The 56,141-nt window shown below is 72.5% G+C and carries 55 protein-coding genes; 23 read left to right on the forward strand and 32 right to left on the reverse strand.

The genetic code is table 11. The annotated features are described in order from the left end of the window. Positions 1 to 151: 151 nt before the first annotated feature. Positions 152 to 1,756, forward strand: a complete 1,605-nt coding sequence (locus B124_RS12755) for an IS1634 family transposase (protein ID WP_496500751.1) — start codon at positions 152 to 154, stop codon at positions 1,754 to 1,756. Between the two features lie 100 nt (positions 1,757 to 1,856). Here the strand turns inward: B124_RS12755 and B124_RS12760 are convergent, their stop codons facing one another. The 3 genes from B124_RS12760 to ychF all read right to left on the reverse strand — a co-directional run bounded on the left by B124_RS12760 (position 1,857) and on the right by ychF (position 5,496). Further along, positions 1,857 to 3,110, reverse strand: a complete 1,254-nt coding sequence (locus B124_RS12760) for an IS256 family transposase (protein WP_496502894.1) — start codon at positions 3,108 to 3,110, stop codon at positions 1,857 to 1,859. A 347-nt stretch (positions 3,111 to 3,457) separates the two neighbouring features. Then, on the reverse strand, positions 3,458 to 3,727 hold the full coding sequence (locus tag B124_RS12765; RefSeq protein ID WP_496502895.1) for a type I restriction-modification enzyme R subunit C-terminal domain-containing protein: 270 nt from the start codon (positions 3,725 to 3,727) through the stop codon (positions 3,458 to 3,460). 680 nt (positions 3,728 to 4,407) lie between these two features. Beyond that, the gene (ychF, locus tag B124_RS12770) at positions 4,408 to 5,496 is read right to left on the reverse strand and encodes a redox-regulated ATPase YchF (RefSeq protein WP_496502896.1); all 1,089 of its coding nucleotides are present in this window, start codon (positions 5,494 to 5,496) and stop codon (positions 4,408 to 4,410) included. 301 nt (positions 5,497 to 5,797) lie between these two features. Here ychF and B124_RS12775 point away from each other — a divergent pair, with 301 nt between their 5' ends. Further along, on the forward strand, positions 5,798 to 6,400 hold the full coding sequence (locus tag B124_RS12775) for a DUF6542 domain-containing protein (RefSeq protein ID WP_496502897.1): 603 nt from the start codon (positions 5,798 to 5,800) through the stop codon (positions 6,398 to 6,400). Here the strand turns inward: B124_RS12775 and B124_RS12780 are convergent. After that, entirely contained in the window at positions 6,321 to 7,322 is a 1,002-nt protein-coding gene (locus B124_RS12780; RefSeq protein WP_496502898.1) for a 4-hydroxy-3-methylbut-2-enyl diphosphate reductase, read from the reverse strand. The genes B124_RS12775 and B124_RS12780 overlap by 80 nt on opposite strands. Positions 7,323 to 7,429: 107 nt before the next feature. On the opposite strand from B124_RS12780, the gene xseA reads away from it, so the two are divergent. Together xseA and B124_RS12790 are read left to right on the forward strand one after the other, a co-directional pair. Then, positions 7,430 to 8,641, forward strand: a complete 1,212-nt coding sequence (gene xseA, locus B124_RS12785) for an exodeoxyribonuclease VII large subunit (protein ID WP_496502899.1) — start codon at positions 7,430 to 7,432, stop codon at positions 8,639 to 8,641. A gap of 21 nt (positions 8,642 to 8,662) precedes the next feature. Next, the gene (locus tag B124_RS12790; protein WP_496502900.1) at positions 8,663 to 8,944 is read left to right on the forward strand and encodes an exodeoxyribonuclease VII small subunit; all 282 of its coding nucleotides are present in this window, start codon (positions 8,663 to 8,665) and stop codon (positions 8,942 to 8,944) included. A 126-nt stretch (positions 8,945 to 9,070) separates the two neighbouring features. Here the strand turns inward: B124_RS12790 and B124_RS12795 are convergent, their stop codons facing one another. Next, positions 9,071 to 9,598 (reverse strand): DUF4245 domain-containing protein, encoded by a 528-nt coding sequence (locus B124_RS12795; RefSeq protein WP_496502901.1) that lies wholly within the window; start codon positions 9,596 to 9,598, stop codon positions 9,071 to 9,073. Positions 9,599 to 9,775: 177 nt separating this feature from the next. Here B124_RS12795 and glpX point away from each other — a divergent pair, with 177 nt between their 5' ends. Next, entirely contained in the window at positions 9,776 to 10,822 is a 1,047-nt protein-coding gene (gene glpX, locus B124_RS12800) for a class II fructose-bisphosphatase (RefSeq protein WP_496502902.1), read from the forward strand. Positions 10,823 to 10,897: 75 nt separating this feature from the next. On the opposite strand, the gene B124_RS12805 is transcribed toward glpX, so the two are convergent. Both B124_RS12805 and B124_RS12810 read right to left on the reverse strand, forming a co-directional pair. Continuing rightward, entirely contained in the window at positions 10,898 to 11,263 is a 366-nt protein-coding gene (locus B124_RS12805) for a WhiB family transcriptional regulator (protein WP_496502903.1), read from the reverse strand. A gap of 199 nt (positions 11,264 to 11,462) precedes the next feature. Further along, entirely contained in the window at positions 11,463 to 12,152 is a 690-nt protein-coding gene (locus tag B124_RS12810) for a DUF1707 SHOCT-like domain-containing protein (protein ID WP_496502904.1), read from the reverse strand. 141 nt (positions 12,153 to 12,293) lie between these two features. Here B124_RS12810 and B124_RS12815 point away from each other — a divergent pair, with 141 nt between their 5' ends. After that, entirely contained in the window at positions 12,294 to 14,030 is a 1,737-nt protein-coding gene (locus tag B124_RS12815) for a fumarate hydratase (RefSeq protein WP_496502905.1), read from the forward strand. Between the two features lie 86 nt (positions 14,031 to 14,116). Here B124_RS12815 and B124_RS12820 read toward each other — a convergent pair whose 3' ends face one another. After that, the gene (locus B124_RS12820; RefSeq protein ID WP_496502906.1) at positions 14,117 to 14,866 is read right to left on the reverse strand and encodes a hypothetical protein; all 750 of its coding nucleotides are present in this window, start codon (positions 14,864 to 14,866) and stop codon (positions 14,117 to 14,119) included. Positions 14,867 to 15,050: 184 nt separating this feature from the next. Between B124_RS12820 and B124_RS12825 the strand changes: the two genes are divergently transcribed. The 3 genes from B124_RS12825 (at position 15,051) to B124_RS12835 (ending at position 19,428) form a co-directional block, all read left to right on the forward strand. Further along, positions 15,051 to 16,487: a class II fumarate hydratase gene (locus B124_RS12825; RefSeq protein WP_496502907.1), complete on the forward strand. Its 1,437-nt coding sequence runs from the start codon at positions 15,051 to 15,053 to the stop codon at positions 16,485 to 16,487. Between the two features lie 24 nt (positions 16,488 to 16,511). Next, positions 16,512 to 17,282 carry a cytidylyl-2-hydroxypropylphosphonate hydrolase gene (fomD, locus tag B124_RS12830; protein WP_496502908.1) on the forward strand — a complete coding sequence of 257 codons (771 nt, stop codon included), beginning with the start codon at positions 16,512 to 16,514 and terminating at the stop codon, positions 17,280 to 17,282. Positions 17,283 to 17,403: 121 nt separating this feature from the next. Then, positions 17,404 to 19,428, forward strand: coding sequence for an ATP-binding SpoIIE family protein phosphatase (locus B124_RS12835; protein ID WP_496502909.1), 2,025 nt, complete (start codon positions 17,404 to 17,406; stop codon positions 19,426 to 19,428). Between the two features lie 39 nt (positions 19,429 to 19,467). Here B124_RS12835 and B124_RS12840 read toward each other — a convergent pair whose 3' ends face one another. Together B124_RS12840 and B124_RS12845 are read right to left on the reverse strand one after the other, a co-directional pair. Then, positions 19,468 to 20,739, reverse strand: coding sequence for a hypothetical protein (locus B124_RS12840; RefSeq protein WP_496502910.1), 1,272 nt, complete (start codon positions 20,737 to 20,739; stop codon positions 19,468 to 19,470). Next, complete coding sequence (locus B124_RS12845) at positions 20,723 to 21,589, reverse strand: hypothetical protein (RefSeq protein WP_496502911.1); 867 nt, start codon at positions 21,587 to 21,589, stop codon at positions 20,723 to 20,725. The genes B124_RS12840 and B124_RS12845 overlap by 17 nt, the downstream gene beginning before the upstream one ends. A gap of 176 nt (positions 21,590 to 21,765) precedes the next feature. On the opposite strand from B124_RS12845, the gene B124_RS12850 reads away from it, so the two are divergent. From B124_RS12850 to ahpD, 4 genes are all read left to right on the forward strand, one after another. Continuing rightward, positions 21,766 to 22,290, forward strand: a complete 525-nt coding sequence (locus B124_RS12850; protein WP_496502912.1) for a PadR family transcriptional regulator — start codon at positions 21,766 to 21,768, stop codon at positions 22,288 to 22,290. Further along, positions 22,287 to 23,006 (forward strand): ABC transporter ATP-binding protein, encoded by a 720-nt coding sequence (locus tag B124_RS12855; protein ID WP_496502913.1) that lies wholly within the window; start codon positions 22,287 to 22,289, stop codon positions 23,004 to 23,006. The genes B124_RS12850 and B124_RS12855 overlap by 4 nt, the downstream gene beginning before the upstream one ends. Beyond that, positions 23,003 to 25,396, forward strand: coding sequence for an ABC transporter permease (locus tag B124_RS12860; RefSeq protein WP_496502914.1), 2,394 nt, complete (start codon positions 23,003 to 23,005; stop codon positions 25,394 to 25,396). The genes B124_RS12855 and B124_RS12860 overlap by 4 nt, the downstream gene beginning before the upstream one ends. Positions 25,397 to 25,481: 85 nt before the next feature. Next, positions 25,482 to 26,018 carry an alkylhydroperoxidase, AhpD family gene (gene ahpD / locus B124_RS12865; RefSeq protein ID WP_496502915.1) on the forward strand — a complete coding sequence of 179 codons (537 nt, stop codon included), beginning with the start codon at positions 25,482 to 25,484 and terminating at the stop codon, positions 26,016 to 26,018. Between the two features lie 33 nt (positions 26,019 to 26,051). Here ahpD and B124_RS12870 read toward each other — a convergent pair whose 3' ends face one another. The 4 genes from B124_RS12870 to B124_RS12885 all read right to left on the reverse strand — a co-directional run bounded on the left by B124_RS12870 (position 26,052) and on the right by B124_RS12885 (position 31,583). Further along, positions 26,052 to 27,452: an AI-2E family transporter gene (locus tag B124_RS12870; RefSeq protein WP_496502916.1), complete on the reverse strand. Its 1,401-nt coding sequence runs from the start codon at positions 27,450 to 27,452 to the stop codon at positions 26,052 to 26,054. A gap of 210 nt (positions 27,453 to 27,662) precedes the next feature. Next, positions 27,663 to 28,391: an aggregation-promoting factor C-terminal-like domain-containing protein gene (locus tag B124_RS12875; protein WP_496502917.1), complete on the reverse strand. Its 729-nt coding sequence runs from the start codon at positions 28,389 to 28,391 to the stop codon at positions 27,663 to 27,665. Positions 28,392 to 28,809: 418 nt separating this feature from the next. Continuing rightward, on the reverse strand, positions 28,810 to 30,135 hold the full coding sequence (gene phoH2, locus B124_RS12880; protein WP_496502918.1) for an RNA 5'-3' helicase PhoH2: 1,326 nt from the start codon (positions 30,133 to 30,135) through the stop codon (positions 28,810 to 28,812). A gap of 668 nt (positions 30,136 to 30,803) precedes the next feature. Then, positions 30,804 to 31,583 (reverse strand): isoprenyl transferase, encoded by a 780-nt coding sequence (locus B124_RS12885; RefSeq protein ID WP_496502919.1) that lies wholly within the window; start codon positions 31,581 to 31,583, stop codon positions 30,804 to 30,806. Positions 31,584 to 31,701: 118 nt separating this feature from the next. Between B124_RS12885 and mgrA the strand changes: the two genes are divergently transcribed. Then, a complete protein-coding gene (mgrA, locus tag B124_RS12890) occupies positions 31,702 to 32,739 on the forward strand; it encodes an L-glyceraldehyde 3-phosphate reductase (RefSeq protein ID WP_496502920.1) in 1,038 nt (345 codons plus the stop codon). Between the two features lie 263 nt (positions 32,740 to 33,002). On the opposite strand, the gene B124_RS12895 is transcribed toward mgrA, so the two are convergent. Continuing rightward, positions 33,003 to 33,731: a prepilin peptidase gene (locus B124_RS12895; protein ID WP_496502921.1), complete on the reverse strand. Its 729-nt coding sequence runs from the start codon at positions 33,729 to 33,731 to the stop codon at positions 33,003 to 33,005. Between the two features lie 185 nt (positions 33,732 to 33,916). Here B124_RS12895 and B124_RS12900 point away from each other — a divergent pair, with 185 nt between their 5' ends. From B124_RS12900 to B124_RS12915, 4 genes are all read left to right on the forward strand, one after another. Beyond that, the gene (locus tag B124_RS12900; RefSeq protein WP_496503032.1) at positions 33,917 to 34,315 is read left to right on the forward strand and encodes a DUF192 domain-containing protein; all 399 of its coding nucleotides are present in this window, start codon (positions 33,917 to 33,919) and stop codon (positions 34,313 to 34,315) included. Positions 34,316 to 34,429: 114 nt separating this feature from the next. After that, the gene (locus B124_RS12905) at positions 34,430 to 35,368 is read left to right on the forward strand and encodes a DUF1444 domain-containing protein (protein ID WP_496502922.1); all 939 of its coding nucleotides are present in this window, start codon (positions 34,430 to 34,432) and stop codon (positions 35,366 to 35,368) included. Positions 35,369 to 35,517: 149 nt separating this feature from the next. After that, positions 35,518 to 35,874, forward strand: coding sequence for a hypothetical protein (locus tag B124_RS12910; RefSeq protein WP_496502923.1), 357 nt, complete (start codon positions 35,518 to 35,520; stop codon positions 35,872 to 35,874). 164 nt (positions 35,875 to 36,038) lie between these two features. Further along, positions 36,039 to 36,284, forward strand: a complete 246-nt coding sequence (locus tag B124_RS12915; RefSeq protein ID WP_496502924.1) for a DUF397 domain-containing protein — start codon at positions 36,039 to 36,041, stop codon at positions 36,282 to 36,284. Between the two features lie 7 nt (positions 36,285 to 36,291). Here the strand turns inward: B124_RS12915 and B124_RS12920 are convergent, their stop codons facing one another. The 5 genes from B124_RS12920 to B124_RS12940 form a co-directional block, all read right to left on the reverse strand. Next, positions 36,292 to 36,759, reverse strand: a complete 468-nt coding sequence (locus B124_RS12920; protein ID WP_496502925.1) for a hypothetical protein — start codon at positions 36,757 to 36,759, stop codon at positions 36,292 to 36,294. A 69-nt stretch (positions 36,760 to 36,828) separates the two neighbouring features. Beyond that, entirely contained in the window at positions 36,829 to 37,455 is a 627-nt protein-coding gene (locus B124_RS12925) for an OmpA family protein (protein ID WP_496502926.1), read from the reverse strand. Positions 37,456 to 37,468: 13 nt separating this feature from the next. Beyond that, complete coding sequence (locus B124_RS12930) at positions 37,469 to 38,071, reverse strand: hypothetical protein (RefSeq protein WP_496502927.1); 603 nt, start codon at positions 38,069 to 38,071, stop codon at positions 37,469 to 37,471. A gap of 18 nt (positions 38,072 to 38,089) precedes the next feature. Further along, entirely contained in the window at positions 38,090 to 38,770 is a 681-nt protein-coding gene (locus tag B124_RS12935; RefSeq protein ID WP_496503033.1) for a pilus assembly protein TadG-related protein, read from the reverse strand. Beyond that, entirely contained in the window at positions 38,767 to 38,973 is a 207-nt protein-coding gene (locus B124_RS12940; RefSeq protein WP_496502928.1) for a hypothetical protein, read from the reverse strand. Before B124_RS12940 ends, B124_RS12935 begins: the two co-directional genes overlap by 4 nt. A gap of 287 nt (positions 38,974 to 39,260) precedes the next feature. Between B124_RS12940 and B124_RS12945 the strand changes: the two genes are divergently transcribed. Then, complete coding sequence (locus tag B124_RS12945) at positions 39,261 to 40,133, forward strand: LLM class flavin-dependent oxidoreductase (protein WP_496502929.1); 873 nt, start codon at positions 39,261 to 39,263, stop codon at positions 40,131 to 40,133. Between the two features lie 154 nt (positions 40,134 to 40,287). Here B124_RS12945 and B124_RS12950 read toward each other — a convergent pair whose 3' ends face one another. Then, positions 40,288 to 40,515 carry a GntR family transcriptional regulator gene (locus tag B124_RS12950; RefSeq protein WP_496495975.1) on the reverse strand — a complete coding sequence of 76 codons (228 nt, stop codon included), beginning with the start codon at positions 40,513 to 40,515 and terminating at the stop codon, positions 40,288 to 40,290. 281 nt (positions 40,516 to 40,796) lie between these two features. On the opposite strand from B124_RS12950, the gene B124_RS12955 reads away from it, so the two are divergent. Continuing rightward, positions 40,797 to 41,039 (forward strand): hypothetical protein, encoded by a 243-nt coding sequence (locus B124_RS12955; RefSeq protein WP_496502930.1) that lies wholly within the window; start codon positions 40,797 to 40,799, stop codon positions 41,037 to 41,039. Positions 41,040 to 41,187: 148 nt separating this feature from the next. Here the strand turns inward: B124_RS12955 and B124_RS12960 are convergent, their stop codons facing one another. The 7 genes from B124_RS12960 to B124_RS12990 all read right to left on the reverse strand — a co-directional run bounded on the left by B124_RS12960 (position 41,188) and on the right by B124_RS12990 (position 48,530). Further along, complete coding sequence (locus tag B124_RS12960) at positions 41,188 to 42,087, reverse strand: DUF5936 domain-containing protein (protein WP_496502931.1); 900 nt, start codon at positions 42,085 to 42,087, stop codon at positions 41,188 to 41,190. A gap of 15 nt (positions 42,088 to 42,102) precedes the next feature. After that, complete coding sequence (locus tag B124_RS12965; RefSeq protein ID WP_496502932.1) at positions 42,103 to 43,038, reverse strand: type II secretion system F family protein; 936 nt, start codon at positions 43,036 to 43,038, stop codon at positions 42,103 to 42,105. 108 nt (positions 43,039 to 43,146) lie between these two features. Beyond that, positions 43,147 to 44,481 (reverse strand): TadA family conjugal transfer-associated ATPase, encoded by a 1,335-nt coding sequence (locus B124_RS12970; protein ID WP_496502933.1) that lies wholly within the window; start codon positions 44,479 to 44,481, stop codon positions 43,147 to 43,149. A gap of 2 nt (positions 44,482 to 44,483) precedes the next feature. Next, a complete protein-coding gene (locus B124_RS12975) occupies positions 44,484 to 44,813 on the reverse strand; it encodes a TadE/TadG family type IV pilus assembly protein (RefSeq protein WP_496502934.1) in 330 nt (109 codons plus the stop codon). Between the two features lie 77 nt (positions 44,814 to 44,890). Further along, on the reverse strand, positions 44,891 to 46,663 hold the full coding sequence (locus tag B124_RS12980; RefSeq protein ID WP_496502935.1) for a CpaE/TadZ family protein: 1,773 nt from the start codon (positions 46,661 to 46,663) through the stop codon (positions 44,891 to 44,893). Positions 46,664 to 46,765: 102 nt separating this feature from the next. Beyond that, on the reverse strand, positions 46,766 to 47,479 hold the full coding sequence (cpaB, locus tag B124_RS12985; protein ID WP_496502936.1) for a Flp pilus assembly protein CpaB: 714 nt from the start codon (positions 47,477 to 47,479) through the stop codon (positions 46,766 to 46,768). 10 nt (positions 47,480 to 47,489) lie between these two features. After that, positions 47,490 to 48,530, reverse strand: a complete 1,041-nt coding sequence (locus B124_RS12990) for a hypothetical protein (protein WP_496503034.1) — start codon at positions 48,528 to 48,530, stop codon at positions 47,490 to 47,492. A 302-nt stretch (positions 48,531 to 48,832) separates the two neighbouring features. Here B124_RS12990 and B124_RS12995 point away from each other — a divergent pair, with 302 nt between their 5' ends. Beyond that, a complete protein-coding gene (locus B124_RS12995; RefSeq protein ID WP_496502937.1) occupies positions 48,833 to 50,551 on the forward strand; it encodes a chitinase in 1,719 nt (572 codons plus the stop codon). A 130-nt stretch (positions 50,552 to 50,681) separates the two neighbouring features. Here the strand turns inward: B124_RS12995 and B124_RS13000 are convergent, their stop codons facing one another. Next, a complete protein-coding gene (locus tag B124_RS13000; RefSeq protein WP_496502938.1) occupies positions 50,682 to 51,974 on the reverse strand; it encodes an Nramp family divalent metal transporter in 1,293 nt (430 codons plus the stop codon). Between the two features lie 207 nt (positions 51,975 to 52,181). Here B124_RS13000 and B124_RS13005 point away from each other — a divergent pair, with 207 nt between their 5' ends. Further along, complete coding sequence (locus tag B124_RS13005) at positions 52,182 to 53,528, forward strand: M14 family metallopeptidase (protein ID WP_496502939.1); 1,347 nt, start codon at positions 52,182 to 52,184, stop codon at positions 53,526 to 53,528. Between the two features lie 58 nt (positions 53,529 to 53,586). On the opposite strand, the gene B124_RS13010 is transcribed toward B124_RS13005, so the two are convergent. Continuing rightward, positions 53,587 to 53,790 carry a hypothetical protein gene (locus tag B124_RS13010; protein ID WP_496502940.1) on the reverse strand — a complete coding sequence of 68 codons (204 nt, stop codon included), beginning with the start codon at positions 53,788 to 53,790 and terminating at the stop codon, positions 53,587 to 53,589. Between the two features lie 93 nt (positions 53,791 to 53,883). Here B124_RS13010 and B124_RS13015 point away from each other — a divergent pair, with 93 nt between their 5' ends. After that, positions 53,884 to 54,855, forward strand: coding sequence for a GlxA family transcriptional regulator (locus B124_RS13015; protein WP_496502941.1), 972 nt, complete (start codon positions 53,884 to 53,886; stop codon positions 54,853 to 54,855). A gap of 28 nt (positions 54,856 to 54,883) precedes the next feature. Here the strand turns inward: B124_RS13015 and B124_RS13020 are convergent, their stop codons facing one another. Further along, on the reverse strand, positions 54,884 to 55,297 hold the full coding sequence (locus B124_RS13020; protein WP_496502942.1) for a RidA family protein: 414 nt from the start codon (positions 55,295 to 55,297) through the stop codon (positions 54,884 to 54,886). Then, on the reverse strand, positions 55,294 to 56,043 hold the full coding sequence (locus B124_RS13025; RefSeq protein WP_496502943.1) for an IclR family transcriptional regulator: 750 nt from the start codon (positions 56,041 to 56,043) through the stop codon (positions 55,294 to 55,296). Before B124_RS13025 ends, B124_RS13020 begins: the two co-directional genes overlap by 4 nt. Positions 56,044 to 56,141: the final 98 nt, after the last annotated feature.

Here is a 56,141-nt window from a genome sequence, read left to right on the forward strand (position 1 = left end):
TCTAGACCCGGACTTCGCGGGTCGTTGATTCGTATGGTGTGACTGGTCCGGGGGTGTCCCGGGTCGGTCGTTCGGCGTTGGGTGGGGTGTGTCGATGACTTCCCGGTCCCCGCGGCCACGGTCTGTCCGTCAGCGCCTTGATGTGGTGGTGATGTCCGTGGTGGAGAAGCGTCTGGGCGCTCTGCCTGTCGCTGCCGAGTTTCTGCGCCGGTTGGATGTCGCGGGGGTCGTCGACGAGGTGTGCCCGGGGGGTGCGAGCGCGCATCTGACCCATGGGCAGGTGGTCGAGGCATTGGTGGCCAACCGGCTGACCTCGCCGGCACCGCTGGTGAGGGTCGGTGACTGGGCCCGCACCTGGGCGGTGGAGGAGATCTTTGGTATCGAGGCGGATCTGCTCAACGACGACCGTCTGGCCCGGGCCCTGGACGCGATCGCCCCGAAACTGGAGGCCATCGCGGGCACCGTCGGCGCACGGGCCATCTCCGAGTTCGGCATCGATGTGTCGCGGCTGCACTGGGATATGACCAGCATGTCCGTCCATGGCGCCTATCCGGTCCAGGACCAGGACGAGCAGTACCCGGTCATTGCCCACGGGCGTCCCAAGGACCGGCGGGTGGACCTTAAGCAGGTCCAGACGGGGCTTGCGGTGTCCGCCGACGGCGGCATCCCCGTCCATGCCCGGGTCCTGGGCGGCAAAGCGGCCGAGGTCAGCCAGGCCGTCGGGGCGATGAAGGACCTGCAAGGCATGGCCGGTGAACAGAAGTTCCTGATGGTTGCCGACTCCAAACTGGTGTCGTACGCCAACATCACCGCGCTTTTGTCGGCCGGGGTGGACTTCATCGCCCCCGTCCCGGCTGCCCAGGTCAAGGACGAGGTCTATGCCGCGCTGGATCTCACCCAGGCCCAGGCTGTGGACTGGGTGCCCGGGCGGGACGCGGGCAAGCCCGCCGACCAGCGGGAGAGCTACCGGGTTCTGGAGGACGTCCATACCCTGACCGGGCCCCGCAAGCGGGACCCCGTGCACCGGGTGCGCCGGGTCCTGGTGCACTCCACCGCCGTTGCAGCGGGCCAGCGCAGAGCCCGCGAGAAGCGTCTGGCCCGGGCCGGTGAGGAGATGGACAAACTCGCGAGTGCAGCCGGCGGCCGGCACTACAAGACCGGCTCGAAGATCACCGCTCGCATCGGAGTCATCGCAGCCAAACGCCATGTGACCTCCTGTCTGCGCTGGACGATCACCGAAGACGAACACGGAAAGCCCACCCTGGCCTGGCACTTCGACCAGGAAGCCTTGGCCTCCGAGGCCGCCGTGGACGGCTGGTACGCGCTGCTGACCAGCATCCCGGCCGAGCGGGCCAACTCGGCCCGGATCCTGGTCCACTACAAGGGCCAGGGCGCGGTCGAACGCCGCTACCACGACTTCAAAGGCCCCCTGGCGGTCGCACCGGTCTTCGTGCAGCACAACCGGCGCGTCGCCGCCCTGATCCAGGTCATCTGCCTGGCCCTGCTCGTCTTCTGCCTCATCGAACGCCAGGCCAGACGCGCCCTCGGCGGCGACCAGACCATGACCGGCCTCTACCCGGACAACCGCCGAGCCCGCCCCACCGGCCGCATGATCTTCTACCACCTCGGCGAACTCACCCTGAGGATCGGCAACCTCACTGACCCGCCCACCGTCCAGATAACCCGCGGCGTCCAACTCCACCTCCTCGACCTACTCGATACCGACATCGGACAAACCCGCTGGCCACAGACCTGAAAGGTGACCCGCGAAGTCCGGGTCTAGAGGGCTGTACGTTCTTGGGTTCCGGCCCGTCTCCAGTGAGTCATAGTCAAGAGTTGTGGATCACAAAGGTTGTTCAGGCTGCGGTGACCTCCGCTCGTTCGACGAGGTGACCGTTCTCGAAGCGGGCGCCGTTGCGGACGAGGGCGACGAGTTGGGGTGCGGTGATCGCCCGCCATCGGGCCTGGGCGGACTCGGCGAGCTTGAACACCATGGCAAGGGCGGCGGCGGGGCTACCGGCGCCGCGGGTGACCTTGGTTCGGAGTTTGACCGTGCTGAAGGTCGACTCGATCGGATTCGTTGTCCGTAGATGCACCCAGTGCTCGGCCGGGAAGTCGTAGAAGGCGAGGAGTTCGTCGACATCGTCGGTGATCTTCTTGACGGCCTTGGGCCACTTCGCGCCGTAGGCCCGCTCGAAGTCGGTGACCGCCTTCATGGCGTGGTCGCGGTCCTCGGCGTTGTAGATCTCCTGCAGCGCCTTCTTCGCTCCGGGGTGCGCGGACTTCGGCAGCGAGTTGATCACGTTGCGGGTTTTGTGAACCCAGCACCTTTGCTGCCTGGCCTGCGGAAATACCTCCGCAAGGGCCCGCCACAGGCCCATCGCGCCGTCGCCGACGACCAGCTCGGGATCGCGCATGCCGCGCCGTCGGCAGTCCCGCAGCAGATCCGCCCACGACTCGGCCGACTCCCGCAGCCCCTCGGCCAGCGCGATCAGTTCCTTGGTGCCGTCCAGCCGCACCCCCATCAGCATCAGCACGCAGGAGTGCGCCTGGCCGAGACGGACCTTGGGATGCACGCCGTCGGCCCACACGTACACGTAGTCGGACTCCGACAGGTCACGGGCCTGGAAGTCGGCATGGTCGTCGCTCCACTGCTTGGTCAGCCTCGTCACCGCCGCCGGGGAGAGCCCGGCCGCCGAGCCGAGGAACTGCTCCAGCGCCGGCACGAAGTCCCCGGACGACAGCCCGTGCAGATACAGCAGCGGCAGCACCTCGGATACCTTCGGGGACTTCCGGCACCACGGTGCCAGGATCTTCGACGAGAAGCGCCGACGCTCGCCCGTGGCGGCATCAACACGCTTGTCGTTCACCCTCGGCGCCCGCACCTCGACCGGGCCCGCAGCGGTGGTAACGGTCCGCTCCCGGTGATGGCCGTTTCGCACCACGAGACGGCGACCGGCCTCGTCGCGCTGGTCCGCCAGCCCGGCTATGTACTGGTAGACCTCGGCCTCCAGGGCCGCGGCGAGCATCCGCCTGACGCCCTCGCGGACGATGTCGTCCATCAGGGAGCCGGTCTCGGTGGTGCCGTCGTTGGTGACTACGCTGAGCACGGGCGTGCCTTCCCGGCCCGCGCTGCAACGCGGGCCTACTCGGTGACTTGCTGATCACTCACTCGGGAAGGTACGCCTCTCGTGCGTCCGCCCGGGAAAGCTGATCCACAAGTCCTGAGCATGGCTCGTCTCCAGTTGAGTCAGACCCCAAGATCCGCATGCATGACTAGTCTTGTCACTGCTGACCGCGGCTGAGCCCCTGTGCCTCCGCGTTCTCGCGCGACATCTCCTGACGACCCTTGAACGTCTCGGGCTTGCCGTTCACAAGGCAGGGCAGTCGCTGTCAGTGTGGTAGGCGTAGCGGTGGTCTCCAACGCTTACGTGCACGGTGTGCACCGAGGGGCACTTCATGCCGCGTCCTGCGTTGCGACTGCGGTGGCGTAGACGGCGCGAATGACCGCGGTGATCTGGTCGATCTGCGCCTCCTCGAACAACTCCTCCGGTCCGCGCGGGGCGAGGGAGTCGAAGGGGGACTGGTACAGGACCTCAACGTCGATGGTGCCGTTGCGCGCTAGGTAGTCAATGATCAGGTCGACGAAGCGCAGCTGGACGCTGGTGAAGGTTTCACCCTGCTGGAAGTCACACACCGGAAGGTTAGCGGACCCCACCGACAGCACGGACCCGATCGATCGGGAGCCACCCGGTACCGACACGCAGCACCAAACCAGCACGGTACGGATGACCCCGGGCGGTTCAGTCGTGCACCGTTGGCACCTGCCCTCCGGAGCCGCATGCGGAGGTTCGAATCCTGCCTGATATTCGAACGGGCGTATGAGACAAGCCCCCGGCAGCTTGAGGGGCGTCCGCGCCAGCGGCGTGTGCGTATGGGTCGCGTCGCCCCGGGACGAGCCGGCCGGCCGGCCACTTATCGCTTGACCCGGATAGTGCTGGTGATCACTACCTGACCCCCGTTCCCCGGCCGTTCCCATGTTCTGGGTCCCCTGCCGAGGGCTCAAGGGGATACGGCACGGTCGCGGCCCGCCGCACCCGCGGCCCACGCTGGCCGCGACAGCGCCGTTCACACTCACCGCCCCCCGGGGTGCGAACCCCTGAAACGCTCGGCTGACGCGGGCGCACACACCGTCCGCCCGCACCCCCTGCGTTGTCCCGCCGGTCCGCGCTCTCCAGCCAATATCCAGCCAGCGTGTGGAGAACGACAGATGACGACAGGTGACGAGCCGTCAGACCATCCAGCCAAAATCCAGCCACGGTACGCGGACCGGGCGACCCGAATCCGGGGGCGCACCCGGCTGACCTGGTGGTTTGCTAATTCACCCGAGTCGCGGTATCGCGGGGGCTATACATTGAAGCGGAACTCGACCACGTCGCCGTCGCGCATCACGTAGTCCTTGCCCTCCATGCGGGCTTTGCCCGCCGCGCGGGCTTCCGGTACCGAGCCGGTGGCGACCAGGGCGTCGAAGGAGATGACCTCCGCCTTGATGAAGCCCTTCTGGAAGTCCGTGTGGATCACGCCCGCCGCCTCCGGGGCCGTCGCGCCCTTCTTGATGGTCCAGGCGCGGGCTTCCTTGGGGCCTGCGGTCAGGTAGGTCTGCAGGCCCAGGGTGGCGAAGCCTACGCGGGCGAGCGTGACCAGGCCCGGTTCCTGCTGGCCTACGGACTGGAGGAGTTCGAGGGCGTCGGCCTCGTCTAGTTCGGCGAGTTCGGATTCGAGTTTGGCGTTGAGGAAGATGGCCTCGGCCGGGGCGACCAGGGCGCGCTGTTCGTCCTTGAAGGGCTCGTCCGCCAGTTCGTCCTCGTCGACGTTGAAGACGTAGAGGAAGGGCTTCGTCGTCAGCAGGTGCAGGTCGTGGAGGAGAGCGGCGCGGTCGGTGCCCTGGGCGATGCCTGCGGCGAAGAGGGTCTGGCCGGCGTCGAGGATGGCCTTGGCCTCTTCGATGGCGGTGAGTTTGGGGGCCAGGTCCTTTTTGATGCGGGATTCCTTCTGGAGCCGCGGGAGTACCTTTTCGATGGTCTGGAGGTCGGCGAGGATCATCTCGGTGTTGATGGTCTCGATGTCGTCCTTGGGCGAGACCTTGCCGTCCACGTGGACCACGTTCTCGTCCCGGAAGGCGCGGATGACCTGGCAGATCGCGTCGGACTCGCGGATATTGGCCAGGAACTTGTTGCCCAGGCCCTCGCCCTCGCTCGCGCCGCGCACGATGCCGGCGATGTCGACGAAGTCGACCGTTGCCGGGAGGATGCGCTGGGAGCCGAAGATGCCCGCCAGGGTGTCGAGGCGGGGGTCGGGGACGCCGACGACGCCGACGTTGGGCTCGATGGTGGCGAACGGGTAGTTGGCCGCCAGCACCTCGTTCTTGGTCAGGGCGTTGAAGAGGGTCGACTTGCCGACGTTCGGCAGGCCGACGATTCCGATCGTGAGCGACACGTGAACGACTTCCGGTGCGAGGTACGAGGACGGGGGCGGGGTCGCGGTGTGGCGGACCCGGTTGCGATTCTACGGGTGCGCGCCGTGCGCCCGGCGGGTGTGCGTCCCGTGGGACTCCGGCACTCCGAATGAGCGCATTCTGTGCCCCTCCCGGGGTTTCACCTGCCGTGGGGCCTACCGTGGAGCGATGCAGCATCACCGTACGAACACGGATCCCGACGGAGAGCGACAGAGGGCTCACGTCCCGCGACCGGCCCGCGCGTCCGACCCCGCCGAGGCGGCCGGGGCCGAGGAGAGCGCCGTGGTGTACCGGGCCGCGGCGCGGCGGCCCGTGCCGCCTGTGGTGCGGACGCTGCTGCGGCCCGCGGGGCCGCGGCTGACGGCGGCCGGCGGGGGGCTGCTGGCGGCGGCGGTGATGCTGGGTACGGGGGCGTTCGTGCAGGTGGTGATGGGGACCGCGCCGGTGTTCTTCGGGGTGGTGTTCCTGGTGCTGTCGGTGTGCTGCGCGCTGTGGATCCGGCCCTCGGACGTCATCGCCGCGCCGATCGCCATGCCGATCGCCTTCGCCGCCGGGACACTGGCCGTCGGCGAGGGCTCGGGCGGGGTCTCCTCGCGCGTCATGGCCGCCGGTACGACCCTGGCCCTGGAGGCGCCGTGGCTCTACGGGGGGACGGTGCTGGCCGGCGCCCTCGCCCTGCTGCGGTACTTCGCCCTGCTCGCCGTACGGCGCGGCACCGGCGGTGAGCCTCCCGCCGGGCCGCCCTCCGGGGCCCGGCGGTCGCCGTCCCGGTCTCGGCGGCGCGGTGCGGAGCAGTCCGCTCCGGTCAGTCCGCCGCGCCGCCGCCCAGCGCAGCCGCCTCGGCGCGCAGGTCGCGGCGGAGCTCCTTCGGCAGGGAGAAGGTGAGCCGCTCGTCCATGGGCTGCACCAGGTCCACGTCCGCGTAGCCCCGGTCCGCGAGCCACTCCAGCACCCCGTCGACCAGCACCTCCGGCACCGACGCCCCCGACGTCACGCCGACCGTCGCCACGCCGTCCAGCCACGCCTCGTCGATCTCCTCGGCGCCGTCGATCAGATACGACGCCGTGGCGCCCGCGTCCAGGGCGACCTCGACCAGCCGCTGCGAGTTCGAAGAGTTCTGCGAGCCGACGACGAGCACGAGGTCCGAGTCCGCGCCCACCTGCTTGACCGCGACCTGCCGGTTCTGCGTCGCGTAGCAGATGTCGTCGCTCGGCGGGTCCAGCAGGTTCGGGAACCGGCTCTTGAGCCGGTCGACCGTCTCCATCGTCTCGTCCACCGACAGCGTGGTCTGCGACAGCCAGACGACCTTGTCGGGGTCGCGCACCTCGATCTGGTCCGCGCCCTCGGGGCCGTCTACGAGCTGGATGTGCTCCGGTGCCTCGCCCGAGGTGCCGATGACCTCCTCGTGGCCCTCGTGGCCGATGAGCAGGATGTCGAAGTCGTCCTTGGCGAACCGGACGGCCTCCTTGTGCACCTTCGTCACCAGCGGGCAGGTCGCGTCGATCGTGGCGAGCCGGCCCGCCTTCGCCTCCTCGTGGACGGTGGGGGCGACGCCGTGCGCGGAGAAGATCACGATGTTGCCGGGCGGCACCTCGGCCGTCTCCTCGACGAAGATTGCGCCCTTGCGCTCCAGCATCTTGACGACGTACTTGTTGTGCACGATCTCGTGCCGTACGTACACGGGCGCACCGTACTGCTCAAGTGCCTGCTCCACCGCGATCACCGCCCGGTCGACGCCGGCGCAGTAGCCCCGGGGAGCGGCGAGGAGGACGCGGCGGGCGGGCTGCGGTGCGCTCGAAGCAGTCATGCCGCCATGGTACGGAACGTCCTCCGCGCGATTCGAGGGCACGACGCCCGCGGCCCGCCGGCCGGCGCGCGCCGCCCGTGTCGTACCCCGCCGTTAGGCTCGGGGCCATGGCGGTGAACACGGCCGAGACGCCCATGCCCGTCGGGGTCGTCTCGCGGAAGATCGGCGGCTGGATCGACCGGCTCGGCGCGCTGTGGGTGGAGGGGCAGATCACCCAGTTGTCGCGGCGGCCGGGCGCCGGCGTGGTCTTCATGACGCTGCGCGATCCGGCGCAGGAGGTCTCCCTGACGGTGACGTGCTTCCGCGACGTGTTCGACAAGGTGGCGGATGTCATACAGGAAGGCGCCCGCGTCGTCGTCTTCGCCAAGCCGGTCTGGTACGCGCGGGGCGGCCAGCTCTCGCTGCGCGCCGCCGAGATCCGCCCGGTGGGCGTCGGCGAACTGCTCGTGCGGCTGGAGCGGTTGAAGAAGGCGCTGGCCGCCGAGGGGCTGTTCGCGCCGGAGCGCAAGAAGCCGCTGCCGTTCCTGCCGCGCCGCATCGGGCTGGTGACGGGGCGGGCGTCGGCGGCGGAGCGGGACGTGCTGGAGACGGCGCGGCACCGGTGGCCGGCGGTGCGGTTCGAGGTGCGGCCGGTGGCGGTGCAGGGGGTGCACGCGGTGCCGCAGGTCATCAAGGCGGTGCAGGAGCTGGACGGCCTGGCGGAGGTGGACGTCATCATCGTCGCGCGGGGCGGCGGCAGCGTGGAGGACCTGCTGCCGTTCTCGGACGAGCAGCTCGTACGGGCCGTGGCCGCGTGCCGTACGCCGGTGGTCTCCGCCATCGGCCACGAGCCGGACAACCCTCTCCTGGACTACGTGGCGGATCTCCGTTCCCGTACGCCCACGCACGCCGCGAAGGACGCCGTGCCGGACGTCGGCGAGGAGCACGTGCGGATAGAGCAGCTCAGGCAGCGCGCGCTGCGCGTGCTGACGGGGATGCTGGACCGCGAGGAGCGCGGCCTCGCGGCGTGGCTGAGCCGGCCGGCGATGGCCGAGCCGTACGGGATCGTCGACGAGCGCGCGGAGGTCGTGGACGCGGTGCTCGCGCGCGGCCGGCGCACGCTGGCGCATCTGCTGGACCGCGCGGACTCGGAGCTGGCGCACACCCGCGCCCGGGTCGTCGCCCTCTCCCCCGCGGCCACGCTGAAGCGCGGTTACGCGGTGCTCCAGCGGCCGGACGGCGCGGTGGTGCGCGCGGCGGACGAGGTGAGCGCGGGCGAGGAGCTGCGCGCCCGGGTCGCCGACGGGGAGTTCGGTGTCACGGTCGGCCCGGTGTCATAGGCGGGTCCTAGGGTGGGGGCCATGGCAGAGACGAAGGACCGGGGGACTCTCGGTTACGAGCAGGCGCGGGACGAGCTGATGGAGGTCGTGCGCCGGCTGGAGTCCGGCGGTTCGACACTGGAGGAGTCCCTGGCGCTGTGGGAACGCGGGGAGGAGCTGGCGCGGGTCTGCCGGCAGTGGCTGGACGGCGCCCGCGAGCGGCTCGACGCGGCGCTGGCGGAGTCGGAGGACGAGGACGAGGCTGAAGAGGCCGAGGGGGACGGGGAAGAGTGGGAAGAAGAGGACGCGGAGGGGGCGGAGTAGGTCAGAGGGAGGACCCGGTCGGAGGTCTCCGGGCTGAGGGGTCCGCCGGCGCCTTCGGCCAAGGGCGCAGCCAGACGGCTCCCGCTCACGGCTCCTTCGTACGGACCGGGGCCGCCCCGCCACCGCTCACTTCGCCCGCAGCGCCGCCACCATCTCCTCCATCTGCTCCAGGCTCCCCGTGCCCGTGATCACGGTCGTCACGCCGTCGCCCTTGAGTACCAGCGCGTCGTACTCCCTGCCCTGGTAACGCGCCCACTCGTCGCCCGCGACCTGCCGGCTCTCGCCCGTCGGCCGCGCCTGCTGGGTGACCTTGCGGATGAACCGGTCGGCGTTCTTGCTCCCCTGCTCCACGGCCAGGTACTCGTCATCGGGCGTGACGAAGCCCAGGTGCCAGGTCGTGCCGTGGTCACCGGTCCCGCGGTACGACACGGAGTTGGCCCGCCAGTCGTCCGGCAGCCCCACCGGCGCGACGACCGGGAACGGCGCGACGCGGCGGACCTGGCCCAGCTCCTGGCTGTAGGAGATGGCCTCTATCTCGTTGCCGTCGCCCTCGCGGGGAAGGACGGTGAAGTAGACGACCAGGGACACCCCGAGGGTGACCGCCATGGAGCCCACCAGATTGCGCACCGTCCGCTTGCTGTTCCTGTCTGCCACCCTCCTATGGTCCCTCATCGCGGAGCGCCCCCGGTCCCGGGGGCGGGGGCCGGCGGGCAGCAGAGGAATCGCCCTGCTCATCCGAGGGGCGGTGTGCTCAAAATGGCGATAAACCGATAGGCTCAGGGCACCCCTCCCCGATCCCCGGCCGTCGACCGAGCGGAAAGGTCCTCACGGATGCCGCAGTCCCACGAGACGCCCCATCACCTCCCCGAGCAACTGGAGGTGGCCCCCGAGGCCCCCGACCGCAACCTCGCCCTGGAGCTCGTCCGGGTCACCGAGGCCGGAGCGATGGCCTCCGGCCGCTGGGTCGGCCGCGGCGACAAGAACGGCGCCGACGGCGCCGCCGTACGCGCCATGCGCACCCTGGTCAGCACCGTCTCGATGAACGGCGTCGTCGTGATCGGCGAGGGCGAGAAGGACCACGCGCCGATGCTCTTCAACGGCGAGCACGTCGGCGACGGCACAGGACCCGAGTGCGACGTGGCCGTCGACCCGGTCGACGGCACCACGCTCACCGCCAAGGGCATGGGCAACGCCGTCTCGGTGCTCGCCGTCGCCGAACGGGGCTGCATGTTCGACCCGTCCGCGGTCTTCTACATGGACAAGCTCGCCACCGGCCCCGAGGCCGCCGAGTACGTCGACATCAACGCCCCGGTCGCCGCCAACATCCGCCGCGTCGCCAAGGCCAAGGGCGGCACCGCGCAGGACGTCACCGTCTGCGTGCTGGACCGGCCGCGCCACGACGGGCTGGTGCGGGAGGTCCGCGAGGCCGGGGCGCGGATCAAGTTCATCTCCGACGGCGATGTCGCCGGCGCCATCATGACCGCCCGCGACGGCACCGGTGTCGACCTGCTGCTGGGCGTCGGCGGCACCCCGGAGGCCGTCATCGCGGCCTGCGCGATGAAGTGCCTGGGCGGCACGTTCCAGGGCAAGTTGTGGCCGCGGGACGACGCGGAGCGGCAGCGGGCGCTCGACGCCGGGCACGACCTGGACCGTACGCTGCTGATCGACGACCTCGTCCGCGGTGAGAACGTGTTCTTCGTCGCCACCGGGATCACCGACGGGGAGCTGCTGCGCGGCGTGCGCTACCGCGCGGACCGGGCGTTCACGCAGTCGCTGGTGATGCGGTCGAAGAGCGGCACGATCCGGCAGATCGAGTCGGAGCACCGGTTGTCGAAGCTGCGTGCGTACAGCTCGATCGACTTCGACCGGGGCCTGTAGCGGCGCGCCGGCGGCGGGTGCGTACGGACGGCGTCCAACCCGGCAGAACCGTCCGCCCCCGGGCCGCGGGCCGGCTCAGCCCGCCTGCGCTATGCCCCGCGGGGCGGTCAGCTTCTCCGCTGTCTCCCGCCGCCTGCGGCGCGCCTGTACGACCCGCCGTTCCGCCGCCGTGAGCCCGCCCCACACGCCGTACGGCTCGGGCAGCAGCAGCGCGTGCTCCCGGCACTCGATCATCACGGGACAACGCGCGCAGACCCGCTTCGCGGCGGCCTCGCGCGACAGGCGGTCGGCGGTCGGCTCCTTCGACGGTGCAAAGAACAGCGCGGCCTCGTCCCGCCGGCACACCGCCTCCGTGTGCCAGGGATCCCCCTCTTCCCGCCGGCCGGAGCGCTGGATCGGCACCCGGGCTTCCTGCAGGGACTGCTGGTGGGACTGCAGCACGGTCCACTCCTGACGACGGCGTTGGCGGATCAGGGACAAAGCTGTCTCGTAAGGCGTACGACGGTTCGCACCTGCAGCCGTACGGAGGAGACGATGCACGTGCTCTACCCGCTGTGCGCGCGCTTATGCGCCGAGTGGCTACCCGGGATGGGGGTGCTCCTTCCGCGTCTGCGGGGGCAGTTGGGGCGCCGGAACGGGGTCAGTGGCCGAGGTCGTGCTTGCGCATCCGGTCCGTGAGGTTCTTCAGGAACTTGCCCTTCTTGCCCTTGGCGTCCACCCCGCCGAAGAGCGCGAACCCCGTGACGACGACCACCGGCGCACGCGGGTCCTCCGCCTCCTGCGCGTGCACGTCGAAGCCGCCGAAGACGGCCGTGCCGGACCCGCGCAGCGACACGTTCGCCGGGACCTTGATGTCGACGCCGCCGAAGATGGCGGTCGCGTTGATGACGATCTCCTGCTGGTGGAAGACCGCCTCGGTCAGGTCGATGTCGACGCCCCCGAAGAGCGCGAACGCCGTGGTCCTGCGCCCCACGCTCCAGCGGCCCTTGCGCGTGGAGCCGCTGAAGATCGCGACGAGGGACTGCGACTGCGGCTGGGGGTACGACGGCGGGGGCGGCGCCGGCACGGAGCCGGGCGCGCGCCGGCCGACGGGCAGGTCGCGTACGAGCGGCTCCAGCTCGCCCACGGTCTTGGCCTGGTAGACGCCGTCGATCCGCTCGGCGTGCTCCTCCGGGTCCAGCCGCCCCTCGGCGAGCGCCTCGCGGAGGATGTCGGCCACCCGGTCGCGGTCCGCGTCGGAGGCGCGCAGCTCTCCCTCCGCGACCGGCTTCTTCGACAGCGACGGCGGGGCGGCGGGCACGGGGGCGCTGTCGCGCGGGGTCTCGTCCACGGAGCCAGCGTAACCAAACGCGATACATCGTGACTAGGGTCTCTGCGGCGGCCGGGAGGGGCACCTCACCACGCCGCCCCCGCGCGGCCGTCCTAACCTGGGGGACGCACAGCCGCAGCCGGCCGACACAGAAGGAACGCGATGACCGCCACCGCCCGCCCCGCCACCCCCGCGTTCCAGTACACGGACCTCCTCCCCCTCGGCGCGGACACCACGGAGTACCGCCTGCTGACGACGGAGGGCGTCAGTACGGTCGAGGCCGGCGGGCGTACGTTCCTCCAGGTCGCGCCGGAGGCGCTGCGGCTGCTCGCCGCGGAGGCCATACACGACATCTCGCACTGCCTGCGCCCCGCGCACCTCGCCCAGTTGCGCGCCATCTGCGACGACCCCGAGGCGTCGCCCAACGACAAGTTCGTCGCGCTCGACCTGCTGAAGAACGCCAACATCTCGGCGGCGGGCGTGCTGCCGATGTGCCAGGACACGGGCACGGCGATCGTCATGGGCAAGCGCGGGCAGCACGTGCTGACGCAGGGGCGGGACGAGGAGGCGCTGTCGCGCGGGGTGTTCGACGCGTACACGAAGCTCAACCTGCGCTACTCCCAGATGGCCCCGCTGACCATGTGGGACGAAAAGAACACCGGCAGCAACCTGCCGGCGCAGGTGGAGCTCTACGCCACCGACGGGGACGCGTACAAGTTCCTCTTCATGGCCAAGGGCGGCGGCAGCGCCAACAAGTCGTTCCTCTACCAGGAGACCAAGGCCGTACTCAACGAGGCGTCGATGCTGCGCTTCCTGGAGGAGAAGATCCGCTCGCTGGGCACGGCCGCCTGCCCGCCGTACCACCTGGCGATCGTCGTCGGCGGCACGTCGGCCGAGTACGCGCTGAAGACCGCGAAGTACGCCTCCGCGCACTATCTCGACTCGCTGCCCACCGAGGGCTCCCCCACCGGCCACGGCTTCCGGGACACCGAGATGGAGGCCAGGGTCTTCGAGCTGACGCAGACGCTCGGCATCGGGGCGCAGTTCGGCGGCAAGTACTTCTGCCACGACGTGCGCGTCGTCCGGCTGCCGCGGCACGGCGCGTCCTGCCCGGTGGCCCTCGCGGTCTCCTGCTCCGCCGACCGGCAGGCGCTGGCGAAGATCACGGCGGAGGGCGTCTTCCTGGAGCAGTTGGAGCACGACCCGGCGCGCTTCCTGCCGGACACCACCGCGGCGGAGCTCACCGCGGGCTCGGCGGGCGCTTCGGACGCTTCGGGTTCCGCGGGTTCCGCGGATGACGCCGTACGGATCGACCTCGCCAGGCCGATGGCCGAGGTGCGGGCGGAGCTGACGAAGTACCCGGTCAAGACGCGGCTGTCGCTGACCGGCCCGCTCGTCGTGGCGCGCGACATCGCGCACGCGAAGATCAAGGAGCGCCTGGACGCGGGCGAGGAGATGCCGCAATACCTGAAGGACCACCCCGTGTACTACGCCGGCCCGGCCAAGACCCCCGAGGGCTACGCCTCCGGCTCCTTCGGACCGACGACGGCGGGGCGGATGGACGCGTACGTCGAGCAGTTCCAGGCGGCGGGCGGGTCGATGGTGATGCTGGCCAAGGGCAACCGCTCCCAGCAGGTCACCGACGCCTGCGCCGCGCACGGCGGCTTCTATCTGGGCTCGATCGGCGGGCCGGCGGCGCGGCTGGCGCAGGACTGCATCAAGAAGGTCGAGGTCCTGGAGTACGAGGAGCTGGGCATGGAGGCCGTCTGGAAGATCGAGGTCGAGGACTTCCCGGCGTTCATCGTGGTCGACGACAAGGGGAACGACTTCTTCACCGACCCCGGCCCGGCGAAGCCGTTCGTGACGAGCATCCCGGTGCGGGGCGCGGCGAAGCCGTAGCGGGAGCGCGTACAGACGCGAAGGGGCGGCCGGGTCTCGCCGGGCGCCCCTTGCCCGCGTACAAGCCGGGCCGTGCGCCGGCGCCCTCAGCGGCGCCGGGCCGCGACCGCCCGGCGCCGTAGCGCGACGGCCACGGCCCCGCCGCCCAGCAGCAGCACGCCGGCGCCCAGCCCGTACGCCGCGGTGCTCCCGGAGTCACCGGCGGCCTGCGGCTCGGCGTCGCGGTCATCGCCGGCGTCACCGCGGTCGTCACCGCCGTCACCGCGGTCACCGCTGCCGTCGCCGCGCCCGTCGTCGGCGGTGCGCGCCGGCGCGTCGCTCAGCTTGTCGATGTCCGGCGCGCACACCACAGCGGTCTCCGCGCCCTTCTCGTACGCGCACGCCGTCGCCGCCAGCTCACCCGCCGTCGGCGCCCCCTCCGCGACCCGCGTCCGCGCGGTGAACTCCGCGTGCCTGTGCCCCTTCAGATCCGCCGTCCAGCTCACCTCGTGGCCTCCCCGCACCCTGCCGCCCCTGCCCGGCTGGACCAGCTCCATGCCCTCCGGCAGCGTCTGCCGGATCACGATGTCCTTGATGGGCGCTTTCTGCAGGCTGGAGACGCGGACGGTGTACGTGGCCTCCTGACCGGGGCCCGAGGTCTTGCGCGCGTTGTCGATGGCGATCTTCATGGCGGGGCCGGTCACCCCGGGCACGTCCTTGCCCTTGTCGTCCCCGTTGCCGTCGTCCTGCTGCGCGGCGGCGCCCGCCGGCTGCGCCGCGGCGGCGAGCAGGGCGCAGACGAGCGCGGCTGCGCGTGCTCCGCTGCGGAACCGGCGGATGCGAAAGCTGGTCGTCACGTCACTCCTCGGGCCGAACCTGGACGGTATCTTGCGATCTCTTGTGATTTACTCCTTCTCAGGTGATTGCACCGCGCCGCCGTCCGCGCCCGCGGCAGCCGCGGCGGCAAGTCCGCGGCCTTCCCCGCCGAATCCACCGTTCGGCGCACGGGCGGTGTCGGTGCGCGGTCGTATCCTCGGCAGCATGAGCGAGCCCGCCGACCGGTCCCCCGCAGAACGCCCCGCATCCGACGGCTTCCGCATCGAGCACGACTCGATGGGCGAGGTCCGGGTCCCCGCCGACGCCAAGTGGCGCGCCCAGACGCAGCGCGCCGTGGAGAACTTCCCGGTCTCCGGGCTGCGCCTGGAGTCCGCGCACATCGCCGCGCTGGCCCGCATCAAGGCCGCCGCGGCGAAGGTCAACGCGGAGTTCGGCGTGCTTGAGCAGGACGTCGCCGCGGCCGTGCAGGCGGCGGCGGAGGAGGTCGCGGCGGGCCGCTGGGACGCGGAGTTCCCGGTCGACGTCTTCCAGACCGGCTCCGGCACGTCGTCGAACATGAACATGAACGAGGTGCTGGCCACCCTCGCGCAGGAGAAGCTGGGCACCGGAGGACCGGTGGTCCACCCCAACGACCACGTCAACGCCAGCCAGTCGTCGAACGACACGTTCCCCTCCTCCATCCACATCGCCGCCACCGGCGCGGTCGTGCAGGACCTGATCCCCGCGCTGACGCAGCTGCGGACGGCGCTGGCGGGCAAGGCGGAGGAGTTCGCGGAGGTGGTGAAGTCCGGGCGGACGCACCTGATGGACGCCACGCCCGTCACCCTCGGCCAGGAGTTCGCCGGATATGCCGCCCAGGTCGCCACGGGCGTCGAGCGGCTGCACGCCTCGCTGCCGCGGCTGGCCGAGCTGCCGCTGGGCGGCACCGCCGTCGGCACGGGCATCAACACCCCGCCCGGCTTCGCCGCCGCCGTCATCGCCGAGGTGGCCCGGGCCACCGGGCTGCCGCTGACCGAGGCCCGCGACCACTTCGAGGCGCAGGGCGCCCGCGACGGCCTGGTGGAGGTCTCGGGTCAGCTGCGCACGATCGCGGTCGGACTCACCAAGATCTGCAACGACCTGCGCTGGATGGGCTCGGGGCCGCGCACAGGACTCGCCGAGATCGCCCTGCCCGACCTGCAGCCGGGCTCGTCGATCATGCCGGGCAAGGTGAACCCGGTGGTCCCCGAGGCAGTGCTGATGGTCTGCGCCCAGGTCATCGGGAACGACGTGACGGTCACCACCGCCGGCGCCTCCGGCAACTTCGAGTTGAACGTGATGCTGCCCGTACTCGCCCGCAACGTGCTGGAGTCCGTCCGCCTGCTCGCCAACGCCGCGCGCCTGCTCGCCGACCGCACGGTCGACGGCATCACGGCGAACGTCGAACGCGCCCGGGAGTACGCGGAGTCCTCGCCGTCCGTCGTCACCCCGCTCAACCGGTACCTGGGGTACGAGGAAGCGGCCAAGGTGGCGAAGAAGTCGCTGGCCGAGCGCAAGACGATCCGCGAGGTGGTACTGGAGGGCGGGTACATCGAGCGCGGACTGCTCACGGAGGAGCAGTTGGACAGTGCGCTGGATGTGCTGAGGATGACCCGGCCGTGAGGCGGCGCTGGATACCATCGTCGGATGCACGGGCCAGACGCGGCGGTTGACAGCGACAGGAACGTCTCAGGCGGCCGGTGGGCACCGGGGGATCACATCCTCTGGCGCTACCGCACCCACGAGGCCGAGGCGCCCGGCACAGCCGCCGGCACCGGCAGCCCCGCAGCCACCGGCAGCACCGGCAGCACCGGCGACGGGCTCGGCCGCACCGTGGCCGTCTGCCGCCCGGTGACCGTCGTCCGCGACGACGCCGAGACCCTCGCCGTCTGGGTGGCGCCCGACACCGAGTGCGTACGCCCCGTGCTGGCCGACGGCACCGCGCTGCACCGCGAGCCGCTGGCCACCCGCTACACCAAGCCGCACCGGCCGTACCGCACCCGCTGGTTCGGCGCCGGTGTGCTCAAGCTGGCCCGGCCCGGCGAACCCTGGTCCGTCTGGCTGTTCTGGGAGGAGGACTGGACCTTCAAGTCCTTCTACGTCAACCTCGAAGCGCCCCGGGTGCGTTGGGCCGGGGGCGTCGACTCCGAGGACCACTACCTGGACCTCGTCGTCCGTCCGGACCGCTCGTGGGAGTGGCGGGACGAGGACGAGTTCGCCGCCGCACAGCGCGCGGGCCTGATGCCCGCCGCCCGCGCCGCGGCCGTACGGGACGCCGGCCGGCGGGCGGTCGACGCGATCGGGGCGTGGGGGCCGCCGTTCTCCTCGGGCTGGCAGCTTTGGCGCCCCGACCCGAAGTGGACAGTTCCGCTTCTTCCGGCGGATTGGGACCGCACGCCGGCGCGCTTGTCTTCATGAGCCTCTTGCTGCGCCCCGGTAGGTCAAACGTAGGATCGACGTCCACAGCACCGCAGTGCCCACAACTCAGCCCGCCCTGTGGAGACTTGGGTGGATACGGCCGGATGGACGGTACCGACACGTGACGGAGCGCGACAGCCGGCGGGCAGCCGCCGAGCGGACGGAGTCCGGCAACACCCTTGCCGCCTCCGGCACGGACGAGGGGGTGTCTCCGACCGCGCCGACGGCGCGTTCGGGCGACGCCATCCCCGACCCCCGTGACGCCCTGCACCGCGCGAAACCGGCGCAGCCCGCGAAGGCGCCCCCGGCGGACGCCACGGGCGGCGTGCCGGCGCACCAGGGCGCCGACGACACCCCCAGCGGCGGCAGGCCGCGCCCCCAGCCGGGCGCCGGCCCCGACGCCGCGGGCCGGGCGGCGAGCAGACTGGCCGAGGAGGACGCCGCGTCCGCGCGGCTGCGGTTCCTCGGCGCGGCGACCCGCCGGATCGCCCGCGGCATCGACCTGGACGAGATCGTCCTCGGCCTGTGCCGCTCCGTCGTCCCGTCCTTCGCCGACGCGATCCTCGTCTACCTCCGCGACCCGCTGCCGGTCGGCGACGAGCAGCCGACGGAGCCGTTCCGGCTGCGGCTGCGGCGTACGGACCGGATCACCGACGGCGTCGAGGACGTCGACAGCATGGGCGGCAGCCGGCTGCTGCCCGCGGCGGCGGAGCCGGAGGCGGCGGGTCTGGGCGCGGCCGAGCAGGTCGACGTCGTACGGGCCGGGGCGCTGCTCGAAGTGCTGCGCGGCGTCCGCCCGGTGTTCGGCGAGACGCTGGCCGCCCGTGCCGCGCTCATCGAACTGCTGGGCCGCGAGAGCCCGCTGGCCAACGCGCCGGCCGACAAGCGCACGATCGTCGCCCCGCTGCGCGGCCGGCGCCGGGTGATCGGGGTGGCGGTGCTCGTACGCGGCCCGGCACGGCCCGCGTACGGGCCGGACGACCTGCTGATCGCCGCCCAACTGGCCACGCACACCGCGCTCGGCGTCGACAAGGCGGTGATCTACGACCGCGAGGCGTACATCGCCGACCAGTTGCAGCGCACGATGCTGCCCGAGTACCTGCCGGAGCCCACCGGCGTCCGCCTCGCCAGCCGCTACCGGCCCGCGGCCGAGACCGCGCGGGTCGGCGGCGACTGGTACGACGCGATCCCGCTGCCCGGCAGCCGGGTCGCGCTGGTCGTCGGCGACGTGATGGGCCACTCGGTGACCTCCGCGGCGATCATGGGCCAGTTGCGTACCGCGGCGCAGACGCTGGCCCAGCTCGACCTGCCGCCGCAGGAGGTGCTGCACCACCTCGACGAGCAGGCGCAGCGCCTCGGCGACGACCGCATGGCCACGTGCCTGTACGCGGTCTACGACCCGATCGCCCACACCCTCACCGCCTCCAACGCCGGCCACCCGCCGCCGGTCCTGCTCCGCCGCGACGGCTTCAGCGAGGTGCTGGACGTACCGCCGGGCGCGCCGATCGGGGTGGGCGGCGTGGGCTTCGAGGCGGTGGAGCTGCAAGCACCGCAGGGCTCGACGCTGCTGCTGTACACCGACGGCCTGGTGGAGTCCCGGCTGATGGACGTCTCCACGGGCATCGACCAGCTCTGCGCCCGCCTGACCCGCACGGCGGCGCTCACCGGCCCGGGCAACCCGCCGCCGCTGGAGCCGCTGTGCGACGAGGTGCTGGACGTCCTCGGCCCGGGCGACCGGGACGACGACATCGCCCTGCTGGCGGCGCGGCTGGACGGCATAGCGCCGAGCGCGGCGGCGCAGTGGTCCCTGGACCCGCGCGCGCAGGCGCCGCGCGAGGCGCGGTCGCTGGCGCGTGGAGCGCTGGCGGGGTGGGGTCTGGAGGAGCTCACGGACATCGTGGAGCTGCTGGTGAGCGAGGTGGTCACGAATGCGGTCCGCTACGCCCAGCGGCCGGTGACGCTCCGTCTGGTGCACACGGACCGGCTGCGGTGCGAGGTGGTGGACGACGTCCCGCAGTTGCCGCGGATGCGGCGGGCGGGGCCGGCGGATGAGGGTGGGCGGGGGATGTTCCTGGTGAACAAGCTGGCCCGGCACTGGGGGGCGGAGCGCCTGAGTGTGGGCAAGGTGGTGTGGTTCGAGATCTGACCTGCCGAACCCGTCGCCGGGGCCGGGGAAGACGCCGCCTCAGTCGCACGGTGGCAGCGGTGGGAGCGTCGAGGTCCGGGTGAGGCGGATGACGTCCCTTGCCTCCGCCGCCTTCGCCTCCCCCTCCGGGTACGCCACCCCCATCCCCCCGTCCCGCGCCAGCGCGTACCCGTACCGTGGCGTGATCCGTGCGTACGACCGTGACCGCAGGTCCAGTGCCCACGCCGCCTCCGTCGTACGCCACGTCACCACCTCCCCGCTCACCTGCACCTGGTCGACGCCCCCCAACTCCGGCTCCGCCACCGCCCCGACGCCCTCGTCCCCGCCCCCGCCCCGTACCAGCGCCAGCGGCTCCGCCCAGCCCTCCCGCCACACGTACAGCCGCGGCCGGTCCGCGGCCCCGCCCGCCCACGCCCACGTGCGTCCGTCCGACGCCACATACCGGACGTTGCGCAGGTCCGCGACCGGGCCCGGCAGTTCCGCGGGGCGCAGCGTGTCCATGGAGACCGCCGCGAGGCGGGTCTCCGGCCGGCCGGCCGGCGACTCCCCCTGGCGCAGCCACACCAGCAGACCGCCCGCCGCGAACGGCGTGTCGACGACGCCCTCGTACACCGTCCGCCGTTCGCCGCCGCCCAGGTCCCGTGCGTACACCGCAGACCGGCCGCCCCCCGTGCCCTGCGCCCAGAACAGCCGGCCCGACCGCACCACCGCCTGCACGAACGGCCCCGGCACCGCGCTCGGCCCCCCGCCCGCCCGCTCCGCTTCGGCGACCGCCTCCCGGCGTCCGCTGGTCGCGTCCCAGGCGTAGAGCGTCCAGGGGCTTTCCACCTGCCGGCCCTCGACAACGTCGAAAACCAGCCATCTCCCGTCGAAGTCCGCGCTGCCCACCTGGTGTTCCACCGGGTCCGCCAGCCGCATCACCGGCCGCGTCTCATCCCTCCCCCGCAGGTCCCTCTCCCGCAGGACGACGGAGCGCCCGTCCCCCGGCTCCGTCGACTGCAGCACCGCCCACCCCGCCTCCGGGCCGACCTCCGTGAGCACCGCCCGCTCCCCCTCCGGCACCGGGACCCGCCCGTCGGCCAGCGCGTCCGACCACCCGCGCGGCAGCGCCACCTCGCACGCCCGGTCCCGTACGGGCTCCCCGGTCGGCGGCGCCGCCGTGGGAGAGCCCGCGGGAGGGCCCGTACGGGAGCCGTCGCCGCCTCCCGACGAGCACGCGGGCGTGCCCGCCAGGAGGACGGCCGCGCCCAGCGCGGCGACTACGCCGCGGGCGCGGGGTGCGACGGGCCGCAGCTCACCAGACGTAGCCACGACCGCCCATGATGGTCGTGATCGTGTCCGACGAGATGGTCGCGGTACGCGGCACGCTGCCGGCCCACGAGATGATGCTCGTCGGCACCCCGCCCACCGGGTCGCGGTACTGCACGGTGCTCGCGCCGTCGTCGCTGTGGCCGTCGATCGACACCCAGTGGAATATCTCCCGGTTCGGGTGCCCGACGAGGTGCGGGCCGCCGACGACCTCCCAGGCGTTGCCCGCGATGGCGTAGTCGCCGGACGTGTTGTGCACGATGTGGTCGCGGAAGTTGGCCTTGTCCGTCGCGCTCGGCGTGTACGGCAGCGCCTTCGGCACGTAGCCCGCGCCGGGGAGGCGGTAGTTGAGCACGTCGGGGATGGGATAGCCGGTCGGTTCCGGGACGTTGGCGTTGATGCCGTACCAGGCCGTGCCGGAGGTGTTCGTACGCAACTGGCTGCCGGCCTCGGTCTGGGACCGGTTGCCGACCTCGTCGCGCGCGGACTGCGTGATCACGAGGGTGGCGGGGCCGCAGTAGTAGGAGTTGATCTGGGACTGCTGCACGGCGCCGGAGGAGACGATCGCCGCCGCCCCGGCGCCGCCGCTCGCGGCAAACCGCTGCGCCGACTGCTGCGCCGCGCCCTTCGCCGCCGCCGACTTCTCGGCGAGCAGCCGCTGCTGCCCGGCCGTCAGCCGCTCGGGCGGCAGGGTGTCGGTGCGCTCCTTGTACGCGCCGGCCGCCGCCGCGCCCTCGGCGGGACCCGCCGCGGGGCTTGGCTCGGCCGCCTGCGCGGGGCCGCCGGTGAGCGCGAGGGCGGCGACGAGCAGGCCGCCCGCTCCGGCTGCGGACACGGCTCGGAAAGTGGACATCGCTGTCTCCTGTCGTTCGTGGGGGTGACACGGGGACGTTGATGCCGGCGTCTGCTCCCGCAGGCAGCTCCATTCTGTCCGGCGCACACCCTCTACCGGAAGGGGGCATGACAAACGAGCGCACTGCACACCCCGTCTATACACCGCACGTATACACATCATGTATAGTCCGCGGCATGACGATCGGCCACACCCTCCTCGGACTCCTGGAGTCCGGCCCCCGCCACGGTTACGACCTCAAGCGCGCCTTCGACGAGCGCTTCGGCCACGACCGCCCGCTGCACTACGGGCAGGTCTACGCGACGATGTCCCGGCTGCTGAAGAACGGCCTCGTCGAGGTCGACAGCAGAGAGCCCGGCGGCGGCCCCGAGCGCAAGCGCTACGCCATCACCGACGCGGGCGTCACCGATGTCGCCGGCTGGCTCGCCACTCCGGAGAAGCCCGAGCCGTACCTGCAGTCGACCCTCTACACGAAGGTCGTCCTCGCACTGCTCACGGGCCGCGACGCGGCCGAACTGCTCGACGTGCAGCGCGCGGAACACCTGCGCCTGATGCGCGAGCTGACCCGCCGCAAGCAGCACGGCGACCTCGCCGACCAACTGATCTGCGACCACGCCCTGTTCCATCTCGAAGCCGACCTGCGGTGGCTGGAGCTCACCACCGCGCGCCTCGGCAAACTCGCCGCGGAGGTACGCGCATGAACACCGCCCCCGCCCCCCTCGCCGGACCCGCCGAGCCGGCGCCCCTCCTCACCGCCACCGCCCTGCGCAAGGTCTACGCCGGCACCCCCGCGCTCGACGGCGCCGACTTCGCCATAGCGGCCGGCGAGACCGTCGCCGTCATGGGCCCCTCCGGGTCCGGCAAGTCGACGCTGCTGCACTGCCTCGCCGGCATCGTCCCGGCCGACGGGGGCACCGTGACGTACGCGGGCCGCGACCTCGCCGCGCTCTCCGACGCCGAGCGCAGCGCCCTGCGCCGCCGGGAGTTCGGCTTCGTCTTCCAGTTCGGCCAGCTCGTACCGGAGCTGACCTGCGTGGAGAACGTCGCCTTGCCGCTGCGTCTGACGGGCCTCAGCCGCCGGGACGCCGAGCGCGCCGCCCGCCCCTGGCTGGAGCGGCTGGAGGTGGACGACGTAGCGCACCAGCGGCCGGGCGAGATCTCCGGCGGCCAGGGCCAGCGCGTCGCCGTCGCCCGCGCGCTGGCGACGACGCCGCGGGTGATCTTCGCCGACGAGCCGACCGGGGCGCTGGACTCCCTCAACGGGGAGCGCGTCATGGAACTGCTCACCGCCGCCGCGCAGGACAGCGGCGCCGCGGTCGTCCTGGTCACCCACGAGGCGCGGGTCGCGGCGTACGCCGACCGCGAGGTCGTCGTACGCGACGGGCACACCCGCAGTCTGGAGCCGGCCGGCCGATGAGCGACGTGAGCTACGCCGGAAAGAAGACCGGAGCTCGGCCCGCGTACCCTCCGGGCCCGCCCCCCGACTCCCGCGGCACGGTGCGGACCTGGGCCGACGACCTGCGCATGGGCCTGGCCTTCGCGCTCCGCGGCGGGCGCGAAAGCTGGCTGCGCACCGTGCTGACCGCCGTCGGCGTCGGCCTGGGGGTAGCGCTGCTGCTGCTCACCACGGCCATCCCGGGCGCCCTGGCCGACCGCGACGAGCGCGAGGCGGCCCGCGCCGAAGTCCTCGCCTCCGAGGCCGAGTACGCGGGCGGCACCGTGCTCGTGGGCAACGTCGACACCGAGTACGGCGACACCTCGATCCGCGGGCGGCTGCTGCGCCCCGAGGGCACCGGCGCCCCGCTGCCCCCGGGCCTCGACCGCTTCCCGAAGCCCGGCGAGATGATGGTCTCCCCCGCCCTCGCCGACCGGCTCGACGACGGCGACGCGGACCTGCTGCGCGAGCGCCTGGACTACGGCATCGCCGGCACCATCTCCGACGCCGGCCTGATCGACCCCGGCGAGCTGGTGTACTACGCCGGCAGCGACGGCATCGCGGCCCGCGACATCAACGTCAGCCGCGTCGCCGCCTTCGGCGAGGAGAACCAGGACCCGGCCATGGAACCGGTGCTGATGCTGCTCGCGATGATCGTGTTCGTCGCGCTGCTGATGCCCGTCGCGGTGTTCCTCATCGCGGCCGTCCGCTTCGGCGGCGAGCGCCGCGACCGCCGCCTCGCCGCGCTCCGCCTCGTCGGCGCCGACGGCCGCGCGGTGCGCCGGATCGCCGCCGGCGAGGCGCTGGCGGGGGCGCTGCTCGGACTCGCCGTCGGCGCCGGCCTGTTCCTCGTCGGGCGGAAGATCGCGGGCGAGGTGACGGTCTACGGCATGAGCGTTTTCACCGCCGACCTGAACCCGTCGCCGTCGCTGGCCGCGCTGGTCGCCGTGGCGGTGCCGGCCGCCGCCGTCGGCGTCACCCTGCTCGCGCTGCGCGGCGTGGTCATCGAGCCGCTCGGCGTCGTACGGTCGGCACGGCCCGCCCGGCGGCGCATCTGGTGGCGGCTGCTGCTGCCGGCCGTCGGGCTCGCCCTGCTCGCGCCGATGATGGGCCGCGGCGACGGCGCCGGCGACTTCCCCGAATGGCAGGTCATCGCCGGCACCGTACTGCTGCTGACCGGCATCACCGCGCTGCTGCCCTGGCTCGTCGAGGCCGTCGTCGCCCGCCTCGGGCGCGGGCCGACGTCCTGGCAACTGGCCGTGCGCCGCCTCCAGCTCAGCAGCGGCACCGCCGCCCGGCTGGTCAACGGCATCGCGGTCGCCGTCGCCGGGGCCATCGCGCTGCAGATGGTCTTCGCCGGCGTGGAGGACGACTTCAGCGAGCCGACCGGCCACGACACCACCCGGTTCCAGATGGGCGTGTACGCGGGGCCCGGCCAGGACCTCCGCGTGGGCGAGCGGATCGCCGCGACCGAGGGCGTCCGCGAGGCCGCCACCCGGGTCAGCACCGTACTCGGCGACTCCCGGCGCAACCCCGGCAACTCCGCCACGCTGACCGTCGGCACCTGCGCGAAGCTGCGCCAGATCGCGAAGCTCCCCGACTGCCGCGACGGCGACGCCTTCCGCCTCACCGACACGTACGGCAGCGGCGACGCCCGGCGCCTGACGGCCTCCGGCGACCGGCTGTACATCGACCCCGGGTACGACGACCTGAGCGGCAAGGCGATCCCCTGGACCCCGCCCGCCGGCATCCGGCCCGCCAAGGCCCTCCGCGACACCGACGGTGCCCTGTACGACGGCATCGTGGCCACCCCCGCCGCCGTCCCCGACGTCCACGACTCCGGCGCGTACACCGCCTGGGTCGACGTGCGGCTCGACCCGGCCGTGCCGGGCGCGGCCGAGCGCGTACGCAACGAGGTCGCCGCCGTCGACCCGCTGCTGTCCGTCCACACGCTGGGCAGCGAGGTCGTCTCGGAGGACTTCGCCGGCATCCGCACCGGTCTTGCGGTGGGCGCCACGTGCGTGCTGGTGCTGATCGGCAGCAGCCTGCTCGTCGGCCAGCTCGAACAACTGCGGGAGCGGCGCAGGCTGTTGTCGTCCCTGGTCGCCTTCGGCACCCGGCGCGCCACGCTCAGCCTGTCCGTGCTCTGGCAGACGGCGATCCCGGTGGCGCTGGCGATGGCCCTGTCGACGGCGTTCGGGCTCGTGCTGGGCACGGTGCTGATGCGCATGACGGACACGCCCGTCGCGGTCGACTGGCCGTCGGTGCTGACGATGGCGGGGGCGGGCGCCGGGGTGGTCGCCGCGGTCACGGCGCTGAGCATGCCGCTGCTGATCCGGCTGATGCGCCCGGACGGGCTGCGCACCGAGTAGGGGCCCGGGACCGGACCGGCGCGCGCCGGTCCGGTCCCGTACGGGCTGAAGGGCGCGGGCCGTGCGGTTCTGTAGGGTCGGGCGCGTGGCACTCGACGCGCTCCAGTCGGCCCTCCCCGGTTACGCCGGGGACCTGCGCCGCAACCTCGCCTCGGTCACCGACGACGGGCTGCTGCCGCCGCAGCAGTTGTGGGGCGCCCTGCTCGCGTGCGCCATCGCCGTACGCTCCCCCGCCGTGCTGCGCGCGGTGGCGCCGGAGGCGCGGGAGCGGCTCGCGCCCGAGGCGTACGACGCGGCGCGCTCGGCCGCCGCGGCGATGGCGGCGAACAACGTCTTCTTCCGCGCCCGGCACCTGCTCTCCGACCCCGGGTACGGCCATCTGCGCAGCGGGCTGCGGACGAACGTGCTGGGCGCCCGGGGCGTACCGAGGGCGGACTACGAGCTGTGGTGCGTCGCCGTGTCCGCCGTGGGCGGCTGCGGGGCGTGCCTGGACGAGCACGAGCGCGCGCTGCGGCGCACCGGCGCGGACCGCCGGACGGTGCAGGAGGCGCTGAAGGTCGCCGCGGTCGTGCAGGCCGCCGGCACGGTCCTGGACGCCGAGGCCGTACTCGGCGACGGCTGAGCCCGCGGCCGGCCGTCCCGTACGCGCCCGGCGTCAGCCCTTCGTATCGCCGTCCCGGGCCTCGGTGCCGCCGCCCGCACCCGCCGCCGGCTGCGACTGCGGCGGCGGCTGCTGCGGCTCCGGGTCCGGCGCGGGGGCGTCGGTCGGCGTGGCCGGCGAGACTTCGAGCGCCGTCGCCCCGTGTGGCGGCGGCCCCGGATCCGCCACGTGCTCGCGGTGGTACGCCTTGAGGTATCCGGTCGCCGTGTTGAGCACCGCGATCAGCGGCACCGCCACCACCGCGCCGGGGATGCCGGCGACGAGCGTGCCGGTGGCCACGGCGAGCACCACGGCCAGCGGGTGGACCTGCACCATGCGCCCGAGGATGAAGGGCTGCAGGATGTGTCCCTCTATCTGCTGTACGAGCAGCACCACGCCGAGCACCAGCAGGGCCGTGACGAGCCCGTTCGTCACGAACGCCACCACCACCGCGAGCGCGCCGGAGACCAGCGCACCGACGAGCGGCACGAACGCGAAGAGGAAGATCATCACGGCCAGGGGCACGGCCATGGGCACGTCGAGGATGAAGATGCCGACGCCGATGAACACCGCGTCGATGAGCGCCACCAGCACCGTGCCGCGCACGTAGCCGGTCAGCGTGGCCCACACCTTCGGGCCCGCGCCGGCCACGGCGTCCCGGGCGTCGGTGGGGACGAAGTTCAGGCACCACTTCCAGATCCGCTCGCCGTCGTAGAGCAGGAAGATGGTGACGAAGGCGGCGATGGCGGCGCCGGAGAAGAACTCCAGCACGTACGAGACGCCTTCGAGGCCGGCGGAGGTGACCTCGCTGGAGTTCTCGCCCAGCCAGTCGCTTATCTCGTCGCCGATGTTGTTGATCTGCTTTTCCTGCACGTGGAACGGCCCGTCGATGAGCCATTCCTGCACATCGTCGATGCCCTTCTGGACCCTCTTGGTCAGGTCGTCGACGTTCTCCATGATCTGCCAGACCACGAACCAGCCGACGAGGCCGATCGCGACGAAGCCGCCGACGAACGTGGTGACCGTGGCGAGCCCCTGGCTGAAGCCCCAGCGGCGCAGCCGCGCCACCGTCGGCTGCAGCAGCGCGGTGACCAGCAGGCCGACGGCGAAGGCGATGACGACGAGGCTGACGACGCTGATGACCTTCATCAGCACGTAGATCAGCCCGGCGAGGACCAGCAGCCGCCAGCCGACCTCGGCCGCGACCCGCACCCCCCACGGCACGACGCTGGACGGCGACCGCGGCGCCGGGCCGGGCGGCCGGGCCGCGGCGGCCGGTTCTGCGGCGGGCTGGGGGGCGTCCTCGACGACGGGCGCCACGGACGCGGCCTTCTCCGCGGCGGCGGCCCGGCGCCGCTCCGCCATCCGGCTGGCCCGCTCACCCATCCCGCCGAGCCAGTCGGTCATCTTCGACATAACAGTCCTCACGCCGCCTGTGGTCGTGCCGCAGTACCGTCCGTCACCCGCACGACCGTACACGGCCGCCCCCTGCCCGCGGGCGTGGTCTGCTCCGGTCCACTACGACGTGCCAGGCGCGGGCGGCGGTTCCGCGCGCATGTGACACGCCCCTGGCTCCAGAGCCGGGGGCGTGTCACACACAAGCCGCGCGGGATGCCGCGCCGGGGTTCAGTACCAGCCGTTGGCCTGCCAGAACTCCCAGCCGCCGCAGGGGCTGCCGTAGCGGTCGTTCATGTAGTTCAGGCCCCACTCGATCTGCGTGGCCGGGTTGGTCTGCCAGTCGGCGCCGGCCGTGGCCATCTTCTCGCCGGGCAGCGCCTGCATCAGCCCGTACGCGCCCGAACTCGGGTTGGTGGCAGTGTAGTCCCAGCCCGACTCGTGGTCGACGATGTTGCTGAAGCACTGGTACTGGTCGGCCGGCACCATCTGCCGGGCCATGGCCTGCACGTCGGCGACGGAGTAGGACGCCTGGGGGGCGAAGTCGCCCGCGTCGGCGGATGCCGTCTCGGACGCCGCCGCCGAGCGGCTGGCGGCCTCCGCGGCCTCCCGCTCCTTCTCCGCGGCTTCCTCGGCCGCCTTGCGCTCGGCGGCCTCCTTCTTCTCCTCCGCGGCCTGGGCGGCGGACTTGCGCGCCTCTTCCTCGGCCGCCTTACGGGCGTCGGTGTGTGCGGCGTCGGCCTGTGCGTCCGCCTGCTCCGTGAGGGAGGCGGTCTGCACCTGGGCCGTGGCGCCAGCGGGTACGTCGGCGAGGAGCGTCGCATCGGCGGCGGTCGCCTCGACGTTGGCCGTCGAGTCGTCGCCCTTCTCCGCACCCGTGGCCACGCCGACGACAGCGCCGACAGAGGTGACCGCGGTGGCGGAAGCCACGGCGAAACCCCGGACCGAAATCCGGCTCACACAAAGTCCTTCCAGCGTCGCCCGCTGCGGTGACCTCGCGGACGCGTCCCTGCCCCTGTCACTGGCCTCCCCTTGTTCCGGACCGCCGACAGTGGCGGGACCGACTGGTCACGGGAGGCGCGGACCCGGCAGCCCCCCGCGTCCACGGGGGCCGGTACTGCGCTCGGGCGGCGTACGGCGGCTCTGTTCAGTTGAGTCGTGCTGCACCGGAGTCGGTGCGGGGCCGTACGCAGGGCCTGACGAGTCCCAGACTCTGCCGGAGACGGACACCCGGACGCAATTCCCCGTCCAGTGGGAAAGCTCACACCGCGTTTGCCCCTCGCTGTTGACGGAAACCCGTGCGTAGCACTGGGCGCAACAGCTAAGCTGCTGCGCCCAGTTCACACGCTCGGGAAGAAATCCGGGGTGGAGTGTCCCGTTATACCCGGCCTTCTTCCAGCATTTCGGTCACCAGTGCGGCAATCGGCGACCTCTCCGAGCGGTTGAGCGTCACATGGGCGAAGAGCGGGTGCCCCTTCAGCTTTTCCACGACGGCCACTACGCCGTCGTAACGACCCACGCGCAGATTGTCCCGCTGCGCCACGTCATGAGTGAGTACGACGCGGGAGTTCGTCCCGATCCGGGAGAGCACGGTCAGCAGGACGTTCCGCTCCAGCGACTGCGCCTCGTCGACGATGACGAACGCGTCGTGCAGCGAGCGTCCGCGGATGTGGGTCAGCGGCAGCACCTCGAGCATGCCGCGCGCGATGACCTCCTCGATGACCTCGCGCGAGGTCACCGCGGACAGGGTGTCGAAGACCGCCTGCGCCCACGGGCTCATCTTCTCGGCCTCGGTGCCCGGCAGATAGCCGAGTTCCTGGCCGCCGACCGCGTACAGCGGACGGAAGACCATCACCTTCTGGTGCTGCCGGCGCTCCAGCACCGACTCCAGGCCCGCGCACAGCGCCAGCGCGGACTTGCCGGTACCGGCGCGCCCGCCCATCGAGACGATGCCGACGTCGTCGTCCGCCAGCAGGTCCAGCGCGATCCGCTGCTCGGCGCTGCGGCCGTGGATCCCGAAGACCTCCCGGTCGCCGCGGACCAGCCGGATCCGCCCGTCGGGGGTGACCCGGCCGAGCGCCCGGCCGCGCTCTGACTGCAGCACGAGTCCGGTGTGCACGGGCAGTTCGTCCGCCTCCGGCACCGAGACGACCTCCGCCGCGAACAGTTCGTCGACCTGTTCGCCGGTGAGCATCAGTTCGGACATGCCGGTCCAGCCGGAGTCCGTGATGGCCAGCTCCGCGCGGTACTCCTCGGCGGCCAGGCCCACGGACGACGCCTTGATGCGCAGGGGCAGGTCCTTGGAGACGACGGTGACGTCCTGCCCCTCGGCCTGGAGGTTGCGCGCGACGGCCAGGATGCGGGAGTCGTTGTCGCCCAGGCGCCCGTGCTGGTTGAGGAGGGCCGTGGGGAGCACCCCGATGTCGGTGTGGTTCAGCTCCACGCGCAGGGTGCCGCCGAGGTCGCCGATCGGGATCGGCGCGTCGAGCCGGCCGTACTTCACCCGGTACTCGTCGAGCTGGCGGAGCGCCTGGCGGGCGAAGTAGCCCAGCTCCGGATGGTGCCGCTTGGCCTCAAGTTCGGTGACCACCACGACGGGCAGCACCACCTCGTGTTCGTCGAACCGCGCCATGGCCCTGGGGTCGGCCAGCAGGACGCTCGTGTCGAGGACGTAGGTGCGCCGGTCAGGCTTCTTGCTGTTCACCGGACACCTCCGAGGATGCCCCGGCCGTCACGCCGGGGAGGAATCGGACTCGTGCGGAGCAGGGCGGCGAGCGGCGATCCGCCGCCGGGCAGACCGCCGCTGTCACCCACCCCTACGCAACGTGTATGGCCAGTTACGCTGATCGAGAACCAAGACAGCACAGCATCACCGTGCGTCAGCGAGAACCAAGCGCGCACATGCACCACCTAGATGTGCAATAAGATCCCGGGCTGGTTTCAACCCGGCTGGTGTTGATCGTGGAAGACCTGCTCGTCCGTAGGGCGAACGGGCGGCGTGAGCCAGGAATCCCCCCTGCTTCGGCTGGGGGGAGGATTCAACACGGATGGACGAACCCCCTCCCCCTCGGATGAGGTCGGCACGCGACAAGGTCGCGGGGATCAGGCCGGGCGTCCGGCCCCGTGCGGCCACGCGGGCGCGCAGGACCGGGCCCCGGCCCTCCGCTCCGTCCGTACGTGCGATGGTGCGCTGCGCACGGACCTCGTGATGCGGCACGTGGTGCAAAGGGCCCTCCCGGGCGGGCGGTGCGGTGGACCGCCTGCTAGCACGGATATTCCCTCGCGGACCCCCGGGCATGCAATGCCTGTGGCCGACGGGCCGTAACGGTGGATACGTGCTTATACGTGCCCCAGGGGCGCGCCGGAGCGGTGTCAGCCGCCGAAGCGGCGGTGGCGGGCCGCGTAGTCGCGCAGGGCGCGCAGGAAGTCGACGCGGCGGAACGCGGGCCAGAAGACCTCGCAGAAGTAGTACTCGGAGTGCGCCGACTGCCACAGCATGAACCCGGACAGGCGCTGCTCGCCGCTGGTGCGGATCACCAGGTCCGGGTCGGGCTGGCCGCGGGTGTAGAGGTGCTGGGCGATGTGCTCCACCTCGACGGTCTCGGCCACGTCGGCGAGCGTACGGCCCTGGTCGGCGGCGTCGCCGAGCATCGAGCGGACGGCGTCGGCGATCTCCTGCCGGCCGCCGTAGGCGACGGCGACGTTGACCAGGACGGCGCCGCTGCCGGCCCCGGTGATCACGTCCCGGGTGGCCTCCTCCGCCCTCTTGAGGATGAGCTGGGTCTCCATGGGCAGCAGGTCGAGGTTGCCGACGTGGTGCACCCGCGCGCCGCCGCGCCCGGCCACGCCGGCGACGGCCTCCTCGATGATGGCGAGCAGCGGGTTCAGCTCGGGCTCCGGCCGGTCCAGGTTGTCGGTGGACAGCAGCCAGAGCGTGAGCACCTCGACGTCGGTCTCGCGGCACCAGCGGATCAGCTCGTGGATCTTCTCGGCGCCGGCCTGGTGGCCCTGCGCGGCGGTTCCCCCCGCGGCGCGGGCCCAGCGGCGGTTGCCGTCGAGGATGACGCCGATGTGCTTGGGCACCCGGTCGGGGTCGAGGCGGCGCTCAAGGCGCTTCTCGTATACGCGATACACGATGCCGCGCCAGGTCATCCCGTGTTCAGCCCTTCCGTCGCACGTTCGGAGTACCCCCCCGGAAGGCGCCACAGTACTGCCGGTTGTGCCACAGTCCTGTCACAGGGGCGCACCGGGTTCGTGATAGGCAGGTTTTGTGAACAGTCTCTTGCCCTACCTGCCAGCAGACACCCGTTACGACGCCATGACCTACCGCCGGACGGGTCGCAGCGGCCTGAAGCTCCCGGAGATCTCTCTCGGTCTCTGGCACAACTTCGGCGACGACCGCGCTCTGGAGTCGCAGCGCGCGCTCCTGCGGCGCGCGTTCGACCTCGGTGTGACCCACTTCGACCTGGCCAACAACTACGGCCCGCCGCCCGGTTCCGCGGAGGAGAACTTCGGCCGGCTCTTCGCCGCCGACTTCCGCCCGTACCGCGACGAGTTGGTGCTGTCGACGAAGGCCGGCTACGACATGCAGCCGGGACCGTACGGCGAGTGGGGCTCGCGGAAGTACCTGCTGTCGTCGCTGGACGCCTCCCTGCGCCGCATGGGCGTCGAGTACGTCGACATCTTCTACTCCCACCGCTACGACCCGGACACCCCGCTGGAGGAGACGATGGGCGCCCTGGCGTCCGCCGTGCAGCAGGGCAAGGCGCTGTACGTCGGCGTCTCCTCGTACACTTCGGAGCAGACCCGCGAGGCCGCCCGGCTGCTGCGGGAGATGGGCGTGCGGCCCCTCATCCACCAGCCCTCGTACTCGATGATCAACCGCTGGACCGAGGACGACGAACTGCTCGACACCCTGGAGGCGGAGGGCATGGGCTGCATCGCCTTCGCGCCGCTGGCGCAGGGGATGCTGACCGGCAAGTACCTGAACGGCATCCCGGAGGGGTCGCGGGCCACGCAGAACAAGTCGCTGGACCCGGAGCTGCTGACGGACGAGGTCGTCCGGCGGCTGCGCGGGCTGAACGAGATCGCGCGCGGGCGCGGGCAGTCGCTGGCGCAGCTCGCGCTGGGCTGGGTGCTGCGGGACCCGCGGATGACGTCGGCGCTCATCGGGGCGTCGAGCGTGGCGCAGTTGGAGGCGAACGTCGCGGCGCTGGGCGCGGCGGAGCTGACGGCGGCGGAGCTGGCCGAGATCGACGGGTTCGCGAAGACGACGAACGGCGTGAACATCTGGGCCGGACGGAGCTGAGCACCGGCCCGCGGACCGGCCCGTTTCATGGAAAAGGAACGGGCCGGTCCGTGGGGGGGATACGGACCGGCCCGAGGGGGGGAGTTCCACCATAACCCAGGGTGAGGGGTGCTCAGTACCGGAAGGGACGGGTCACCTCGAAATGTGCTCGCACGGTGACGTTCCGTATACGAACTCCGCTGCGACCATGTCACTCGCACGGGGCTTGCGTGCAGCTCACGGCAGGGGTTCGGGGGCATACGGGCCGGCCCGCCCCGCGCCGCTCAGCCGGCCGCCAGTCCGCCGACGACGAGCCCCGCGAAGGCCCCGACGATCATGAAGGGGCCGAATGCGATGGCCGTCTTCCGGCCCACCCGGCGGGCCGCCAGCATGGTGATCGCGTACCCCGTGCCCAGCAGCAGACCGGCGAACGAGCCGGTGAACAGCACGTCCCAGCCGTACCAGCCGAGCGCGACGCCCAGCACGAGCGCCAGCTTCACGTCCCCGAAACCCATGCCGGCGGGGTTGATGAAGAAGAGCAGGAAGTAGACCGCCCCCAGCGCGACGCCGCCCAGAAGGGCGCGCGTCCACGACCCCGCGCCGCCGACGAGCGCCGCACCCCCCAGCAGCACCACGGCCGCCCCCGCGAGCGGGAGCGTCAGGACGTCCGGAAGCCGCCGCACCGCCCGGTCGACGGCGAAGAGCAGCACCCCGAACGGCGCCAGCAGCAGCCACACGGCCAGCTCCGGCTCGGCGCCGGTCGCGGCGGCGAGCGCGGCGCAGGCGGCGGCGGTCGCGGTGGCCGGGAGCAGGACACCCGGGCCGTACGGGCTCCCCCCGCACTCCTTGCACGTCGCCGGGCCGGCCCAGCCGGGGACCGGGTGGTCCTGCGGGCAGCGGTCGCGCCACGGCTCGCCGCCGGCCACACAGAGCCGGTAGGCGGCGCGGGGCAGCAGGGCCCCGGCGGCGGCGCCGTAGCCGGCGGCGAGGACGACGAGGAGGACGGCGAGCACGGGGTGAGCCTAACGGCGGTACGGCGGGCGGGGCAGGGGCGGGTTCGACGGCACGGCGGGGGTACGGTGGCGGCCCGGGGGCCGGCTCCGGGGCCGGGGCGCCTCCGGGGGTGCGGCTCGGGGCCCGTAGCGGCACAGCGCGGAACGGGGACCCGCGGAAGCGGGGAGAGGGGGAGGTGACCGCCGTGCCCGCCTGGCCCGACGGACCGGCCACGCTCACCGTCGGCCGCGGCACGGCCCCGCTGCCGCTGGAGGTGGCGTCCTCCTTCGCCCGCCGCAGCCGCGGCCTGCTCGGTCGCGACGGCCTGGCCGGCGCCCTCCTCCTCACGCCCGCCCAGGGCGTGCACACGCTCGGCATGCGCTTCGCCATCGACGTCGCCTACCTCGACCGCCGGCTGACGGTCCTGGCCGTACGCACCATGCCTCCCGGCCGCATCGGCCGCCCCCGGCTGCGGGCCCGGCACGTACTGGAGGCGCAGGCGGGCGCGTTCGCCGAGTGGGGCGTGCGGCCCGGGGTGCGCCTCGGCGTCGGCGCCGCCCCGGCGGGGGCCGGCCCGCAGGGGGCCGGCCCGGGGCCGGACTGACCGGGGCGCGGGGGCGTCAGAGGCGCTCGCTACGATCGAAAACGACCGTGATCGTGCCGGCGAGGACACCGGGCCGCGGCGCGGACGACGTACGGACGTACAGGGGGCACCACCGTGGGGATATTCGGCCGCAAGCCGCGCCGCGACGCGCGGGACACCACACGCGACCCCTCGTTCGAATTCTTCTCCGAGGACGAGGGCGCCCGCTTCCGCGCCGGCGTCCACGCGGCCTTCGCCGAGCAGGGTCTTGAGGTGGCGGTCGGCGCGGACGCCGTGACCGACAGCTCGGGCCGGCGGTTCGGCCTGGGCAACCTGGCGGCGGTCTGCCACAACGACGCCCGCGGGCCGCGCGTCTGGCCCGAGCTGACCCGCCGCCACATCGGCATCATGCTGCGGGCCATGGACGGCCCGTCGGTGCTGGACACCATGCCGGCGGAGAAGTTCCGCGCCCAGCTCTACCCGCGGCTGCTGCCCGACGAGATGGCCGGCTCCGACGGCTTCGACTACGCGCGCCCGCTCGCCGAGGGGCTGCGCGAGGTGCTGGCGCTGGACCTCCCGGAGAGCGTGATGGTCCTCCCCCGCTCCTCGCTGGAGCCCTTCGGCGACATCACCGTGCTGCGCGCGCGGGCGCTGGACAACCTGCGCGGGCTGCCCGTCGAGGCGCACGAGACGATCGAGCAGGAGGAGGGCGCGCGCGTCGACGTGCTGATGGGCGAGTCGATGTTCACGGCGAGCCTGGTGCTGACGCTCGACGAGCTGGTGCCCCGGGTCACCGGCCGCGGCCTGAGCACGGACGGCGCGCTCGTGGCGGTGCCGTTCCGGCACCAGCTCGCATTCCACGCGATCCGCGACAGGCACGTGATAGCCGGCCTCAACACCCTCGCGCAGTTCGCCGCGGCGGGCTTCGAAGAGGGCGTCGGGCGGATCACGCCGGACGTCTACTGGTGGCGGGCCGGCTCGCTGACCCGGCTCAGCGCGATGGACGAGGACGGCATCAAGATCATGGTGGACGGGGAGTTCCAGGCGGTGCTGGAGCGGCTCATCGAGGGCTGAGCCCGACGCCGCCGGCACCGGGGTACTGGACCCCGGCGACGCGCTCCGAGCGCCTCTGGTACGCGCGCACGTGCCCGGCCTACGGTGGAGGGCCGAAGCCGGCGCAAGACTGCGGCCACGACTGCGGCAGAGAGCCTGAGGAAGCAGCCATGGGCGACTGGTGGTCCATCGAGGTGTCCGACGCCCACTCCTCCGCACTGCGGTGGAAGGACGCGTACGAGTACGCGCTCGTCGAGTCGGCGATCAGCAACCGCGCGACGACGTGGGAGTGGCACGTGCACTCCCACGGGATCGTCTTCGAGATCGCCTTCCGGGAGGAGAGCGACGGGCAGGCGTGGCTCCGGCTGCCGGGCGTACGGGCGGCCTTGGCGGCCGTGCCCGACCCGGCGGCCGGACTTCTCGTCCACCGCGGCCCCGACGGCGCCGCCTGCTGCCGCGGCCCCCGCCGGCAGGGTGTTCCGGGCCGGGCCGGAGCGCGGGGTCCCGCGGGGCGCGCGGGGGACTGACGGGGAACGGCCGGGCAGCGGAGGAATCAGCGGGTTCTGCGGGTTCGGCGGGAACTATGCGCCGTGCCGTTTCGTCCTTGGTTTCGAGGTCTTGCGCCCGCAATGGGCGGCCTTGGGCGCGTCGTGGTCCGGCGCGCGGTACGTGACCATACGGCGGGAGACCGATGAGCACCCAGCACGGCCCGGACGGCGCGGACAACGCGGACGGCCCGGACGGCCTGCAGTGGCGGAGGAGCAGCTACAGCCGCGGGGCCGGGGCCAAGTGCGTGGAGGTCGCCGCCGGGGCCGGGGTGGTGCACGTGCGGGACTCCAAGACGCCGGACGGGCCGGTGCTGACGTTCACACCGGCGGCGTGGGCGGCGTTCACGCGGTTCGCGACCCGTACGCCGGGGACGGTGCGGAGGTTCTGAGGGGGCTTCAGGAGGTCCGGCTGTCGCGGGCGGGGCAGTCGCCGCTCCGCCCGCTCCGCTCCCGGGTGAAGCTGAGGAGGTCGTCGTGGCGGATCTCCTCGCCGTCGCGGTCGTTGACGACGACTGCGGGCAGCCTCTCGACGCAGTCGGCGAGGAGTTGCCGCAGGTGCGCGAGCTTGATGCCGGCGGCGATCCGGCGGCCGGGGGCGTCGTCGGCGAGGTCGGTGGAGATGACCGTACGCACCGCGGTGTCGCCTTCCCACTCGGTCTCGACGCCGGTGACGTGCTCGGCGAACTCGGCCGGGGTGTAGGCCGGCGTGCCGGCGGACTGCCCGGCGGCTTCGCGCCGGTGGGCGGCGGAGTCGTCGGGGAGGCCCCGTAACACGTCGTCAGCGAGCCACAGCGCGCTGCCCAGCACGACCACGGCACCCGCCATGACACCGACCACCCGCGGCAGCCGCCCCACGAAGGCCACGCTGTCCTCGCCCCCTCCCGGCACGCAGGCGCGCCGAGGCGAGGATACCGGGCACGACGGACATCCGGGTCACTCTCCGCGGGGGAAGCTCACCTCGACCCGCCGGTTCTGCTTGCGGCCTTCCTCGGTGGCGTTGTCGGCGATGGGGTAGTCCTCGCTGTAGCCGCGGACGACGTAGGTGATGTCGGCGGTCTGGAGGGTGCTGGTGAGTTCCTGGTGCACGGCGTTGGCGCGGTTCTTGGAGAGGGTGACGCCGTGCTCGTACGACCCGAGGTCGTCGGTGAAGCCGAAGACGCGGACGGTGTCGGGCTCGTTCTGCTCGATCTCGTCGGCGATGGCGGCGATGCGGGACCGCGCCTGGCCGGTGAGCTGGGCGCTGTCCTTGGGGAAGAGCACTTCGGCCTGGAGCGCGATGGTGATGGTCGAGTTGGAGTCGGACCGCCGCTCCTCGCCGCCCTGGGTCTCGACGACGGAGACGATGTCCAGCACCTTGGGGTCGGCGAGGGTGGCACCGTCCTGGAGCTGGAGATCGGGGTCGTTGGCGTCGGTCTCGACGGGCGGGGGCGCGGAGGTGCTGGTGCCGGGCGGGGAGGACGGGACGGGGACGTCGTCCTGGGCGGGCAGGGCCTGCGCGACGCCGGGGGTGGCGACGAGGAAGGAGGCGAGGGCGAGCGCTGCGGCTGTGCGGGAGGGCATCGCGGTGCTCACCTCATTCGGAGATCTCTAGGTTGGCGGGCGGGAACGTGGGGAGCTGGAACTCGACCTCGGTGGTCTCGTCGGGCGGGGCGGGGAACTGGATGTAGATGGTCAGGCTCTCGCCGGCGGCGACCCTGGTGATGCCCGAGCTGCACAGGCAGCGCATCTCGGTGTCCCGCAGGGCGTAGTAGCGCTTCTTGCCCTCCGGGTCCATGAACGTCGCGCCCATGAGGGACGACTGATCCGCTCCCTGCTCCCGGCCCGCCCAGTCCTGGATGTGCACGAAGTCCTCGGTGCCGGTGTTCTCCAGCTCGCCGTTGAGCGTGACGAACCCGCCCGTGTCCCGCTTCAGCTCCAGCACCCGGAGGATGATTCCCTCCTTGTTCTTCACCTCGGCGATCGGCTCCGACGGGACCTCCTCGTCGTCAGCGTCCTGCTGGCCGTCGCCCTTGGCGTCGGAGTCACCGCCGCCGGACGTCTCGGAGGCGCCGGACGACTTCGCGTCGCCGTCGCCGTCGTCGCCGCCGCTGCAGCCCGCGGCGGTGACCGCCAGGGCCGCGGCCAGCGCCACGGCGGCGGCCCCTCTGCGCGCCCTGCTCGTGCCCCACATGCTCATTGCAGCTTCCTTCGCTGTTCAGTCGACGAGCCGGACGGAGAAGAGGTCGTCGGGGTCGGGAAGGATATCGACGTCGTCGGGGTCGAGGGACCAGTCGCCGCCGTCGCAGTCGAGTTCGAGCGGCGGCTTGTCCTTGTCCTCGTCGTCGTCCTCGTCGCCGCGGCCACCGCCGCCTCCGTCATCCTCGTCCCGGCCGTCATCCTCGTCCCGGCCGTCGCCCTCTCCCCCGGAGTCGTCGGGCTCCTGCACCTCGCAGCGGGATTCGAGGACTGCCGTGGCGGTGGCCTCGGCGCGTTTGTTCTCCGTTCCCGGTACGAGCGTGTCGCCCACGGCCTCCCGGTTCCGTACCGTCACGGTGAAGCCGTCGTCCGGGTCGTACACGCGGTCGCAGTTGGTCGTATCCGCGTCGTTCCTGGCGGCGAAGTCCTGCGCCGCGGCGCAGGCTGACCCGTAGTCGAAGCCCTCGCCCCCGATGACGTCGTCCCACGACCCCGGGTCGACAAGCTTGTCGAGCAGTCCGTCCGACAACTGTTCACGCGCGTCGTGCGCGGCGGCCAGCGCGGCGGCGTCGGCCGCGCCCTGGGCGTCGTTGCGGTTCGCGGCTGCCTGGCCGACGGCGAAGTACGCGACGGCGAGGAACAGCAGACCGGAGATCGCGGCGATGTAGAGGGGGAACGCCTGACCGGAGTCACCGCTCAGCCGATTCTTTCGATCTGGTCCTGGATCTTGCCGAGGATCAACTGCCCCAGCCCCGACTGGATCAGCACCAGCACGATCACCACGGCCACCGCGATGATCCCCAGATACTCCACCGCCGTCTGCCCCCGGTCGCGCTCGCGTTCGCGGCGCAGCCGCTGAGTCGCGGCCAGGGACCTCAGCAGCAAGTCGTTGGGTTTCCACATGCGGTCTACCTCCGGAGTCGGACAACGCGGCCGTTGCCGTCGGTCCGTCAAGCCAATTGTGGTCTGCAATAGCGGACTTGGCGTCAGGAACGGCCATTTTCCGTCCTCCCCCTCGCCGCCCGCCTTACACCTGCGGCAGTCCGCGCCGCAGCGCGTCCACGTGCGCAGCGTAACCGGTCGCTCGCCGACTGTCCCACACCCCCCTCGCGCATGCGAAGAGGGCGGAGCGGAATACCCGGGATGTCCTTCTGCCGGGGATGTCGGCCGGCCCGGGTACGGTCGGCGGCATGACGAGACTTGCCACCGTGTTCATCCCCCAGTTCCCTCCCGAGCAGCTCCGCCCCGTGGCGCAGGCCGCCGACGAGGCCGGAATCGACGAGTTGTGGGTGTGGGAGGACTGCTTCTACGAGAGCGGGGTCGCCACCGCCGCCGCCGTGCTCGCCTGGACCGAGCGGGTGCACGTCGCCATCGGGATCCTGCCCGTGCCGCTGCGGAACGTCGCGCTGGTCGCCATGGAGGCCGCCACCCTGCACCGGCTGTTCCCCGGGCGCGTGACGCTCGGGGTGGGGCACGGGGTGCAGTCGTGGATGGGGCAGGCCGGGGCGCGGGCCGCGTCGCCGCTGACGTTGCTGCGCGAGCACCTGACCGCGCTGCGCGCGCTGCTCGCCGGCGAGAACGTCACCGTCGACGGGCGGTACGTCAAGCTCGACGGCGTCGAGCTGGCGTGGCCGCCGGCCGGGGCGCCGCCGGTGTTCTCCGGGGGTACGGGGCCCAGGACGCTGCGGCTCACCGGGGAGTCGGCCGACGGGACGATCCTCGCCGGGGGTGCCTCGCCCGAGGTGGTGCAGGAGGCCGCCGAGGTGGTACGGGCCGGGCGGGAGGCCGCCGGGCGCGGTGGCGCGCATCCGCTCGTCGCCTCGATCCTCGTCGCCACCGGCCCGGGCGCCGAGCGGCGGCTCGCCGACGACGCCCGCCGGATGGGCTGGGACCCGGCCGCGGAGGCCCATGTCGCCGGCGACGCGGCGGCGGTCGCTGCCGCGGTGGACCGCTGGGCGGCGGCCGGGGCGACGACGGTGGTGCTGCAGCCGACCGCCGACGAGCCGGATCCGGTGGCGTTCGTGCGGTGGGTGGCGGAGGAGGTGCGCCCACTGGTGCCGTAGCGCGTGCGCCCCCGGCTCCCCTTCACTCCCCTCGCCCCCCTCCTTCGCCTATCTCCTCCGCCGTCGGCCCCGCACCGTCTGCGCGCGCTGCTGCAGCCGCGAGCGCAGGCGGATGTTGACGACGACGCCCACGAGCAGAATGCGGACGGACTAGCTAGCGGCGGGCCACAGTCGAGCCGATACCCGGCTCCGTGAACGTCAAGCCTTCCTCACGCAGCGCTCGGAGCACCTTCTGTGCCGTTGCCTGAGCGATGCCGAACTCTTCGCTGAGGTCCACCACGCTGGGGACCCGCGATCCGGGCGGGTACGTGCCGTCAGCGATGCGGGCACGCAGCACCACGGCCACCTGCTTCCAGCGGGCTACGCCAGGCTCGAAGTCCATACCAGGCATGATCAGCGCGCGCAGCATTCCACGCGAGCGGTAGCGCGCCTAGCATGCTAGGCATACGATGGCAGCGAAGTGCCCCGGCGACCGCGCAAACGATCCCGGGGCTTGGCCGGAACTGACTGGGAGTTTCGACAGATGAATCGTAAAACAGCCGCAAGCCTGGCCCTCATCGCCGCGTGCGCCGCCTTCCTCGCTGGGATCACCGCGCCGGCGGTGGTGGCACGATGACCGCGCAGAGGCCCCGGCGGGCACCGTGGACAGAGGACGGCCGTGCCGTGCTGCTGGTGACCGAACCGGGCGGAGCACTGGAGAACGCAGCGGACCGGGCGGAGCACGACATGATCGCAAACGCACGGGCGGTCGTAGGCATTCTGGGCAAAACGCGCGGCGAGCTTGAGAGCGCAGACGAATTTGATTTCGTTGTCACGCGGCTCATCGAAGCACTTTCTGACCTGATCAATGTTGCCGTAGCCCGCGGCGAACGGCTCGTGGCGGAAAGGGAACAATCCAAGAGCTGACGCATAATCACGTGCACAAAACGGCCCCGCGCTATCCGCTGGTCAGCGAGAAGCGCGGGGCCCAAGTGTGCGCGCGGCCTTCGTACGGTGAATGGGGCAGGAAGTGCGTCCGCTGGTTTCGTGACCCCCTCCCGGCGGGCCGCGCGCCCTACTCCGTCAGCACGCCGAACTCCGAGCCCGAGCCCAGATACACCGCCGTCACCAGCAGGATGATCGTCGCCGGCACCATCAGGCTGGTGATCAGCAGCGTCGCCTTCGGGATCGCTCTGGACGCGCGGCGGCGGGCGTTCTGGGCGTCCGTGCGGCGCTGGTCCGTGGCGATCTGTATCAGCGTCTCGACGATCGGCGCGCCCAGGTCCTCGCCCTGCTGGAGTGCGGTGACGAACTGGGCGACCTGTTCCGAGTCGTTGCGGCGGCGCAGTTCCTCGAACGCCTGGCGGCGGGAGACGCCCATGTCCATCTGGCGCAGGGTGATGCGCAGTTCGTCCGCCCACGGGCCCGAGTAGCGTTCGCTGACGCGGTCCAGCGCCTGGCGGAAGCCGAGACCCGCGCTGACGACCACGGCGAGGACGTCGAGGAAGTCGGGCAGCGTGCGTTCGATGACGTCGCGCCGTTTGCGTACGGCCGCCCAGATGCCGACCTCCGCCCAGCCGTAGCCGAAGGCCGCCAGCACCAGGGCGCCGACCCACTGGCCGGAGTTGAGCAGGGTGAGCGCGCCGCCGTAGCCGATGGCGGCGTAGACGGCGCGGCGGGCGGCGTAGCGGTCGATGGTCAGGCCGCCGGGGTTGCCCGCGCGGTCTATCTTGCGGCGCTTGTTCTCCACCGCCCGCCGGCCCATCAGCTTCAGCACCAGCGGCGCGAACCGCAGCCCGAGCCGGTCGATGAGCGAGCCGACCGCGGTGGTGCGGGTGGCGCCGACCTCCAGGGCCACCTGGAGGTCGCTGGGGAGCTTGACCTCCGCGCGGTAGACGCGGATGCCGCTGAGGACGCCGAAGACAGCGAGGCCGGCCGCGGCGGCGAGGAGCAGGCCCTGGGTTCCGTAGTCCATGTGTGTCCGGCCCCCTCAGACGTCGATCTTCGCGAGCCGGCGGATGAGCAGGATGGCCAGCGCGTACAGCCCGACGGCTGTCAGCACCGCGCCCTGGCCGAGCGGCGAGGAGCCCATGCGCTCGATGGAGCCGGGCATCACCTGGTCGGTCAGGAGCAGCGTGCCGATGCCCATGACGGGCACGGTGTACGCGGTGAGGGTGACCTGCGAGAGCTGGGTACGCACCTCGCGGCGGGTCTCCTTGCGGTCGTTGAGGGTGCCGGTGAGGTTGCGCAGCGAGGCGACGACCTGGCCGCCTGCCTTGTTGGAGAGCACCAGCGTGGAGACGAGCACGGACAGCTCGCGCGACGGCAGGCGGTCGGCGAGGTCACCGAGGGCGTCGTCGAGCGGTACGCCCACGGCGAGCTGGTCGGTGACCTTGGTCAGCTCCTCGCCGGCCGGGGCCTCCAGCTCCTCGGCGGCGAGGCCGAGCGCGGTGCGCAGGGCGAGGCCGGCCTGGGTGGCGTTGGCGAGGATGCGGGAGAGGTCGGGGAGCTGGTTGATGAACGCCTCGATGCGCTTCTGGCGCTGCCAGTTGAGGTAGGCGTGCGCGCACCACAGCCCGATGAGCCCGGCGATCGGGCCGAAGAACGCGGCGAGCAGCGCGTCGGCGAGGAGCCACAGCACGGCGACGCCGGAGAGCACGTACACCGTGAACTCGCCGGGGGTGACGTCCAGCCCCGTCGTCGCGATGCGCCGCTCCAGATAGCGGCCGATCCGCGTCGGCCGCACCCGCCGGTCGACCTCCGCGAAGCGGCGCCGGGGCCGGCGGTCGCCGGCGTCGGCGAGCCGGTCGAGCAGCTCGGCGCGGCGGGCGCGGCCGGCGGAGTAGACGGCGACGCCGCACACGGCGAGCGCGCCGGCGAGCAGCGACAGGCCGACGACGAGCGCGAACAGTTGCTGGCGGTCCACCGGTTCACCCGGCCTCTCGGGTCTGCGGGCGCGCCGGGCTCCTGTACGCGTACGTCACGTGCGTCACGTACATCACGTGTGTCCCGTACGGCATGTACGTCACGTACGTCACCTCGCCTCCCGCGTCTGCAGATGCCGCTCCGACGGCGCCACCCCGAACGCCGGCGGCACCGGCTCGCCCGCGTAGAACAAGCGGTCGCCCGTGCGCCGCGGCAGCGGCGAGAACTCGAACTGGCCCCGCACGATCCGGTCCGAGCTGATCGGCAGGGCGCGGAAGCGGCAGACGGACACCAGTTGGTAGACCTCCCGGCCGCGGGACGACAGCATCACGATCTCGTCGATCTTGCGGGTGCCGTCGGTGTGCCGCGCGAGCTGCACGATCACGTCGACGGCCGAGTTGATCTGGTCGCGCAGCGCCTCGAACGGCACCTCGACGTCCGACATGGACGCCAGCGTCTGCAACCGCATCAGGGCGTCCTCGGCGGAGTTGGCGTGCACGGTGGCCAGCGACCCGTCGTGTCCCGTGGACATGGCCTGCAGCATGTCCAGCGTCTCGCCGCCGCGCACCTCGCCGACGATGATGCGGTCGGGGCGCATGCGCAGCGAGTTGCGTACGAGGTCGCGGATGGTGATCCGGCCCTTGCCCTCGACGTTCGGCGGGCGCGACTCCAGCCGGATCACGTGCGACTGCTGCAACTGCAGCTCGGCGGCGTCCTCGACGGTGATGATCCGCTCGTGCTCGGGGATGAGCCCGGACAGCGAGTTCAGCAGGGTCGTCTTCCCGGCGCCCGTGGCGCCGGAGACGATGACGTTGAACTTCGCCCGGACCAGACCGGAGAGCAGCAGCAGCATGTGCTCGTCGAGGGTGCCGAGGCCGATGAGTTCCGCGAGGGTGTACGAGCGCGGGAAGCGGCGGATCGTCAGCGTCGGCCCGGTCAGCGACAGCGGCGGGATGATGACGTTGACCCGCTCGCCGGTGGGCAGCCGGGCGTCGACCATCGGGGTCGACTCGTCCACGCGGCGGTTGACGGTGGACACGATGCGTTCGATGGTCTGCATCAGTTGTTCGTCGGAGGCGAACCGCAGCGGCAGTTGCTCGACCCGGCCGGCGCGCTCGACGTAGATCCGGTCGGGGCCGTTGACCATGATCTCGGTGACGCTCGGGTCCTCCAGCAGCGGCTCCAGGATGCCGAGCCCCAGCGCCTCGTCCACGACGCGGCGGATGAGCTGCGCACGCTCGGCGGTGGAGAGCACCGGGCCCTCGCGGCTGAGGATGTGGCCGAGCACCCGCTCCAGCCGGGCGCGCCGCTCGGCGGGCGACAGCGCCGACATCTCGGCGAGGTCGATCTCCTCCAGCAGCTTGGCGCGGTAGGCGGGGACGAGGGTCTCGCCGTGGCCTTCGGCGCTGTGGTCGGGGGTGGTGATACGGGCCCGCAGGCTCATCGTCAGTCCTTCCCCCGCGGCATGGTCGAGCTGCGCTCCACCGAGCCGAAGCTGTCGACGCCGGGGATGAGCGACGGGATCTCGACGCTGGCGGTGACGGTGACCTCGCCGTCGCCGGAGGAGACCGAGAAGCCGGCGTCCAGCCAGTCGCTGATCGACGCGGCGCCCGCGGCCTCGGCGGAGGAGGGCGGGTCGTCCAGGGACTCCATCCGCGCCGCGGCGCGCGCGGCGGTGCCGGCCTGGGAGGCGGTGTAGGCGGCGATGCCCAACTGCACGGCGGCGAGCGCGATGAAGATCAGCACGGGCAGGAACCCGATGTACTCGACGGCCACGGACCCCCGGTCCCGGTACCGGAGCGGTTTCGTACCCGGTTTCCTGCGCGGCCTCTTGTACGACGTGCTGCGCACCCTCAGCCTCCCTCGTCCGTCGCGCCGGCGGTGCCGCTCACCGTGAACGGGAAGTCCAGCCCGCCCGGGAAGAGGACCGGCACCTTCAGGTCGACGGTGGCGGTGGTGACCCCGTTCGACGAGCTGACCGACACCGAGGCGTCCCAGGCGTCCGGCAGGTCCTCCTCCGCGGCGGCGGCGGGGTCCTCGCCGACGGCGGCGGCGCGGGCGGCCATGTCGGCGGCGTTGCCGGCCAGCGAATAGGTGTAGCCGACGAGGACGAACTGCCAGACGACGACGAGGACCAGCGCGATCAGCGGCAGCATGCCGGCGAACTCCACCGACACCTGCCCCCGGTCGCCCCAGCGCCGCCCGCCGCGGCCGGGAGCGGAGCCCGGTGCCGTGCCGGGGGCGGGGCCCGGCGCTGCCGGTGCTCCCGGGGCACCCGGGGCGCCCGGCGGCAGCGCCGGCTTGGCGCCGGGCGGGGCGACCTGCGGGGCGAAGCCCGCGCCGCGCCCGCCGCCGGCTATGGCACCCGGGGCGGCGCCCGCGCCCGGCGCCCGCGGCGCTCCGCCGCCGGGCGCACCCGCACCGCCCTGGCCGCCCGGACCCGCCTGGTCCGGCACCACCGTCAGCCCCAGCTCCCCCGCCACCGCCCACAGCGCCTGCCGTACCGTCGACTTCTGCTCCAGATCCTGCAGCCGCCCCGCGTCCACCAGCGGCTGCAGCTCCTTGAACGCCGCCGGCACCGCCGTGCGCGCCACGGTCGTCCCGGTGGCCCGCGCGATGATCGACGGCTGGATCTCGGTGTTCCGGGTGAGCCGGTTGACCAGCACGACGGTGTCCTCCGCCTTGCGGATCTGCAGCCGGTCCCACAGCCGCAGCATGCGCTTCGCGCCGCGTACGGAGATCACGTCGGGGGTCGTCACGAGCAGGGCGATGTCGGCGAGTTCGACGGCCGCGGCGTTCGGCGTGGTCACCTGGCTGCCGCAGTCGAGCACCACCACCTCGTACCGCGACTTGAGCGCGCTGAGCGTCTGCCGCGCCGCCCGGTCGTCCACGTCCTCGCCGCGCTCGCCCTCGGAGGGGGCCAGCAGCAGGCCGAGGCCGCTGTGGTGGGTGAAGACGGCGTCCTGCAGCACGCGCGGCGAGATGTCCTTGATCCCCGCCAGGTCCGCGACCGAGCGGCGGAACTGCACGTCGAGGTACGAGGCGATGTCGCCGGACTGCAGGTCCAGGTCGGCCAGCGCCACATGCCGCCCGGCGGCCCGCGCGGCGAGCGCGAGCTGCACCGCCGCGACGGTGGTGCCGACGCCGCCCTTCGCGCCGCTGACGGTGACGAGCGTGCCGCCGGGACCGCCGAACGCCTCGGGCCCCGCGGCGCCGAGGTGCCGCCGGACGCCGCCGCTCCACTGCGCGGCGGCCTGCACCCGGGCGGCCAGCTCCTCGTACGCCAGCGGCAGCCCGACGACGCCGCGGGCGCCGGCGTCCATGGCGGCGGAGTAGCCGGCGGGCGAGGTGTCGGCGGTGACCAGGACGGTGCCGACGGCGGGGAAGCGCAGCGCGACGTCGCGGATCAGCTCCAGCGCGGGCACAGGACCGATCCGCTCGTGCACGAGGAGCACCTCGGGCAGTTCGGCCACGCCGGTGCCGGCGAGCGTCGCGAGGTGGTCGAGCAGCGCGACGGAGTCGCCGATCGGCGCGGCGGCCTCGGCGTCGGGCAGTTGGTGGAGGAGCGAGACGGTGGCGCGCGCGGCGTCGGGGTCGGCGATGACGGGCTGGATGCGTACGGTCATGGGCGCCGGCCCCCCTCCGTCGCGTACGGGCGGGCGGCCCGCTGCCCGTACGCCCGCGGGGCGGCGGCCCTTCGCTGGATGCCGATGCTCATGTGCGGCCCCTCACCGGTCCTCGTCGAGGGTGTACGTGCGGTCCTCGGCGGCGATGTCCGTGTCTTCCTCGCCGGGGGCGACGAGGGCGAGGCGCACGTGGGTGGCGAAGGACTCCGCGTACGCCACGCGCTGCGCGTCGGGGGTGCCGAGGGCGAAGGTGATCGGCACGGCCTCGCCCTCGTCGGCCCTGGGGTCGTCGTCGCCGGTGCGCTCGATCGGGGTCAGCTCGCCGACGTCGAGGACGCGGGCGCCCGCGACGATCACCTGGGAGACGGGCTTGTCGCCGTCGCCCTGGGCGTCGAAGGTGGCGAAGATGTTGACCCGCGCGCCCGGGGTGATCTTGCCGGCGACGCCGGTGGAGGCGTCGATCATGATGGCGATCTCCTGCTGCCCGGGCTCCAGTTCTGGCCGGCCGCTGACCATGTCGCTCTGCAGCAGCGAGCCCCGCTTCAGCGGGGTGAGCGCGACCTTGCCGTCCAGCTCGTCCGGGTCGGTGACCGCGGTGTCGGGCAGCCAGCGCTCCGGCATGGTCGTCTTCTCGTACTGATCGGAATCCAGCGGCTCGTACGCCTCCACGTCGGTGGTGAGCCGGTACGCGGTGGCCTCGTCGCCGACCTTGGACTCCACGTCGCTGACGAACGCCAGCACGCCGGCGAAGGCGCCGAGTGCGACGAGGACCGACAGCAGGACGAGGATGATGCCGCGACGCTGGCGTGAGTTCATCGACGGGACCTCAACGGTTGTTCTCGGGGGGTGACGGTATGGCCGCGCCGACAGCGGGCGGGTGCGGCTGGTGCGGCTGGTGCAGGGGCTGCGGCGGGGTTGGCTGCGTTGGCGGCGTTGGCTGGGGCGGCTGCGGTACGGACCGCGGTGGCTGCGCCACGGGCCGGGGCGCGGCCTGCTGCGCCGCGGGCGCCCGCACCGCCTGCGGCGGCGGGGGCGAGGGGGCGGCGGGACCCGGCGGCACCGGGGTGGTGCACAGCAGGCACCGGTCGCCGATTATCTCCAGCCCGCACCACGAGCAGCGGGCCCGCTGCACCGACGCCACCAGCCGGCTCAGCACCAGCGGGTCGGTGATCCCGGCGGCGAACTCGCACACCTTGTCCGTCGCCCACCAGGGCGCGGACGCCGCCGGCAGCGGCGCCAGCTCCGTGGACTGCACCCGCCAGCCGGCGGCCAGTTCGCCGGTGACCCAGGCCGCGTCGAGCCGCCCGGAGGCGTGCACGAGCCCGGTGGCGAAGTCGGGTCCTGGCGGCACGGGGTCGCGGCCGATCCGTACGAGCTGGGGGCGGGGCGCGGCGAGGACGGCGAACTGCGCGCCGGGCACCCAGGAGCGGGCGTGCGCGCCGAGGGTCACCGGCACCCGGTCGAGCTTGGCGACGCTGCCGAGCACGGCGCCCGCGTGGATGTAGTGCGTGAGCAGCCGGGCGGCGGTGGCGAGCACGCCGGCGCCGAGGTCGGCGGTGGACAACTGGAGCAGTTGGCGGGCGATGACGGCGACGGCCAGCGGCGGTAACGGCAGCGGGATCAGCGCCATCCGGTCGCTCTCGAGCACGGACCGTACGGTGTGCAGCCGGCGGACGACGGCGACGGGGGCGGCGGCGGGGTGGAGCACGACGAGGAAGCCGTGCTGCTCCAGCACGGCGGACACCTCCGCCAGCGCCTCCTCAAGGGGCTGCTCCTGCGGGTGGCGCAGGGCCATCACCGTGGGTCCTGGGAGGCCGGGCGGGCCCTGCCGGCCGAGCGGCCCGTGCCGGCCGGGGGCGGGGAGCACGAGGTCGGGGCTGGTGACTGCGATGGCTGTTGGCACGTCGGGCGTCCCCCCACCGGATCTCAGACACGCTCTGAGCACCATAACCGGGACGTGGGCTGCGGAAACACCTTTTGTGCAAAGAGGGTTGGGGTGCCGGGGGCGGGCCGGACGGTGCCGTTCGGGGTGCCGCACTCGTACGGGAGGGCTTGACACCCGTATTGGTCTGGACCAAGTTGTGCGGCGCACCCCCTGACACGTATGTCCCTGCCACCCACTACCGCACGGTCCCGCTCCTCACGCGCTCCCCCGTTACGGAGGCCCCCGTGTTCCGAGCACGCAGACCCCGCTCACCCCGCACCGCCCGCACCTCCAGAACCGCCCGCACCTCCTTCCGCCGGCTCGCCGTCGCCGCGGCCGGCGGGCTCCTGGCCACCCTCCTCGGCACCCCGCTGGCCGCGGGCGCCGAGCCCAACCTCGTCCAGAACCCCGGCTTCGAGTCCGGCCTCAGCAACTGGACCTGCTCCGGCACCGCCGCCACCACCGTCACCAGCCCGGTGCACTCCGGCACGGGCGCGCTGCGCGCCACCCCGGCCGGGCAGGACCAGGCCCGCTGCACGCAGACCGTCGCCGTCCGGCCCGACTCCGCGTACGAGCTGAGCGCGTGGGTGCAGGGCTCGTACGTCTACCTCGGCGCGACCGGCACCGGCACCACCGACGTCTCCACCTGGACCTCCGGGTCGTCTTCCTACTCCGAGCTCAAGACGTCCTTCACCACCGGACCCACCACCACGTCGGTGACGGTCTACACCCACGGCTGGTACGGCCAGCCCGCCTACCACGCCGACGACGTCAGCCTCACCGGCCCCGGCGGCGACCCCGGCACCGTCCCCGCCGCGCCCACCGGCCTGGACGTGACCGGCACCGCCGCCCGCTCCGTCTCGCTGGGCTGGTCCCCCGTCACCGGCGCGACCGGCTACCACCTCTACCGCGACGGCACGAAGGTGCTCAGCACCGGCGGCGCCTCCGCGACCGTCACCGGGCTGACGCCCTCGACCGCGTACGAGTTCCAGGTGACCGCGACGAACGCCGCCGGCGAGTCGCCGAAGTCCGCGGCCGTCACCGCCACCACGACCGCGGACGACGGGGGCGGCGGCGACGTGCCCAGGCACGCGGTGACGGGCTACTGGCAGAACTTCGACAACGGCGCGACCGTGCAGCGGATCCGCGACGTCAGCAGCCAGTACGACATCATCGCCGTCGCCTTCGCCGACGCGACCGCCATCCCGGGCGCCGTGACCTTCAACCTCGACTCGGCCGGCCTCGGCGGCTACACCGTCGCGGAGTTCAAGCAGGACGTCGCCGCCAAACAGCAGGCCGGCAAGTCCGTGATCATCTCGGTCGGCGGCGAGAAGGGCACGGTCTCGGTCAACTCCGCCACCGCGGCGACCAACTTCGCCGACAGCCTGTACGCGCTGATGACGGAGTACGGCTTCGACGGGGTCGACATCGACCTCGAGAACGGCCTGAACTCCACCTACATGTCGCAGGCGCTGCGCCAGTTGTCGCAGAAGGCGGGCCCTGACCTCGTCATCACGATGGCGCCGCAGACCATCGACATGCAGTCGACCGCCGGTGAGTACTTCAAGACGGCGCTGAACACCAAGGACATCCTCACCGTCGTCAACATGCAGTACTACAACAGCGGGACGATGCTCGGCTGCGACGGCGGCGTGTACGCGCAGGGCACGATCAACTTCCTCACCGCCCTGGCCTGCATCCAGCTCGAAGGCGGGCTCGCGCCCTCGCAGGTCGGCCTCGGCCTGCCGGCGTCCACCCGGGCCGCGGGCGGCGGCTACACCGCGCCGTCCGTCGTCAACGCCGCGCTCGACTGCCTCGCCCGCGGTACGAACTGCGGCTCGTTCAAGCCGCCGCGGACGTACCCCGAGCTGCGCGGCGCGATGACCTGGTCGACCAACTGGGACGCCACCGCCGGCAACGCCTGGTCCAGCGCCGTGGGGCCGCACGTGCACGCCCTGCCCTGACCGCCGTCCGCGGCCGGCCGCCTCCCGCACTGCCGGCCGCGCCGACGGGCCCGGGCCCGCCCGCCCAGGTGACCTGGGCGGGCGGGCCCTACTTCCGGCCTCTCTTCGCGCCTCTCTCCGGCCTCGCCTGCTACCAGGGCAGGTCCCTGATCTGCTGCACGCACAGCACGATGAACAGCACCCCGGAGGCGGTCAGCAGGACGTTGCTGAACACGCCGTTGCGCCACTGCCGCGGGGTGCGGTCGGTGTTGAGCAGCCACAGCAGCGTCAACGCGAGGAAGGGCATGAAGAACGCGCCGAGCACGCCGTAGGTGATGACGATGGCGAACGGCTGGTCGAGCCAGAGCAGCGTCATCGGCGGGAACGTCAGCCACAGCAGGTACGCGCGGAACGGCAGCGACCGCTCGCGGCTGCCCGCGGCGACCTCCCGCGCGCTGCCGTCGCCGGAGTCGCGCCCGCCGCGGACGTTCGCCACGAAGTCCGCGAAGAGCAGGCTGACGCCGTGCCAGACGCCGATGAGCGAGGTGAACGAGGTGGCGAAGAAGCCGACGAGGAAGAGGTCCGCGGTGACCGTGCCGTAGCGCTCCTCCAGGATGTCGCCGAGGCCGACCAGGCCCTTGTCGCCCGACTCCAGCGAGAGGTTCGCGGCGTGCAGCAGCTCCGCACCGACGAACAGCATCGCGACGACGAAGATCCCGGTGGTGACGTACGCGACGCGGTTGTCCAGCCGCATGACCTTCAGCCAGCCGACGTCCGTCCAGCCCTTGGCGTTGACCCAGTAGCCGTACGCGGCCATGGTGATCGTGCCGCCGACGCCGCCGATCAGCCCGAGGGTGTAGAGCAGTGAGTCGTCGGGCAGCGTGGGCCACAGCCCCGCGACGGCGTCCCCGGCGTTCGGGGAGACGCGCACCGCGACGTAGACGACGACCACGAACATGACACCGACGAGGAGGGTCATGACCTTCTCGAAGACCGCGTAGCGGTTGAACCAGACGAAGGCCAGGCCCGCGAGCCCGGTGAGGATGCCCCAGGTCTTCAGGTCGGGTCCGTCCGGGAAGAGCGCGACGAGCGGCAGCGCGGAGGACGACATGGCGGTGGCGCCGTAGACGAAGCCCCAGATGGCGACGTAGACGGCGAAGTAGCCGGAGGTCCAGCCGCCGAGGGTGCGCCAGCCCTCGAACAGGGTGCGTCCCGTGGCCAGATGCCAGCGGCCGACGGCCTCGGCGAGGGCGATCTTGACCACGCAGCCTATGACCGCGGCCCACAGCAGGGTGTAGCCGAACTTGCTGCCGGCCAGCAGCGTGGCCACCAGGTCGCCGGCGCCGACGCCGGTGGCGGCGACGACGATCCCCGGCCCGATGTGGCGCCACTTCGCCTTTCTCATCACGGGCGGTGCGGACGCGGGTTCGGTGCGGTCGGCCATGAGCGGCTCCTTCGCAGCTCGTCCCCCCTGCGATCCCGGCATTGAAAGGGATCGGCGACCGGCCGCACAAGAGGGCGTAGCCGGGCGAACACCTGGGCGCCCCTTGACCCGGCCATGCCAGGTTCAGAACGATGGACCCGCACCACCGCCCCACACGACACGACGTCGCCATGCACCACCCCACACCCTCCACATCCAGGAGCAGGCATGCGACTACGCATACGGTCGGTGACCCTGACCGCGGTGCTCTCCCTCGCCGCCGCCGGCACGCTCAGCGCCGCCGGCGCGGAACCCGCCGCCGAGCCGGCCGGGACCACCGGGACCACCGCCGCGCAGGCCCAGTCGAGCGAGCAGATCAGGCAGTACGAAGTCTCCGGCCTCACCGGCCGCGAGGCCCGTACCCGCCTCGCCGCCACCGGCGTGTCCGTCGACGAGGTACGCGACCACTCCGTGGTCGTCTCCGCCGACGGCGCCGAGGCCGAGCGGCTCCGCACGCTCGGCTACCGGCTGGAGCGGCTTCCCGCCCCGCCCGCCCGCCTCGCGGGCGAGGCCCCCACGCCGCTCGACTTCCCGCCGGCCGACTCCGGTTACCACACCTACGCGGAGATGACCGCCGAGATCGACCGGATCGTCGGCGCGCACCCGGACCTCGTCAGCAAGCAGGTCATCGGCACCTCGCACGAGGGCCGCGACATCGTCGCCGTCAAGATCAGCGACAACGTGAGCGCCGACGAGGACGAGCCCGAAGTCCTCTTCACCCACCACCAGCACGCCCGCGAGCACCTCACCGTCGAGATGGCGCTGTACCTGCTGGGCGAGTTCGCGGACGGCTACGGCACGGACCAGCGGATCACCGACGCCGTCGACGGCCGGGAGATCTGGATCGTGCCGGACCTGAACCCGGACGGCGGCGAGTACGACATCGCCACCGGCTCGTACCGCAGTTGGCGCAAGAACCGCCAGCCCAACTCCGGCTCCAGCGCGGTCGGCACGGACCTGAACCGCAACTGGGACTACCAGTGGGGCTGCTGCGGCGGCTCCTCCGGCAGCCCGTCCAGCGAGACCTACCGCGGCAGCGCCGGCGAGTCGGCCCCGGAGGTCAAGGTCGTCGCCGACTTCGCGCGCAGCCGGGTCGTGGACGGCGAGCAGCAGATCACCGCGGGGATCGACTTCCACACGTACAGCGAGCTGGTGCTGTGGCCGTACGGGTACACGTACGACGACACCGACACCGGGCTGACGCAGGACGACCACGACGCGTTCGCCGCGGTCGGGGAGAAGATGGCCGCGAGCAACGGCTACACGCCGCAGCAGTCGAGCGACCTGTACATCACGGACGGGACCATCAACGACTGGCTCTGGGCCGACCAGGGGGTCTTCAGCTACACGTTCGAGATGTACCCCAGCTCGGCGGGCGGCGGCGGGTTCTACCCGCCCGACGAGGTCATCGAGCGGGAGACCAGCCGCAACCGGGACGCGGTGCTGCAACTGCTGGAGAACGCCGACTGCATGTACCGCTCGATCGGCAAGGAGGACGAGTACTGCGCCGGCTGACGCCGGCGGCGCGCCCCCGGCACCGGGGGCGCGCCGTACCAGCGGCAGGCTGACGGGGTCAGGCGGCGCGGCCGTAGCGGGAGAGCACGTCCCGCACGGAGGCCTCGCGGGCGGGTGCCGGGCTCGCGGTGCCCTCGGCCGCCTTGAGCTGGCGCGCGGCGGTGCGCTCGCGCCGGTCGAAGTACAGGGCCGGGCCTGCCAGGATCGCGACGAAGAGGAACAGGACCAGGGTTCCGACGGTGTAGTCGAGGATCGCGTTCATGTCCTCTACGATCCCGGATCCTTGCAGACACAAACAGTGGCAGCTCTGCCAGGAACCTTCAAATTACTGCCACGACGGTGGCATACTGCCGGCATGCTCTCCAAAGTCGTCTGTCTGCTCACCGACGAGGTCAACGCCTTCGAGCTGGGCGTCATCTGCGAGGTCTTCGGCATGGACCGCAGCGAAGAGGGCCTGCCGGTCTACGACTTCTCCTACGCCGCCCCCGCCCCCGGCCGCGTCACCATCCACCCGGGCCTGCCCGTGGACGTCCCGCACGGCCTGGAGCGCTTCGAGGGCGCCGACCTGATCGCCGTGCCGGCCGGGCAGCAGTTCGCGTACCGCGACTTCCCGCCCGAGCTGCTGCACGCGCTGCGCGAGGCGGTCGCGCGCGGCACGAAGGTGCTGAGCGTCTGCACCGGCGGGTTCCTGCTCGCCCAGGCCGGCCTGCTGGACGGCCGCCGCTGCACGGCGCACTGGATGTACGCCGACCAGCTCCAGCGCGAGTACCCGAAGGCGCTGGTCGAGCCGGACGTGCTCTACGTCGCCGACGGCCCGGTGCTCACCTCCGCCGGCACCGCCTCCGGCATCGACGCCTGCCTCGCCCTCGTCCGCGAGGAGCAGGGCAGCAAGGTGGCCAACGCCATCGCCCGCCGCATGGTCGTACCGCCGCACCGCGACGGCGGCCAGGCGCAGTACATCGACCGGCCGGTGCGCGGCACGTGCGACGACGACGCCATCGCCCGGGTGCTGACCTGGCTGCAGGAGCACCTGGACGAGGACGCCACGGTGGAGCAGCTCGCGGCGCGGGCGCACCTGGCGCCGCGCACGTTCGCCCGCCGCTTCCAGCAGGAGACGGGGACGACGCCGTACCAGTGGCTGCTCGGCCAGCGGATCCTGCTGGCCCAGCAGTTGCTGGAGGAGAGCGACGCCACGGTGGACGCCATCGCCTCCCGCACCGGCTTCGGCAACGCGGCGACGCTGCGCCACCACTTCCTGCGCCGGCTGGACACCACGCCGAACGCCTACCGGCGCACGTTCCGCGGCCCGGTCGGCGCGGGGCGCTGACGACCGGGCCGCGGCGGGAGTCCGGCCTTCAGTCCAGGACGGCCAGGCAGTCGATCTCCACGAGCAGCCCGGCGGGCAGCCCGACGTACACGGTCGTACGGGCCGCCGGCGGCTGCTCCAGCTCCGCGAAGTAGGCGTCGTAGATCTGGTTGAACTCGGCGAAGTGGGCGGTGTCGGTGAGGTACACGCGGATCATCACCGCGTCCTCCCAGGACGCGCCGCCCTCCTCCAGCACCGCCTTGACGTTGGACAGGGTCTGCTCGGTCTGCGCGCGCAGCGTCGGGCCCGCGGGGGTCGGCAGCTTGCCCTCCTCGGCCGGCAGGAAACCCACCTGCCCGGCGACCTGGAGGATGTTGCCCTTGCGTACGCCCGCGGAGAAGCGCGCCGGCGGCGGGGCGTGGTGGGCGGGGGTGACGGCGGTCTTGCGGGCCTTGTCGCTCATGCGGGAACTCTTCCGGAGTAGTCGTCGCTGATCGCTGCCGCCGTGCGGCGGAGCTGCGGGAGGAGGGCCATCAGCTCGTCCGCGGTGACGACGACGTTCGGCGCCGACAGGGAGCAGGCGGCCGCGGTCCGGCCGTCGGCCCCGCGGATGGGGGCGCCGATGCAGTTGATGGACTCCTCGTGGCCGCCGAAGTCGGTGGCCCACCCCTGTTCGCGCACCGCGGCCAGCTCGGCGAGCAGCGCGCGGGCGTCGGGCGTCGAACGGGGGGTGTACAGGGGGTAGTCGAGCCGCTCGGCGACGGCGCGCCGCTCCGGCTCCGGCAGGTCGGCCAGGAGCAGCTTGGCCACGGCCGCGACGGTGATCGCGACGGGCCGGCCGATGCGCGAGTACATGCGCACCGGGTAGCGGCTGTCGACCTTGTCGATGTACATGACCTCGCCGTCCTCGTAGACGGCAAGGTGCACGGTGTGCCCGGTCGCCTCGCCGAGCCGCACCAGGTGCGGGTGGGCGATCTCGCGTACGTCCAGGCTCTCGGCCGCCGCCTGGGCGAGGGCGAAGAGCCGGGCGCCGAGGCGGTAGCGGTGGTCGTCCTGGCGGTAGACCAGGCCGTGTTCGTGGAGGGTGCGCAGCAGCCGCATGGCGGTGGTCTTGTGCACGCCGAGCCGCGCGGCGACCTGGTCGAGGCCGCAGGGGCCGTCGGCGAGCATCGGCAGGATGGTGAGCGCGCGGCCGACCGACTGGCTCATCGCATCCTCCCGCCGTGCGTCGTGCTGTCCTGGCTGTCCTTGCTGGACTCGCTGGACTCGCTGTCCTCGTCGGCCCGGCTGACCTCGCTGCGTACCTC

The organism is Streptomyces sp. CNP082, assembly GCF_059570535.1.

Coding starts and splice junctions, on each gene's coding strand:
- B124_RS12755 (WP_496500751.1), top strand. CDS start 152: ATGTCCGTGGTGGAGAAGCGTCTGGGCGCTCTGCCTGTCGCTGCCGAG.
- B124_RS12780 (WP_496502898.1), bottom strand. CDS start 7,322: ATGACTGCTTCGAGCGCACCGCAGCCCGCCCGCCGCGTCCTCCTCGCC.
- xseA (WP_496502899.1), top strand. CDS start 7,430: ATGGCGGTGAACACGGCCGAGACGCCCATGCCCGTCGGGGTCGTCTCG.
- B124_RS12790 (WP_496502900.1), top strand. CDS start 8,663: ATGGCAGAGACGAAGGACCGGGGGACTCTCGGTTACGAGCAGGCGCGG.
- glpX (WP_496502902.1), top strand. CDS start 9,776: ATGCCGCAGTCCCACGAGACGCCCCATCACCTCCCCGAGCAACTGGAG.
- B124_RS12815 (WP_496502905.1), top strand. CDS start 12,294: ATGACCGCCACCGCCCGCCCCGCCACCCCCGCGTTCCAGTACACGGAC.
- B124_RS12825 (WP_496502907.1), top strand. CDS start 15,051: ATGAGCGAGCCCGCCGACCGGTCCCCCGCAGAACGCCCCGCATCCGAC.
- fomD (WP_496502908.1), top strand. CDS start 16,512: ATGCACGGGCCAGACGCGGCGGTTGACAGCGACAGGAACGTCTCAGGC.
- B124_RS12845 (WP_496502911.1), bottom strand. CDS start 21,589: ATGTCCACTTTCCGAGCCGTGTCCGCAGCCGGAGCGGGCGGCCTGCTC.
- B124_RS12850 (WP_496502912.1), top strand. CDS start 21,766: ATGACGATCGGCCACACCCTCCTCGGACTCCTGGAGTCCGGCCCCCGC.
- B124_RS12855 (WP_496502913.1), top strand. CDS start 22,287: ATGAACACCGCCCCCGCCCCCCTCGCCGGACCCGCCGAGCCGGCGCCC.
- B124_RS12860 (WP_496502914.1), top strand. CDS start 23,003: ATGAGCGACGTGAGCTACGCCGGAAAGAAGACCGGAGCTCGGCCCGCG.
- B124_RS12870 (WP_496502916.1), bottom strand. CDS start 27,452: ATGTCGAAGATGACCGACTGGCTCGGCGGGATGGGTGAGCGGGCCAGC.
- B124_RS12885 (WP_496502919.1), bottom strand. CDS start 31,583: ATGACCTGGCGCGGCATCGTGTATCGCGTATACGAGAAGCGCCTTGAG.
- B124_RS12910 (WP_496502923.1), top strand. CDS start 35,518: ATGGGCGACTGGTGGTCCATCGAGGTGTCCGACGCCCACTCCTCCGCA.
- B124_RS12915 (WP_496502924.1), top strand. CDS start 36,039: ATGAGCACCCAGCACGGCCCGGACGGCGCGGACAACGCGGACGGCCCG.
- B124_RS12925 (WP_496502926.1), bottom strand. CDS start 37,455: ATGCCCTCCCGCACAGCCGCAGCGCTCGCCCTCGCCTCCTTCCTCGTC.
- B124_RS12930 (WP_496502927.1), bottom strand. CDS start 38,071: ATGAGCATGTGGGGCACGAGCAGGGCGCGCAGAGGGGCCGCCGCCGTG.
- B124_RS12940 (WP_496502928.1), bottom strand. CDS start 38,973: ATGTGGAAACCCAACGACTTGCTGCTGAGGTCCCTGGCCGCGACTCAG.
- B124_RS12945 (WP_496502929.1), top strand. CDS start 39,261: ATGACGAGACTTGCCACCGTGTTCATCCCCCAGTTCCCTCCCGAGCAG.
- B124_RS12950 (WP_496495975.1), bottom strand. CDS start 40,515: ATGGACTTCGAGCCTGGCGTAGCCCGCTGGAAGCAGGTGGCCGTGGTG.
- B124_RS12960 (WP_496502931.1), bottom strand. CDS start 42,087: ATGGACTACGGAACCCAGGGCCTGCTCCTCGCCGCCGCGGCCGGCCTC.
- B124_RS12970 (WP_496502933.1), bottom strand. CDS start 44,481: ATGAGCCTGCGGGCCCGTATCACCACCCCCGACCACAGCGCCGAAGGC.
- B124_RS12980 (WP_496502935.1), bottom strand. CDS start 46,663: ATGACCGTACGCATCCAGCCCGTCATCGCCGACCCCGACGCCGCGCGC.
- cpaB (WP_496502936.1), bottom strand. CDS start 47,479: ATGAACTCACGCCAGCGTCGCGGCATCATCCTCGTCCTGCTGTCGGTC.
- B124_RS13000 (WP_496502938.1), bottom strand. CDS start 51,974: ATGGCCGACCGCACCGAACCCGCGTCCGCACCGCCCGTGATGAGAAAG.
- B124_RS13005 (WP_496502939.1), top strand. CDS start 52,182: ATGCGACTACGCATACGGTCGGTGACCCTGACCGCGGTGCTCTCCCTC.
- B124_RS13010 (WP_496502940.1), bottom strand. CDS start 53,790: ATGAACGCGATCCTCGACTACACCGTCGGAACCCTGGTCCTGTTCCTC.
- B124_RS13015 (WP_496502941.1), top strand. CDS start 53,884: ATGCTCTCCAAAGTCGTCTGTCTGCTCACCGACGAGGTCAACGCCTTC.
- B124_RS13020 (WP_496502942.1), bottom strand. CDS start 55,297: ATGAGCGACAAGGCCCGCAAGACCGCCGTCACCCCCGCCCACCACGCC.
- B124_RS13025 (WP_496502943.1), bottom strand. CDS start 56,043: ATGAGCCAGTCGGTCGGCCGCGCGCTCACCATCCTGCCGATGCTCGCC.